This is a genomic window from Streptomyces hydrogenans (assembly GCF_014656075.1).
Lineage (GTDB): Bacteria > Actinomycetota > Actinomycetes > Streptomycetales > Streptomycetaceae > Streptomyces > Streptomyces hydrogenans.
The window spans coordinates 1-46,293 of the sequence record NZ_BNBS01000067.1; the positions used below are offsets into that span (position 1 = coordinate 1).

Sequence of the window (46,293 nt, forward strand, 5' to 3'; positions counted from 1 at the left end):
CCCGCGACCCGCAGGAGTTCGCGGCCGGGCACCTGCGCGGCGCGGTGAACGTGCCGGCCGACGGACGCTTCGCCGAGCAGGCGGGCACGGTCCTCGACCCGGCCGACCGGCTCGTCGTCATCGCGCCCGAGCAGCGCGAGGAGGAGATCGTCACCCGGCTCGCCCGCGTCGGCTTCGACCGCGCCGAGGGCTACCTCGCCGCGCCGGAGGCGGCCCTGGAGGCGCTGGCCGACGAGGTCGGCCCGGCCGGCCGGGTCACCGCCGCCCGGCTGCGGGCCGCGCTCGCCGACGAGCGCCCGCCGGTCGTCGTGGACGTGCGCACCTGCGGCGAGCGGGAGGCGAACGGCTTCATCGACGCCGCCCTGCACCTCCCGCTCAACGAACTCCCCGCCCGCAGCGCCGAGCTCCCCACCGACCGGCCGCTCGTCCTGCACTGCGCGGGCGGCCACCGGTCCTCCATCGCCGCCAGCCTGCTGCGCCACCGAGGCTTCGAGGACGTCTCCGACATCCTCGGCGGCTACGCGGCCTGGGCGCTGACCGCGACGGAACCCGCCACCGCCTGACGGCGCCGCCCGCCCACCGTCCCCGCCCCCCATTTCCCGTCCCCCACCCCGAACGAACGGAACCACTCCCCCATGAGCACCGCCCCCGCCTCCCTCTCCCCCGCCGTCCTGCACCGCCTCGTCCAGGAGGGCAAGGCCCCGCGGCTCCTCGACGTCCGCACGCCCGGCGAGTTCCGCACGGCGCACATCCGGGGCTCGTACAACGTGCCCCTGAACACCCTGCGCGAGCACCGCGCGGAACTGCTCTCGCACCTGGACGAGGAGGTCGTGCTCGTCTGCCGCTCGGGCCAGCGGGCCCGCGAGGCGGAGCAGGCCCTCGCCCAGGCCGGGCTGCCGAACCTCCGCGTCCTGGACGGCGGCATGGTCGCCTGGGAGACGGCCGGGGCGCCGGTCGAGCGCGGACCCGAGCGGTGGGACATGGAGCGCCAGGTCCGCCTCGTCGCCGGCTCGGTCGTCCTCGTCACCGGGCTCGTCGGCATCGCCGTCCCCGGCGCCCACCTCGTCGGCACGGCGATCGGCGCCGGCCTGACCTACGCGGCCCTCAGCAACTCCTGCGCCATGGGCGTGCTGCTGTCCAAGCTGCCCTACAACCGGGGCCCCCGCACCGACATCCGCACCGTCCTCGCGGAGCTGCGGAGCACTCGGTGACCGTCCTGATCGTGGCGGCCTCGCTGCTCGTCGGCGTCAGTCTCGGCGTCCTGGGCGGCGGGGGCTCCATCCTCACGGTGCCGATCCTGGTCTACCTCGCCGGGCAGGACCCCAAGGAGGCGATCGCGACCTCCCTGTTCGTCGTGGGCGCCACCAGCCTCGCCGCCCTCGTCCCGCACGCCCGCGCCCACCGGGTGCGGTGGCGGACCGGCCTGCTCTTCGGCGCGTTCAGCATGGCGGGCGCCTACGGCGGCGGACGCCTCGCCGAGTACGTCCCCGGCACCGCCCTGCTCATCGCCTTCGCGCTGATGATGCTCGCCACGGCCTTCGCGATGCTGCGCCGCCCCCGGACCGCCCGCGAGCCGAAGGCCCGCCGCGGCGAACTGCCGGTGAAGCACGTCGCGGCCGAAGGCCTGGCGGTGGGCGCGGTGACCGGTCTGGTCGGCTCCGGCGGCGGCTTCCTCGTCGTCCCGGCGCTCGCCCTCCTGGGCGGTCTGCCCATGGGGGTCGCCGTCGGCACCTCGCTGCTGGTCATCGCCATGAACTCGTTCGCCGGCCTGGCCGGACACCTCTCGGGCGTCTCCCTGGACTGGGGCCTCGCCCTGACCGTCACCGCGGCGGCCGTCCTCGGCAGCCTGGCCGGCGGTCGCGTGGCCGGCCGGATCCCGCAGCAGGTCCTGCGCAGGGCGTTCGGCTGGTTCGTCGTCGCGATGGGGGTCTTCGTCCTCGGCCGGCAGCTCGGCCCCGGCGTCTGGGCCCACCCCGTCACCTGGGCGGTCCTGGGCGCCGCGGGGGCGGGGGCGGTGGCCGTCGGGGTCGTCCGGCGGGCCCGGGGCCGCGCCGTGGCGGCCCGCGAGTAGCCCCCACCGACACTGTCCGATTTAATACCCTAGGGGGTATCATGGGGCCGGGGGTGAGACACGAAGGAGGACTGCCGTGCAGGTCGACGAAGAGGCGATGGCGCCGGTGCTCAACCGGCTGCGGCGCGCCCAGGGCCAGCTGGCCGGCGTGATCGCCATGGTCGAGGCGGGCCGCGACTGCAAGGACGTGGTGACGCAGCTGGCCGCCGTCTCCCGGGCCCTGGACCGGGCAGGGTTCAAGATCGTCGCCAGTGGGATGCGGCAGTGCCTGTCCGACGCCTCGGCCGACACCCCGCCCATGACCGAGGCGGAGCTGGAGAAGCTCTTCCTGGCCCTGGCCTGAACCCCGTCGCGAGGGCCCCGGAGACGCCCGGCGCCCTCGCGACGGGGTCCGGCGGCGGCCGCGCCTCCTATGCTGACCTGGTACGGAATCACCAGGCCACGGATGGCACGCGACCAAAGGGGCACCCCGCTCGATGAGCCCGAAGCAGCAGCGCGGAGAAGTCACCGTCGAGCGCGTCCTCGACGCCGCGCTCGACCTCTACGCGCGCGAGGGGGAGGCGGGTCTCACCGTCGCCGCCCTGACCCGGCTGAGCGGCGTCAGCACCGGCAGCGTCTACCACCACTTCGGCAACCTCCACGGAGTGATCAGCGCCCTCGCCCTGCGCTGGCTCGGGCGCCTCGTCGGCGAGCTCTCCACCGCCCTGACCGCCCACCAGGACGCGCGCTCCGGCATCGAAGCGGTCATCCACACCTACCTGGACTTCGTCCGCACCCAGCCGGCCGCCGCCCGCCTCCTGCACTCCCCCTTCGCGGACCAGGAGGGCACGGCGCGCGCCGCCGAGATCCGGGACAACCAGGAGGCCCGGCTCACCCCGATCGAGCACTGGCTCGACGGCCACCGCAAGGCCGGCGAGCTGGCCGACCTCCCGACGCCCGTCATCGAGACCCTCGTCCTCGGCCCGGTCATCGGCCTGGCCCGCCGCTGGCTCACCCTCGGCGACGTCGACCTCGAAGAGGCCATCCGCCTGCTCCCCGACCGGATCTGGCGCTCGGTCAGCCCCTGACGGGCGGCGGAGTCACCGGGGGCCGGGCGCCGCGGGCCCGCCCGGCGCGACCGGGGCGGTTCCGTCGGCGGGGCCGTCCGTGGCACCGTCGGCGGCGCCCGGGCCGATGCGCAGCTCGAAGTCGCCGTCGTACTTCTCGTGCCCGGCGATCACCGCGACCCCGACGACCTCCTCGCCGACCTGGCCGCGCACGATCAGCGGGTCCTCGCGCAGGTCCCGCATCAGCGCCACGCACATGCCGATCATCACCAGCACGAACGGGGCGGCGACCAGGATCGTCAGGTTCTGCAGGCCCGCCAGGGCGTCGCCCTGCCCGTCGCCGATGAGCAGCATGATCGCGGCGACGGCCCCCGTCACCACGCCCCAGAAGATCACCACCGGACGGGTCGGCTCCATCGCCCCGCGCTGGGACAGGGTGCCCATGACGATGGAGGCCGCGTCCGCGCCGGAGACGAAGAAGATGCCGACGAGGACCATCACGAGCAGGCTCATCACCCCCGTCAGCGGGAACTCCTGGAGCAGCCCGAAGAGCTGCCCCTCCGGGGTCGTCTCGCCGCTGAGCTCACCCTGCTCGCTCAGCCGCATCGCGGTGCCGCCGAAGATCGCGAACCAGACCAGGCTGACCGTGCTCGGCACCAGGATGACGCCGCCGATGAACTGGCGGATCGTCCGGCCCCGGCTGATGCGGGCGATGAACATGCCGACGAAGGGCGTCCACGAGATCCACCACGCCCAGTAGAAGACGGTCCAGCTGCCGAGCCAGCCGTGGATGTCGTCACCGCTGGTGGCCTCGGTGCGGCCGGCCAGCTGGGGCAGGTCGCCGATGTACGCGGCGATGGAGGTCGGCAGCAGGTCGAGGACGATGATCGTGGGGCCCGCGACGAACACGAAGACGGCGAGCAGCAGCGCCAGCACCATGTTGATGTTGGAGAGCCACTGGATGCCCTTCTCCACGCCGGAGACGGCCGACAGCACGAAGGCCACGGTCAGCACGGCGATGATGGCGACGAGCAGACCGGTGCCGGCCTTCTCCATCCAGCCCAGCTCCTCCACGCCGCTGCCGATCTGGAGCGCGCCAAGGCCCAGCGAGGCGGCCGAGCCGAAGAGGGTGGCGAAGATGGCGAGGATGTCGATGACCCGTCCGGGGCCGCCGAGCGCCCGGCGCTCGCCCATCAGCGGCACGAAGACGGCGCTGATGGTCTGGCGGCGCCGGCGGCGGAAGGTCGAGTAGGCGATGGCCAGGCCGACGACGGCGTAGATCGCCCACGGGTGGAGCGTCCAGTGGAACAGCGTGGTGGCCATCGCCGTCTCCATCCGCTCGGCGGAGTCCGCCGGGGACGTGCCGGGCGGCGGGGTGCCGTAGTGGGCGAGCGGCTCGCTCACGCCGTAGAACATCAGACCGATGCCCATGCCCGCGCTGAACATCATGGCGATCCAGGAGACCGTGCGGAACTCCGGGCCCTCGCCCTCCTGCCCGAGGGTGATCCGTCCGTACCGGCTGATCGCCAGCCACAGCGCGAAGACGACGAAGCCGGAGGCGGCCAGCATGAACGCCCAGCCGCCGTCCCGGATCAGCCCGTCGAGGAGGCTGCTGGAGACCGACTCCAGGCTGTCCGTGGCCGTCGCGCCCCAGACGACGAACGCCAGGGTGAGCACGGCGGTGACGCCGAAGACGATCGGGTCGGTGCGGGCGGGATGGCGGTGACCGTGATCGGGCAGATCCGCCGTCACCCTGCGCGCGCCCCGCCCGGGCCCGCCCTTGCCTCCGCCGTCCCGCCCGTCGCCCGGACCCTGTCCGACCTCTGCCATCTATAGCCCCTTTTCCTGCCAAACGGGACATACGACTCATGTCCCCCTAAGGCAGTACCACAGGCGGGGCGTACTCGGTGGACCAACAGGCCGGGCGGAGGCGGATCCCCGAAGGTCAGTTCCGGGCCGTCAGCTCCGTGAGGTCGGTGAGGAGTTCGGAGACGGTGACCGGGTCGAGGTCGGCGAAGCGCAGCGGATGGGCGCGGCTCGGCCGGTGGTCGCCGGGATGGGTGTCGAGCCAGACCGTGTCGAGGGTCTGGTCGGGGAACTCGTCGAGCATGCCGACGGCGATGCCCGGTTCCAGCTGGACGACCAGGTGGCACTCGGGGCCGAGGCGCCGGTGGAACCAGCGCTCGACGCCGGCGTCCTGCGGGATGCCGCGCTCCCAGCCGCGCTTCTGGAGTCCGAGGAGCCGGCCGACCGGGACGGTGACGCCCTCGAAGCGGGTGAGGCGGGCGCCGGCCGCCTCCCGCTCGGTGGTGGCGTGGACCTGCCTGCGGAGCTGCGGGAAGGGCTGGACGATCTCGTGGTCGGCGAGGAGCTCGGACCAGACGTCGGTCCGGCCCGGGAAGCGCAGGGGGTGCGGCAGGCCGACCGTCGCGTCGTCGTCGACGGTCACCAGCGCGCCGCGGGCGTCGACGCAGCCCCGGCCCTCGGCGATCCGGAAGGCGGTGGCGGCGCCGTCCCGGGCGACGCTCCAGACGAGGCGGCGCGCGAGGTGCCGGACGAGGGGGTGCTCGACGAACAGCTGCCGGAACTCGGCGCCGGTCCAGGAACGGCCGTCGACCATGGCGGCCTCCAGACGGCGGACCTGGTCGGCGGCGAGGGCGCGGACCTCCTTCTTGAGCGCCAGGTAGCGCTTGCGCTCGGCGGTGGCCAGCTCCGTCTCGTCGCGGGCGCCGGGCTTGGGGAGGTCCTTGAGGCGGCGGCCCTCGGCGTCGCGGACGTACGGCTCGAGGGCCTCGTCGAAGCCGACGGAGAAGAGACGGGTGCCGTAGTCGACGACGGTGGAGCCGTCGGCGTCCAGGCCGAGGTCGGGCACCAGCCGGTCCGCGAGCTGCTCGCCGGTGAGGCCGAGCCCCTCGGCGACCTCGGCGATCTTCTCCTGGGCGCGCTGCCTGAGCGCCTTGAAGCGGACGCGCTGGGAGATGCCGTGGAGGTGGAGGAGCGCGCTGTCGGTGCCGACGGCGGCGAGCACGTCGAGCCCTTCGACGGCCCGGTGGTGGGCCCCCTCGCCGGGCCAGGAACGGATCACGGGGGCGAGGGCGCGGACGGTGTCGTCGTCGCCGAACCAGCCGAGTGCGTGCAGCGTCCACGCCTCCTTGGGCGGCATCCCGACGATCCGCCACTCCTCGAAGAGGCCCCAGGCGAAGCCGGCCAGCGACTCCGGGGTGCACAGCTCCCGGACCTCGGCGAGGCCGGGGTAGGGGGCGCCCGGCCGAGAGACGGAGACCATGGTGAGCAGGTGGGAGACGGCGGACACCGGCAGCGTGGCACCGGTCCGCAGCCGGATCCGGGGCAGCACGCGGGGATCGCACCACGCCGGGGCCTGCGGCATCCGGGCCGGCAGCGCGGAGACCAGCGGGTCGGTGGCGAGCAGTTCGTCGACGGCCCGGCCGGTCTCCTCGCCGTACTCCGCGGCGGCGGTACGGACGCCCTCGGGGCCCTGCGCGGCGACGAGGGCCCGGAGGGCGCCCTCGGCGGCGGTCCGCTCGGGACCCGCCGCGCCGACGGCGTCGGGGACGAGGAGCCGGGCCGCGTCGGCGCCGTGCCGGAGCAGCCAGGTGCGGGCGGTGCGCCCGGCGGTCTTGAGGCGGAGCAGCCAGCTCGCCATCAGCCGGGCGACCCGGACGTCGAGGTACGGCAGCAGCACCTCGGCCATGGGGGCGGGGTGGAGCGGGGCCATGCGGAGGATCGGCGGCAGGGCGGCCGCCTCGTGGGCGGCGACGAGCGGCTTGAAGACCTCGGCGCCGTCGTAGCAGTACTCCGTGCCGTCCCAGTCGGCGAGGAAGGGGCGGACCCGCTCGGCGGGACCGTTCACGAGGACGCCGACGGTGTGCCAGTGGTGCAGGCGCCCGTCGAGGAGCTTGTCGACCAGCACGTCCAAGGGCTCGTACGGCTGCCAGCCGGTCACCCAGGACTCGGCGGTGGCCCAGGTCCGCCGCTCCCCCTCGCGCCAGACGAGCCGGGTGCCGGAGGGCGCCACGGGGCCGGTGACGACCACGGGCCTGGCGGCCGGGCGCCGCACGGTCCACGGGGGACGGGCGAGGAGGGCGGGGAGGTCGGCCGGGGCGGCGTCGTGCGTGGTGTCCTGGGCGCGGGTCAGCGGCTCGACGATCCCGGCGGCCTCGGCGGGCAGTTCGGGCAGCACGGCGAGGGCGAGCGCGCGGTGGGCGGCGACGTGCCCGGCGAGCATCCGGCGGACCAGCGGCCCCTCGGGCGTGTCCGCGCGGGCGGCGAGGGCGAGCAGCCGGAGGGCGCGGGCGGGGAAGCGGCGGGCGGCGGCGGCCAGTTCGACGCGGACGTGCTTGTCGCCGACCCGGTCGAGGAGGGCCTGGAACGCCTCGTCGGAGGGGAGGTGGGCGAGGGCGGCGGCGAGGGCCTTGAGGTCGTCGGTGCCGAGGTACGGCCGGTCGGTCTCGGCGATGAGGAAGGGCGCCATCGCGGTGCCCGCGCCGTCCGCGACGGTGGCGATGGCGGTCGCGGTCCAGCCGCGCCAGCCGAGGTCGGCGCGCCCGCCGTAGGCGGCGGTCTGCTCGGCGGTGACGCAGCAGACGAGCAGGGTGCGCACCCAGTTCTGGAGGTGCTCGCGGAGGTCCGGGTCGGCCAGGCACTCGTCGGTCCAGGCCCGTTCGGTGGGCACCAGGTAGGAGACGGCGACGCGGCGGCGGGGCGTGGTGCGGTGGCGGGCGAGGGCGGCGACGGCCGCGGCGTAGGTGGCGTCGTCGGTGACGGCGAGGAGCGCGCGGACCCGGTCGAGGGCGTCGAGGGACGCGCCGCCCTCGCTCCTGGTGTTCTCGACGGCCCGGTCGATCCCGCACGCCTCGCCGCCCCCCGCGCCCTGCCCCCGGATGCGGCGGCATTCGAGGAGTTCGACGGCGGCGACGGCGGCGAAGGGCAGCCCGTGCGCGAGGGTCCAGGCGTCGGCGGCGACGCTCCGCCCGGCCTCCGGGGGAAGCAGGGCGGTGAGGACGGCGGCGCCGACGGGGTCGGGGCTGCCGGCGTCGTGCGCGCGGGCGGCCTCGACGAGGTCGGCGTCGCTGCGGTCGGCGTCGAGGGAGCGGTCGACCTCGGCGGCGAAGCGGGCGCGCCACTCGGCGAGGCGGGCGGGCGCCCCGGCGTCGGGACGGGGGTCCGGGACGGGGGTGCCGCCGCGACGCGGCCGGAGGTTCCGCTTCCACGCCTCGGGCAGCACGAAGGTCGACTCGTCGGGCCGGACGGCGGAGGTCTCGGTCACCTGTTCCAGGGGGAGTTCGGCGGCGGGCACGCCCCCGGGGGCCCCGGAGGCGGCCGCGGCCCGGGACGCGGAGGCGGCTCCGGACCGGGGCGCGGGGACCGGAGCGGGACCGGAAGCGGTGGCGACGTAGCCCTTCCGCTCCTTCTCGCCGACGGCCCTCACCAGGTACGCCTCGGCCTGCGCGGGCGTGCCGAACTCCTTGACGCGGGTCTGCCCGGCCGCGCCGATCCGCCCGAACCGGACGGTCACCGAGGCGCCTTCGGCTCCGGCCTCCCAGAACTTCCCCGCGCCGTCCCCGGCGTGCTCCCAGCGGCGCACGGCCCCTCCCGCATGTAACTCGTCCGAATGGCTGCTCCGCACAGTAGCGGGGGCGACCGACAACCCCCGAAATCCCTCCGTTTCGGGGGGTCCTGGACACCGCCGGGTCCAGGACGGCACCGGACCCGGGACGCCGGGGGTCCTGGACACCACCCCCCAGCATGGTTAGGTTAGCCTTACCTAAAATTTGAACCCGAGATCCGATCGAGGAGAGTCCCCGTGAGCGTCGCCCCCTCCCCCGCCCTGCCCCAGCAGACCGCCGCGGAACAGGTCCGCTCCGTCCTCGCCCGGGCCCTCTCCCTCTCGCTCACGCTCGGCGGACAGACCTACGACCTCCTCGGCGCGCACACCGTCGGCGCCCGCGGCCGGATCACCCTCCACCCGCCCGCCGACACCCCGCTCACCGACCACCTCGCCCTCGCCCCGGCCGACGCCCTCGACGCCCGGATCGACCTCACCGACATCGCCCCCACCGCGCTGCGCGACCGGGTCCGCGCCCGGGTCACCCTCACCGGCCGGCTCGCCCCCGCCACCCCCGGCGACCCCGGCTCGCTCCGCCTCGACCTCGCCCGCGTCGTCCTGCGCACCGGCACCGGCACCCACGAGGTCGCCCCCGGCGCGTACACCCTCGCCGCCCCCGACCCGCTCGCCCTCGAAGAGGCCGCGCTCCTCACCCACCTCGCCGACGCCCACGCCGACCTCGTCTCCGAGCTCGTCGACCGGGCCGGCTCCCGCCTCCCCCACGGCGTCGTCCGTGCCCTCCCGCTCGCCATGGACCGGCACGCCGTGTCGCTGCGCTGCGAGTACGGCGAGGGCCACTGCGACCTCCGCCTCCTCTTCCCCGGCGAGGCCCGCGACGCCGCGGAGGCCGGCGACATGGTCCGCCGCCTGCTCACCGCCCCGCGCTGCGCCCACCACCACTGACCGCTCCGCCGCGGACCGCGACCCCAGCCCGGAAACCGCACACACGCGCGGGGCGTCCCCTCCCCCATGGACCGGATCACCCACGCATTCCGTCAGCTCTGGCGCTTCGCGCTCCTGGAGGCGCGCTGCTGCGCCTTCGCCGTCGCGCTCGTCGGCGGCATCGCGGTCTCGACGCTCCTGCCCGAGCTGCCCGTCGCGCGCTACGACCTGCTGCTCGGCTACGGGATCCTGCTCACCGTGCTGGCCTGGCGGCTCGGCTGGGACACCGGGCGCGACGTCGCGGTCATCGCCGTCTGCCATCTGATCGGCCTGTTCTTCGAACTGGTCAAGGTCCGCATGGGCTCCTGGAGCTACCCGGAGGACGCGGTCACCAAGGTCGGCGGCGTCCCCCTCTACGGCGGCTTCCTGTACGCGGCCGTCGGCAGCTACGTCTGCCGCGCCTGGCGCCTGTTCGACCTGCGCCTGACCGGCTACCGCCCCCGGATCATGGCGGTCCTCGCCGCGGCGGTCTACCTCAACTTCTTCAGCCACCACTGGCTGCCCGACGCCCGCTGGGCGCTCGCCGGGCTGCTGCTCCTCGCCACCGCCGGCACCTGGGTCCGCTTCCGCGTCGGGGAGAGCGACCACCGGATGCCGCTGGCCCTCTCCTTCGTCCTCATCGGCTTCTTCCTCTGGATCGCCGAGAACGCCGCCACCTACGTCGGCGCCTGGAGCTACCCCGACCAGCTCGACGGCTGGCGGCCCGTCTCGGTCGCCAAGTTCGGCGCCTGGGCCCTCCTCATCACCGTCACCTTCGTCCTGGCCTACGGCAGGGGCTCCTCGCCCCGGCGGATCCCGAGCGTGGCGAGGAGGTCCTCGTGGAGCTCCATCCAGACGGTGTGGCAGGAGTCGGCGCGCGGGCGGTCGACCCAGGACAGCTCGCCGCGGCGGACGCGCGCGAGGGCGGTGGTGAAGCGGTCGCCGTAACCGGCGAAGCGGGGCAGCCGGGCGCCCAGCTCGGCGGAAAGGGTGTCGATGACGCCCCCGAGGACGGTCAGCTCGTCCAGGACCCGGGCGTCCCAGGCCGCGTCGCCGTGGGTGTTGACGGCGAGCCGGCCGGCCCCGTCGGGGCGCAGCTGCCAGTCGGTGCAGGCGGTCAGGCAGCGGGCGTTGTACGCCAGGAAGGTCTCGTACCGGTCGCGGACGAAGGGGCCGAGCCCGGTCGCGGCCAGCTCCTCGGCGAGCAGCCGCTCGCCCTCCGCGCGCCCCCGGTCGGTGAGGCTCCAGCCGGAGGTGCCGGCGAAGGAGCCGCGCGACACCCTGCCGTACGCCTGGAGGTCGAGCAGCAGCTCGTCGACGGCCTCCGCGTCGAGCCCGAAGCGCTCGGCGGCCTCCGTCCCGGTGGTCATGCCCCGCAGCCGGACGGCGTGCAGGACGAGGAGCTCGGGGGCGGCGGGAACAGCGGGCTTCACCATGGGCCAGAGCTTAGGCAACCCGGAGGGCGGCCGGGGCGTCCTTCCCCGCAGGAAGCCGCCCCGACCCGAGGACATGCCATGAGCGACAAGGCCCGCGCCCTCTTCGACGCGCTCGACCTCGACCACGACGGCACGCTGACGCGTGTCGAGGTCATCGTCGCCCTGCGGGAGAAGGGCCCCACCCTGGCGGCGCACGGCGTGATCCCCTTCTGGGGCGTGGGCGGCGACGACGAGTCCGCCGCCCTCTTCGACGCCGCCGACCAGAACGGCGACCGCCTGCTCAGCTTCGAGGAGTTCGCCGCCGTCGTGGACCGCCGCTTCGGGTGGTGACTCCCGCGCCCCGGGGGCAGGACCGGGGCGCGGGAGCCGCTCGCCGGAGAGGGAGGACACGGGCCCTCGCCTGCCGAGCGGGGGTGCACGATCGGCCCCGGCGTCCGGCTCCGCCTCGCCGCCTTCCGGCGTGAGGTGCGTCGTACCGCGTGGGGACACGGGCCGCTCGGTCCTTGGGCGGCTACTGATCAGCAAGAAGCCTGTTGACCTTCGCCTCCGCGGTGGCCAGGAGCTTGTCGACGTCGGCGTCCTCGTCGGTGAGGACACCGGACATCACGCTGTCGAGAATCCTGTAGATCTCCTGGGCCTTCGGCGGCTCGGCCTTGCCCGGGACGGGATTGTCCATGAAGGTCTTGAAGTTGGCGACCGGCATGGTGGCGTGCTCGACGCGGGCGGCGTCGTCCTTGGCCTTGGTCCTGCCGAGCCAGAAGTTCGGTTGGGGCAGGCCGACCGGCAGGCCGTCGGCCTTGGTACGGGCCCAGTCGAACTGGCCCTTGCCCGCCGTGGCGAACTTGAAGCCGAGCCAGGCGACGGCGGCCTTGATCTTGTCGGGCGAGATGCCCTGCTTGATCATGTAGTTGTTGCCGCCGACCAGGGTGTTCCTGCCGCCGGGGATGGGGCCCATACCGAAGTTCTCGTACTTCGCGCCGAGTTCCTGGACCATGTACGCGATGTCGTCGGGCGCGGCGAGGAACATGCCGAGCTTGTCGGTCGCGATCCGCTGCTGGAGATCGCCCCACTTCAGCCGCTGGGTCCTGCCCATGCTGTCGTCCTCCCAGCGCATGGCGTGGAGGTTCTTCGCGACCTGCTTGCCCAGGTGGTTGTTGAACGCCGCCCTGGTACCGCTCACGTCCACGATGTCCCCGCCCAGGCTGTAGAGCTGGGCGGTGAAGTGCCAGCCGCCGGTGTTGCCCGCGGAGTACTCGCCGAAGCCCGAGACTCCCCCACCGAGCGCGGCGATCTTCTTCGCGGCGGCCCGGACCTCCTCCCAGGTCCGCGGTGGGGCGTCAGGGTCCAGACCGGCGTCCTCGAAGAGCTTGCGGTTGATGAGCAGGCCCATGGTGTAGTTGCTGGTGGGCAGCCCGTAGAGCCTGCCCCTGTACCGGAGCGAGTCGAGGACGTCGGGGTTGATGTCCTTGAGGAGCGGTACCGACCACGGGTGCACGTAGGCGGAGATGTCCTGGGCGCCGTCCTCGGCGAGGACCTGCGGCAGGTCGGTGAAGTAGGTGTAGAAGACGTCCGGCTGCGACTTCGCCTTCAGCATGGCGGTGAAGCGCGGCGGCTCCAGACACTGGCCGGGGGTGGACCGGCCCTCGATGGTGACGTTGGGGTACGTCCTGTTGAACTCGGCGACGTCCTCCTTCCACTCCTTCAGCTCGGCCGCCTTCGCCGCCGGCGGCATGCAGTCGATCGTGATCGTCACCTTCGCCTTCGGATCGAGGAGCGTGGTGGGGTCCGACGAGTCCTCGCTGCGGGCACCGTCGCCGCCCCCACCTGCCGCGCAGGCCGTGAGCGTGAGGACGAGGAGGGTGGCCGCGGAGGCGTGACGGCAGCGGCGCAGCAGGACGGCTCTCAAGGTGTGGCCCTTTCGGACATGCGTGACGACTCGCCCCGCTTTGAGCGGGTTCGACTGCGGGGCGAGGCACACTCAACCATCGCCAACAACCATGCGCAAGATGTCTAGCAATCAAAGCAAGTTCACTACACAGAGACTCAACGAAGTGAGTGACTGAGGGAATTAGGCGATCATTGCTCGACATTCTCCGAGGTCGCCTGATTCACCGTCCACGTCCGCCCATCGGCGCCGCAAAGGACACGGCCGAGGCGCGCCACCGCGAGGCTGCCGCCACTCCACGCCGTCGAACCGGGTGCCCGGTTCCTGGACGACGGAGAGGTCCAGGACGCCCGGTACGGCCCTTCGCCTCCTCGCGATCGGGATCGGCGGGCTCATCGGGACCGTCGACGGACTGGGCACCGGCGTCCCGTACACGCGGTTCGTGGTCCTGGCCCCGCTCGCCACGACGGCGATGAACGGCGCCCTCGACGAGACCAGCTTCAACATGTTCTTCCGGCTCGGGCTCGACCGCGTCCACGACTCGACGATCACGACGCCTCTGCGGGTCCGCGACATCGTGCTCGGCGGGATCCTGCGGTCGGTCCTCCGCGGGGACGGCGCCCACCGCGGGTGTGGTGGGCGCCGTCGTGACCGCCAGAGGTACGGGCGGGGTCAGCAGGGATTGATGTTGATCTTGAAGTTGGTGGTGTTCCGGATGTTCTCGGTGTTGTCCTGCATGCGCAGGCAGTTGAACGTGACCTCGCCGACGGCGGGGCCCTGGCCGGGTTCGGGCATCTCGTTGGCCCAGACGCCGATGCCGGACCTGGCGTCGAACGCGTCGCCGCTCCGCTTGGCGCCGGTGATGGAGATGTCGGTGAAGACGGTGTCCTTCACCGGGTTCTCGGGCTGGGAGCCGTTGTACTTGGTCTGGATCATGATGCCGCTGTAGGTGGGGTCGACGATGTCCACGTGGCTGACGCGGATGCCCTGGAAGACCTTCGAGGCGGAGAAGACCCAGATGCCGGGGAAGGTCTGGCTGCCCCAGAAGTGGCCGCCGGCGCGGACGATCGAGATGTTCTCGAAGTTCGTCGGGATGGTGCCGAAGCCGTTCATCGGGTAGCCGAAGTCCAGCGACGAGATGGTGATGCCGGAGTAGACGAGGGTGTCGGCGATGTGGATGTTGCGGAAGGTGTTGTTGTAGCCGCCGTAGACCGCGAGGCCCGCGGCCCGCCAGGTGAGCGTGGTGGTGAGGTTCTCGTAGACGTTGTTCTTCATGTCCGCGCCGCCGGCGTCGATCGCCGAGAAGAGCGCGAAGCTGTCGTCGCCGGTGGCCCGGGCGTCGTTGTTGGACACCAGGTTGTCGGTGGAGCCGTTGGTCATGTTGACGCCGTCGGCGAACATGTTCCGGATGCGGGAGTTCTTGATCGTCATCCGGTCGGTGTTGGCACCCCAGTACAGGCAGACCATGTGCTCGTTCCAGATGTCGTCGATGACGATGTCGGCGGTGTTCTGGAAGTCGAAGACCTTGCCCGGCCCGTCGATGCGCGTGACGTAGTTGCCGAAGTAGGCGAAGCCCTTGAAGAGCGAGCCGTTCGCCGTGGCCTCGGCGCGGAAGCCGATGTCCGTGTTGTCCTGCGTCGTCGGCGCGTGGAACTTCGTGTACCACGGGCCGGCGCCGACGACCTTGACCGCCTTGCCGTAGACCTGGAACTTGCTGGAGGTCTGGTAGTCACCGGGCGGCAGGTAGACACCGACGAGCTTCCCGGTGGTGTCCATGCGGACCTTGTCGAGCGCGTTCTGCACGTCCTGGTGCGTGAAGCCGGCCGGCACGGTGTACGTGGCCGGGTCCGGGTTGGCGACCGGGGCGACCTGCTCCAGGTTGACGAAGTCGATCGCGTAGTGGGCGGCGGAGTTCGCGGAGTCCTTCTGGAGACGGATCCTGCTGCCGGCGGGGATGGTCTCCCCGAACATCAGGTTCGCCTCGTCGTAGATGTGGCGCGGGGCTCCGGAGCCCGGGTCGTTGCCGGGGCCGGCCTCGGCGCCGTACAGCCAGGCGTACTTCGAGGTGAGCGGCAGCGCCTTCTTGAAGACGCCGTCGACGTAGACGTTCAGGGTGGTGTTGATGCCGCCGCCGCCCGGGGCGTCCGGGATCGAGAAGCGGGTGACCAGGGTGTTGGTCGCGGCACGGGTGGTGAACTCGACGTACTCGCCGGTCGCGTCGAGGGTGACGGCCTTGCGGCCGGACGCCTCGCCCGCGACGTCGCCGATGGTCCGGTTGGGGCCCACGACGGAGGCTCCGCCGCCGGCGGCGCCGTCCTCCGCCTCGTACATCGTGTACGGCATGTTGGCGCCGCGTCCGACGAACAACGGCTGCGACTGCGTGTTGTTCTCCCGCTTCACGGGCAGTTCGTTCGCGTCGGCCGCGATGACCGTCCTGACGGTGTAGGAGCCGTTGACGGCCGTCCACGTGCCGAGGCTCACGACGGCCGAGGCTCCCGGGGCCAGCACGCCGCTCTGCGCGCCCGACAGCGTCCTGACCACGCCGCCCTGCGCGTTGACGAGCTCCAGTGTCACCGCGCGGTCGCCGGCCGTGGTCGGCTCCGTGCCCTGGTTCTTCACCGCGACCTTGAACGTGACGGCGTCGCCGGCGGTCGGGCTGGACGGGCTGGTCGTCACCGAGGTGGCGAGCAGGTCGGAGCTCGCGACCGGCTTGACCACGAGGGCGGTGGACCGGGTGTGGGTGTTGTTGGTCTCGTTCTGCTCCAGGACCTGGTTCGCCTCGTCCGCGACCGCGCTCAGCTCGTACGAGCCCGAGCCGCGCACGCCGATGGAGACGGGGACGGTGGCCTGCTCGCCGGGGGCCAGTGCCGGGGCCTGCCCGGTCGCGACCTTGGTGCCGCCGAGCCGGACGGCGACCTTGCTCGCCGCCGCGGGCGCGGCACCGGCGTTGCGGACGACGGCCGAGACGGTGATCTCGTCGTCCTCCTCGGGCGCGACGGGGGTGGTGGACAGTCCGGTGACGGTCAGGTCCGGGTTGGGCGCGGGCACGCCCACGACCTGGAACTCGGCGATCTGACCCCCGGGGGCCCCGGTGTTGGCCGTGAACTTCAGCTGGACGTCGGCCAGGCGGGCGGTCAGCGGGATGGTGACGGTGTTGCCGCTCGCCGGATCGAAGGAGTAGCCCTTGGCCGCGACCTTGCTGGTGAAGCCGGTGGCGCTCTGCTCGCGGCCGAGGACCTCGATGGTCTGGGTGCGGGCCTGCCATGCCTGGGCCGGGTTGAGCTTCAGCACGAGCTTGTCGAGGTCGGCGTTGGCGCCGAGCTTGACGGTGAGGGTCTGGGGGTATGCGCCGCCCCCGCCCTCCCAGTAGGTGGCGGTGTCGTTGTCGTTGGCGTTGCCCGCGGAGAAGCCGCCCATGGTCGACGACGCCTCGATCGGCTTGCCGACAGAGAGGTTGGAACCGCTGTCGCCGGTGCCGTTGCGGGTGACGCTGTTGGAGGCGACGGAGGTGTTGCCCGCCGCGTCCTTGGCGACCACGTGGTAGGTGACGGTGGCGCTCGCCGGCTGGGTGTCGGTGTAGGTGGTGGCGCCGCCGGAGACGCTGCCGCGCAGGACGTTGTTCGCGTAGACGTCGTACGCGGTGACGCCGCGGTTGTCCGTGGCGGCGGTCCAGGTGAGTTTCACCTGGCCGCTCGCGGGCTCGGTGAAGCCGAGGTTCGCGGGGGCGGTGGGGGCTTGGGTGTCGCCGCCGTCGCCGGTGCGGGTGACGGTGTTGCTGTCCCCGGACTGGTTCCCCGCCGCGTCCTTCGCCCGTACCCGGTAGGAGACGGTCTGGTCGGCCGGGCGGTTGTCGGTGAAGGTCGTGACGTCGCCCGCGACGGAGGACAGCAGGACGTTGTCGGCGTAGATGTCGTAGCCGGTCACGCCCACGTTGTCGGTCGAGGCGTTCCAGGTGAGCCTGATCTGGCCGGTCGCCGGCTGGGTGTAGGCCAGGTTCGCGGGGACCGAAGGCGCCTGGGTGTCGCCGGTGGCCGGTCCGTAGACCTCCAGCTCCGCTATCTGGGCGGCGGGCTGTACGGTGTTCGCCGTCACCAGGACCCGCACGTATCTGGTGGTGGTGGAGTCCAGGCTGATGGTCGCGGTGTTGTCGTTGGCCGCGTTGAACGCGTACGCCTGGGAGGCCGAGAGATCGGTGAAGTCGGTGCCGTCGGCGCTCCCCTGGATCTTCAGGGTCTGGCTGCGGGCGCCCCAGCCGGCCGGCAGCTTGAGGACGACCCGGTTGACGGCGACGGAGGCGCCGAGGTCGGCCTGGAGCCACTGCGGCAGCGTGTTGTTGCCGCTCTCCCAGTAGCTGCCCCGGTTGCCGTCGTTGGCGTTGGGCGCGGCGTACACCTCGGTGTGGCTGCTGGCGGTGAGGCTCTTGCCCGCGGCGAGGTTCGCGGAGGAGCCCTCGGCCGCGTGGACCTCCAGCTCGGAGAGCTGGGCGGCCTGCCAGCCGGTGTTGGCGGTGATGTCGACCCGCACGAAGCGGGCCTGCGTGGCCGGGAAGGCGACGGTGACCGTGTTGGCCGAACCGGGGCTGAAGGTGTAGGTGGCGGAGCCCTTCAGCGTGGCGAAGCTGGTGCCGTCGGCGCTGCCCTGGACGGAGAGGGTCTGGTTCCTGGCCTCCCAGCCGGCGGGCAGCTTCAGGACCACCTCGTCGACGCGGGTGGCGGTGCCGAGGTCGGCCTGCACCCACTGGGGGAGAGAGCCGCCGGCACTCTCCCAGTACGTTCCCTGGTTGCCGTCGGTGATGTTGCCGGCGCCGTAGCCGGACTGGGCGCTGCTGGAGGCGGCGGCGTCGCCGAGCGCGATGTTGGGTCCGCCGGCGGCGTGGGCGGCCATCATGGGACCGCCCAGCGCCAGCAGGCTCGTCGCGATCGCGGCGCTCAGGCACCGTGATCGCCAGGTGGGGGTTCTCATCGTTCCTCGCTTTGTGGAGGGGTGAGGGTGGGGACGCCCGGACGCGGAAGCCGGGCGTCCCCGCCGGGGAAAGGGCGTCAGCCCTGGTTGAGGACGAACTGCGTGCCGGGCTGCGAACAGACGTCGCCCTTGGCCGAGTTCGTGATGGTGACGTTCGTCAGCGTGGCGCTGCCGCGGGCTCCGCCCATCGCGAGGATTCCGCAGCCGTTGAGCGACTTGTCGATCTTCACGTTCGTGACCTTGACGTTCGGCATGGCGCCGCCGCCGGTCTTGAACTGGATGCCGTCGTAGGTCGACTCGTGGATGTCGGTGTCCCGGATGGTGACGCCCGGGATGTCCGGACCCTGCGCGAAGAGCGTGATGGCGCCGAACTCCTGGTCCTCGTTCCAGAACGCTCCGCCGGTGCGGTACAGGGCGTTGTTGGCGATCAGGGTCTGCCCGGAGAAGGGGATCGGGTCGTGGTCGGTGGCGAGCATGATCCCCGGGTAGTTCATGGTGTCGGAGACCACGTTGTTCTCGATGGTGTTGCCGTAGCCGCCGTAGACCGCGATGCCGTTGGCCCGCCAGGGCAGCTGGACCGTGTTGTTGCGGAAGTGGTTGTCGTGGCCGACGTCCACCGAGGTGTCCTTCACGTACTTGTTGGCCCACACCGCGAGGGCGTCGTCGCCGGTGTTGCGGAACGACGAGTTGTAGACGGTGGAGTTGCGGGTGCCGTTGGAGAAGTTGACGCCGTCGGCGTAGGTGTTGCGGATGCGCATGCCGCTGAACTCCAGGCCGTCGCCCGGCCCCCACAGCTCGGGGATGTTGGAGTAGTCGCGGCCGACCCAGGCGGCGACGTTGGCGTGTTCGATCCAGACGTTGCTGATCTTCGTGTTCTTGCCGAAGCGCCCGTTGAGGCCGACGCCGCCCTCGGCGTTGCCGTCGCCGCCGCGGATGGTGCCGGAGCCGAAGATGGCGATGTCCGAGATCTTGGTGTTGTCGTCGATGTCGAAGCCGAAGTTGCCCTCGTGCGGGTGGTTGATCCCGTTCGCGAGGTGCGGCGGGGTCAGCGTGTACAGCTGGGAGTGCCACATCCCGGCGCCGCGGATGGTGACGTCCCGGATGCCGACCTGGTTGTGGGTGCCCCGGTTCAGCGGATCGTCGGTGAGGATCTTCTGCTCCTGGCGCCACTGGCCCGCCGGGATCCAGACACAGGGGATCTCGCCCTTCTGGTCGGCGGTGACGGCGCGCTGGAGGGCGTCGGTGTCGTCGATGCCGTCGTTGGGCACGGCCCCGTACTGGGTGATCGAGACGCACTCCGCGGGCTTCGCGGCCGGCGGGGCGACCTGCTCCAGGTCGATCAGGTCGACGACGTAGAAGGCGGCGTCGTCACCCGCGTCCCGCTGGAGCCGGAACTTGGTGCCGGCGGGGTAGGACTGGGTCAGCTGCGCGTTGGACTCGTCGAAGAGACGCCGCGCGTCGCCGCCCGGGGTGTTGGTGAGCCCCTCCGGCTGGTCGGTGTTGCCGTACAGCCAGCTGTGCTTGGAGGACAGCGTCATTTTGCGCACGAACTGGCCGTTCGCGTAGAGGCTGAGGGTGGCCTCCCGGCCTCCGCCGCCCGGCACGTCCGGGATCGAGTTGCGCACGACGATCGAGTTGGCGGCGTTGGTCGAGGTGAACTCCACGTAGTCACCCGTGGAGTTGAGGCGCACCGACTCGCGGCCCGAGGACTCGGTGGCGAAGTTGGTGTGGCCGAACGGGCGCGTGGAGTCGGTCTGCAGGAGCGTGCCGCGGTAGCTCGCGTCCTCGGCCTCGTACTCCGTGTACGGCACGGCGGCTCCGCGTCCGACGACGAGGGACCGGCCGAAGACGTTGTTGTTCTCGTTGGTCTCCGTGACGGTGCCGGTGGCGTCGGCGGTCGCGGTGAGCGTGACGCCGCCGTCGGTGGCCGTCCAGGTCCCGGCGAGGGCCACGTCGGCGGTGTCGCCCGCCGCGATGGCCGGGGTCGTCCCCGACAGGGTGGTGGATCCCACCGTGAGCCGGGTGACGCTGCCGGCCGGGACGGATGACGTACCGCGGTTCTTGACGGCGACCGTGAAGGAGACCGGCGCGCCGACCGCGGGGGTGCCCGGATTGGGGGTGATGCCGGTGACCGTGAGGTCGGGGCCGGGGGTCTGAGTGACGTTCAACTTGGAAGTGGCCGTACGGCTGTTGTTGCCATTGTCGAGCTCGGGCACCGTGTCGGTCGGGTCGACGGCGGCAGAGACCGTGTAGGCGCCCATCGGACGCTTGCCGATCGGGACGTTCACGATCGCCGACTGGCCGGCGGCGAGCGCGGGGACCGGGGCGGAGCCCGCGACGGTGCCCTCGGCGCTGACGTTCACCGTCGTGGCCGGGGCGGCCGCGGTGCCGGCGTTGCGGACGGTGACCTTGGCGGTCACGTCGTCCGCCTCGGACGGGGTGGCCGGCTCCCAGGTGAGCTCGTTGACGACGAAGTCCGGGGCGGGCGCGGCCGTACCGAGCACCTGGAGCTCCGCGACCTGGACGCCGGGGGCGCCGTTGTTGGAGAAGCCGGTCAGGCGCAGGTCGGAGACACGGCCGGTCACCGGGATGGTGACGGTGTTCTGGCCCGAGGACGGGCTGAAGGCGTAGTCGGCGCGCGCCTTCAGGGTGGTGAAGCCCGTGGCGTCGGAGGCGCGGCCGAGGACTTCCAGGGACTGGGTCCGCGGCCCCCAGGCGGAGTCGGGGTTGAGCTTGACGACGACGGCCGCGACGTCGGCGTCCGCGCCGAGTTTGACGGTCAGGGAGCCGGGGAAACCGGCGGACTCCCAATAGGTGGACGTGTTCTCGTCGTTGGCGTTGCCGGCCGCGTAGTTCTGCGTGGTGGAGGTGGCCTCGATGGGCTTGTTGCGCGCCAGGTTGGTGCCGGTGACCGGGGGCGGGTCGCCCGGGTCCTCGCCGCCGCCGGTCTCGCCGTAGACCTCCAGCTCGGAGAGCTGGGCCGCGTTCCAGACGCTGTTGGATCCCACCTGGACCCGGACGAACCGGGCGGTGGCCGACGGCAGGTCGATGTTCACCGTGTTGGCCGCGGAGGGGTTGAACGCGCGCGCCTGGGCGGCGGCGATGGTGCTGAACGTGGTGCCGTCGGCGCTGCCGAGGACGGCCAGGGTCTCGTTGCGCGCCTCCCAGGCGGTCGGCAGCTTGAGCGCGAGGCGGTCGAGGTCGACCTGGGTGCCCAGGTCGACCTGCACCCACTGCGGGAAGGAGCCCAACGGCCCTTCCCAGTAAGACTGTTGACTTCCGTCGGTGACGTTGGAGGCCGGATAGCCGCCGTTCGCGCCGCCGGCCGTCGCGGCTCGACCGAGCGCGAGGTTGGTGTCCGCCGCGGCCTGCGCGGGAACGGGGAGCAGTCCCAGGGAGATCAGGCCCGCTGTCAGCAGACCCACCCCCAGCCGCCTGCTCGGATGTGTGCCTCTCATGGTGACCTCTCCGCGATGCGGGGCAGGGCCCGTGGTCTGTCTTGGTCCGGAACAGCCCCTCGGCAAGTGACGGGCAGGGGGCCGACAGGAGTTCGGCAGGACCACGCGCTCTGGGACCCGGCATGACTCCGACAAGGATCAAAAGGCGGCCAGCCGAGTTCTTGAGCAACCCTGTGGCTCATTTGCGCCGCCAGCCCGCAAGGTTTCTACGGGATGACGTGCTTGTCAACGGGTCTCGTCCAATTGCAGACCGCTGTCACCGCACGGAAACGCCGACGGCACCGGTATCGAGCCGCTCAGTGCGGAATACCGGTGCCGTCAGGGCCTTACTGTTCAGTTATCGGGCATGCCTCGATCGCGACGTAGGGCCGGTGCCGCTGAATCAGCGCGCCGGCGGCGGGGCCGTCGAGCCGCGGACGACGAGCTCGGGCTCGAAGAGCAACTCCCCGAGGTGGTGCTGGGTGCCCTGGATCTGAGCGATCAGGAGGTCCACGGCCGCGCGCCCCATCGCCTCGATGGGCTGACGGACCGTCGACAGCGGCGGTTCGGTGACGGTCATGAAGGCGGAGTCGTCGAAGCCGACGACCGAGACGTCCGCCGGCACGGAGAGACCACGCCGCCTGGCGGCCCTGATCGCGCCCAGCGCCAGCGGATCACTGCCGCACACGATCCCGGTGACCCCGCGGCCGAGCAGGCGCGTTGCCGCGGCCTGCCCGCCTTCGAGAGAGAACACCGACCGCTCGAAGAACGCGTCGTCCCAGGCCATGCCCGCAGCCGCGGCGGCCACCCGGGCCGCTTCCAGCTTGCGACGGGAGGGCACATGGTCCTCGGGCCCCAGGATGAGCCCGATCCTCTCGTGGCCGAGGGATGCGAGATGACGCCACGCCTGCTCGATCGCGACGGCGTCGTCACACGCGACGCAAGGGAAGTCGAGTCCTTCTATGGAGGCGTTGACGAGGACGACCGGGATGTTGCGCTCGGCCAGCCGGTAGTAGTGGTCGTGCGGGGCGTCGGCCTGCGCGAACAGTCCGCCGGCGAACACGACACCGGAGACCTGCTGCTGGAGCAGCAGCTCCACGTAGTCGGCCTCGGAGACGCCGCCCTTGGTCTGCGTGCAGAGGACCGGGGTCAGCCCCTGCTGGGCCAGTGCGCCGCCGATGACCTCGGCGAACGCGGGGAAGATGGGGTTCTGGAGCTCCGGGAGGACCAGGCCGACGAGCCGGGCCCGCTCGCCGCGCAGCTGCGTCGGGCGCTCGTAGCCGAGCACGTCGAGCGCCGTCAGCACGGACTGCCGGGTCGCCTCGGAGACCCCGGGCTTGCCGTTGAGGACACGGCTCACCGTGGCCTCGCTGACTCCCACTTTCTTCGCCACCTGGGCAAGTCGTCGCGTCATGCACGCAACTCTAGCGCAAATTCTGCAAAGAGATTGCGTCCTCGGGCCTTTTTTAGCAAGCCCGTTTGCGCGACGCGGGCTCATCCGCTGAAAGGCTGGAAGGCGGGACGGACCATCCTGCGGTCGACGCGGGAGGAAGCCCGTCGCCGCCCGCTCCGACGGCCACCCCGCGAGGAGCCGTCACCCGTGCGACCGAGGCGGCGGTTCCGCGGGGAGCCGTCGTCCGACTCCCCGCGGGTTCTCCCGTGTCCTGGCGTCAGGACCAGGGCGCGGGAGCCGGGGGCGCGACGACCGGCGGGCGGTCGTCGCAGGTGATGGTGTTGGGCAGGAGCCACGGGGCGAGCCAGCCGCCGTCGTTCCCGCCGCGGTCGTCGAGCGTGAACTCGGAGCCGGTGGCGGGGAAGTTGAAGGAGCCGCAGTTGTTCACGCCGACCGCACCGACGTTGCGGGCGTCGACGTTCTCGAAGGTGGCGGAGCCCTTCGTGCGGGTGCTGACGACGGAGTTGCCGGTGCCGTCGACGCGGATGTCCTTGAAGTGGACCGAGGGGATGGAGAACCGGTCCTTCACCCCGTACTCGCTGACCAGCATGATCGCGTTGTGGGTGGAGTCGAGGTAGTGGTCCCCGGTGACCCGCACGTCGGCGTCGATCGAGCCGTCCAGGGCGTAGAACCAGAGCGCGCCCAGGCCGATCCGCCAGTTGAGGTCGAGGGTGCCGGCGCGGGCCGTGGTGTTGTCGGTGAAGCGGAGGGTGCCGGTGAAGGGTTCGGCGCCGAAGCGGGCACCGGCGTGGAGCCCGCTGCCCTCGCGCACCGGGTCGGCGACGAGGTTGCCGGTGACCGTGGTGTCGGTGCCCCCGTAGACGGCGATGCCGTTGGCGAGGGTGGGTGACTGGACGGTGTTGTGGGCGATGGTGTTGCGGGCGTCGGCGGTCTTCTCCGACCACAGCGCGATGCCGTCGTCGCCGGTGTTGCGGAGGAAGTTGTTCCGGACGAGGGAGTCCGTCACGCCGGTGTGGAGGTTGAGGCCGTCGGCGATCTGGTCGGTGATGACGTTGTCCGTGACCCGCACGTTCCGCATCGGGCCGTCGAACCAGAGGCCGACCTTGGTGTGGTGCAGGTAGAGGCCTTCGACGGTGGAGTCGCTCATGGCGCCGCCGATGGCGTTGACCTGGTCGGTGTCGATCCGTTCGCGGACGTCGCCCTCGACGGCGAAGCCGGACAGGTGCACGTTCCGGCTGCCGCCCTCGGCCGCGGACTTGCCGTAGAGGCCGACGCCGGTGTGCCGGGAGCCGTCGGGGGCGGGCTCGTCGAGGGTGACCTGGCGGCCCTTGAGGACGGTGTGCCAGTTGCCCGCGCCGACGATGGTGACGTCGTCGACCTCGATGTGGCGGTCGACGCGGAAGGTGCCCGGCGGCAGATAGACGGGCCGGTCGAGACGGCGGGCCAGCGCGATGGCCCGTTCGATGGCGGGGGCGGCGTCCCGGCGGCCGGTCGGGTCGGCGCCCAGGAGCCGCACGTCGACGCCACCGCGCTCGACCTGCGGCGGGGCGACCAGCTCGGTGTCGAGGAGGTCGATCACCGTCCAGGCGGCGGGACTGCCGGCCGGCACCGTGAGCCGTACCTTCTCCCCCGCGCGGTACGTCTTCCCGAGGAGCAGCCGCTGCTCGTCGTAGAAGTGGGTGGGCCGGAAGGGCTTCTCGAAGACGGGCGCGGGCGTGGTGGCGGCGGGGACGCAGGCGCACTCGGCGAGCCACCAGTCCGGGTGGAGCAGGTCGGCGCCGGGGTCGTTGGTGAAGGGGTACTGGTTGTACAGCCAGGAGTAAGCGGAGGTCAGGGTCATCGTCCTGCGGTGCCGGCCGTCGACTGCGACGTCCAGGGGGGCGGTGATGCCGCCGCCGCCGGCCGCGTCCGGGATGCTGTAGCGGACGGTCACGGCGTTGGCGGCGCGTGGCAGGGTGAACTCGACGTACTGGCCGGGGACGAGCCGGACCGCCTTCCGGCCGGACGCCTCCGAAGGGAGGGTGTACGGCGTCCGGTCCGGTCCGATGACGGTTCCGGTGGTGCGGGCGTTCTCCGCCTCCTGCTCGTCGAAGGCGACGGCGGCGCCCCGTCCGGCCACGAGCGCCGGGGCGAGCCCGGCGCGGGTGACGGCGGGTCCGGCAGGAGGGGAGACGGGGGACGGACCGGCGGCCGTGGCGGCTGCGGTTCCGCCCGCAGCCTGGCCGAGACAGAGAAGCACGCAGGCGACGGCGGTGGCTCTGGCACCGGCGCGGACGTGCGGACGGACACGGCTGGGGATCATCTGGGCTCGCTTCCCGGACGGTGCGGACCCACGGCGAGCGACTTCGCCGCGGGGTCGTGCGGAGGGCTCGTCGACTCGGGACGAGGACACGCCCGCCGTAGGGAGGCCCCGTTCCCGGCCCCCCACGGAACGGGAACGGGGCTTCCGCCAGGGCCGGGTGTCAGGGTCCCGGCCTCGGCCACCGTGCGGCGCGGCCGACGGAGTCGGCGCTGAGCGGCCGCCGCCGCACGGTGGGGTCTTTCCACGGACGCCGTCCGCCCAGCGGGGCGCACGGCGCTGTCGAAGCGTCCCCGGGCTCAGGCACGCAGCCAGACGGCCGTGTCCGGGGGGAGGGTGCCGCCGGCGTCCAGGGGGCCGCTGGCGAGCAGCCTCGCACGGTGCGCGGGGAGCTCGACGGGGGCTCCGGAGAGGTTGACCACGCAGGTGAGGCCGTGGTCGCGGGTGAAGGCGAGAACGCCGTCGGCGGCGGGGAGCCATGTCATCGCTCCGTCGCCGAAGCCGGCTTCGGTGCGGCGCAGGGCGAGGGCGGTGCGGTAGAGGGTGAGCATCGAGTCGGGGTCGGCGCTCTGCCGGTCGACGGCGTAACGGCCCCAGTCCGCGGGCTGCGGCAACCACGGTGCGGTGCCCGGCGGGCTTCCGAAGCCGTACGAGGGGGCGTCGGCGTCCCAGGGGAGGGGGACGCGGCAGCCGTCGCGGCCCGGGTCGGTGCCGCCGGAGCGGAAGTGCATCGGGTCCTGGATGCGGTCGAGGGGGATGTCGGCCTCGGGCAGGCCCAGCTCCTCGCCCTGGTAGAGGTAGACGGAGCCGGGCAGGGCGAGGGTGAGCAGGGCGGCGGCGCGGGCGCGGCGGGTGCCGAGGTCCAGGTCGGCGGGCGTGCCGAAGCGCTTGGCGGCGAAGTCGAAGGCGGTGTCGGCTCGCCCGTAGCGGGTGGCGGTCCGGGTGACGTCGTGGTTGCACAGCACCCAGGTGGCGGGGGCGTTGACGGGGGCGTGCTCGGCGAGCGTGTCGTCGATGGTGGCGCGCAGCCGCTCCGGCTCCCAGGGGCAGGCGAGGAAGTTGAAGTTGAAGGCGGTGTGCAGCTCGTCGGGACGCAGATAGCGGGCGAAGCGCTCGGCGTCGGGGAGCCAGACCTCGCCGACGAAGACGCCGCCGTACTCGTCGGCTATGGCCCGCCAGGAGCGGTAGACGTCGTGGATCTCGTCGAGGTCGATGTACGGGTGGGGGTCGACGCCCTCGGTGAAGTCCCGCAGGTCCGGGTCCTTGGTGAGCAGGGCGGCGGAGTCGATGCGGACGCCGGCGACGCCGCGCTCGAACCAGAAGCGCAGCACCTCCTCGTGTTCGCGGCGGACGTCGGGGTGGGACCAGTTGAGGTCGGGCTGTTCGGGGGTGAAGAGGTGGAGGTACCACTCGCCGTCGGGGACGCGGGTCCAGGTGGTGCCGGAGAACTGCGAGGGCCAGTCGTTGGGCGGGAGTTCGCCGTTCTCGCCCCGGCCGGGGCGGAAGTGGAAACGGGCACGCGCCTCGCTGCCGGGGCCCGCCGCGAGGGCCTCCCGGAACCAGGCGTGCTGGTCGGAGACGTGGTTGGGGACGATGTCGACGATGACGCGCAGGCCGAGTCCGGCGGCCTCCGCGATGAGCTTCTCGGCCTCGTCGAGGGTGCCGAAGGCGGGGTCGATGGCGCGGTAGTCGGCGACGTCGTAGCCGCCGTCGACCATCGGGGAGGCGTACCAGGGGGTGAACCACAGGGCGTCGACGCCGAGTGCGGCAAGGTGGGGCAGTCTCGCCCGGACGCCCGCGAGGTCACCGGTGCCGTCGCCGTCGCCGTCGGCGAAGCTGCGCGGGTACACCTGGTAGATGACGGCGTCACGCCACCAGTCGGAGGTGCGGGACGGAGAGGGGGCTGCCACGGAACGGTCCTTTCGGGCAGGAAGGCAGGGAGGGTGCTCCGCCGTCGTCCGGGGTGCGGGACGGAATGGGCCCGGGACGACGGCGGAGGTTCGGGTCGGGCGGAGCGCTCGCCGGCTTGGAGCTCGACGGTCGGACCGCCCAGGCGTACTTCGTCGTCGTCCCGGACAGCGGGGAAACGGATGGGCCCGGGACGACGGCGAAGGCTTCGAGGGGGTGGCGTGCCGTCAGCCCTTGAGGCTGCCGGCGGTGAGGCCGGCCATGATGCTCCTCTGGAAGAAGACGAACACGATGATCATCGGAATGCTCGCCATCACCAGACCGGCCATGATCTGGTTCTGCGTCACCTGTCCCGCGGTCTGGGAGAGTCCTACGCTGATCGTCATCTTCTCGCTGTCCGGCAGTACGAGCAGCGGCCAGACGAAGTCCTTGAACACCATCACGATGGTGAAGATGGAGACCACACCGAGGATGGGCCGCGAGATCGGCAGGATGATCGAGACGAGCACGCGCCATGGCGGCACCCCGTCGATCTCCGCCGCTTCGAGGATCTCGTCGGGAATCGAGTCGAAGAACCGCTTCAGCAGGAAGATGTTGAACCCGTTGGCCGCCACCGGGAACCAGATCGCCCAGGGCGTGTTGAGCAGGTTCCATCCGAAGATCGGCACGTCCGTGACGGTGATGTACGCCGGGATCATGACGACGATGGGCGGGATCATCAGTGTCGCGAACATCGCCCCGAGGATCACGTTGCCGAACATCGGGCGCAGCTTGGACAGCGCGTACGCGGCCGTCACGTCCACCGCGAGGGCGAACAGCCAGGCGCCGACCGAATAGAAGAGCGTGTTCTTCAGGAGCAGCCCGACGTCGAAGAGCTCCCACGCATCCGCGAAGACCGAGAAGTCCGGGTCCTTCGGCCACAGCGTCGGCGGCATCTGGGCGATCTCCTCGCCCGATTTCATCGCTCCCGTGACCATCCAGTACAGCGGGAAGACGAACACGAGCGTGAAGACGGACAGGATGGCGGCGAGCACCGTCCAGTAGATCCGCGATCCCCAGCGGGACTTGAGCTCAAGGGGCGAGATGATGGTACGGGAGTGGCCTTCGGCCCAGTGGGCGCGGCGCCGCTCGCGCGGGCGGGACGCTGCCGTCGGCGGTCCCTTGCGGGTGTCGTCCCCCGCGGTTTCCGGGTGGGTTGACAAGTCGACTGTGTTGGCCACGGGACTACCTCTTCTCGTCGCGGGTCAGCCTGAGCTGGACTGCGGCGACCGCAAGGAGAACGACCATGAGCATGACTCCGAGCGCGCTGCCGGCTCCGTAGTTGCCGCCGTAGACGAAGGCGTACTGGTACATCAGGAAGGCGACGGTGACGGTCGCGTTCTCCGGCCCTCCGCCGGTGAGCATGTAGGGCTCGATGAACACCTGCATGGTGGCGACGACCTGGAGCATCAGCATGAGCAGCAGGATCAGCCGGGTCTGCGGGATGGTGACGTTCCAGATCCGCCGGAAGATGCCGGCGCCGTCGAGTTCGGCCGCTTCGTAGAGTTCACCGGGGATGTTCTGCAGTGCGGCGAGATAGATCAGGACCCCGGAGCCCATGTTCATCCAGGTGGAGACGATGACCAGGGAGATCAGCGCGGTGTCCGTGGAGTCCAGCCAGGACAGACCCGGCAGACCCACGAAGTCGAGCAGCTGGTTGAACAGGCCGGGTCCGGGATCGTAGAACCAGCGGAAGAGCAGCACCGAGACGATCGGCGGCAGCATGACCGGCAGGTAGACGACGAAGCGCAGGTATCCGCGCGCGTGCCGCAGTTCGTTGAGGACGATCGCCACCACGAAGGGGATCACGTAGCCGCACAGCAGGGCGAGGAAGGTGAAGGCGAAGGTGTTCTTCCATGCCTGGCCGAACGCCGGGTCCTCCACCACCGCGCGGAAGTTGTCCAGGCCCACCCACGTGGGCTCGTCGACCAGGTTCGTCTCCTGGAAGCTGAGCACGACCTGCCGGACGATCGGCCACCAGGCGAAGAGCGCGAAGCAGAACAGGGCCGCGCACAGAAACCCGTAGGCGGTGATGTTGGTGCGAAGAGTCCTTCTCTGACGTGAGGGACGTGCGGGTGGCCGGCGCTGCGACTTCGGGGGCCGTTTCGCCTGCACGGTGGGTGTGTCCATGGTGATCTCCCGTTCCGCGCCGCGGGTCGGGGTGCCGCATTCCGCCGGAGACGGAGTGCGGCACCCGTCCCACGACGGTCAGCTCTTCGCCAGAATCGTGTTCGCCTTGCTCTCTGCATCGGCGAGCAGCTTGTCGATGTCGGCGTTCTCGCGGGTCAGAACTGCGGACATGGGGACGTCCAGCACCGCGTAGAGCTCCTGCGCCTTCGCCGGCTCCAGCTTGATCTCGACGTTCTTCGCCCCCTCGACGTAGGGCTGGTAGTACTCGACCGGCAGGACCGCGTTCTTCTCTCGGAGTGCGGCGATCTCCTGGCCCGTCGGCGAGTCGCTCATGTAGTCGTTGTTCGGCACACCGACGGCCTCACCGTTGGCCTTGCCGCGCGCGTAGTCGTGACGGCCCTTGCCCGGCGTGTTGAACTGGAAGTCGATCCACTGCAGGCCGGCCTTGGCCTCGGCGTCGCTCGCCTTCGGGTTGATCATGTAGGCCTCGCCACCGGTGAGCGACGCCTTGCCCTCGGGGATGGGGGCGATGCCGTACTGCTCCTTGCTCCCCTGGAACTTCTGCACCAGGTCGGTGACGACGTCCGGGGCGCCGAGCATCATGCCCGTCTTGCCGGCCGCCATCTGCTGCATCAGCGCTTCCCAGCCGATCAGCACCTTCTTGCCGACGCTGTCGTCCTTCCAGCGCATGTCGTGCAGCGTCTGCAGCACCGCCTTGCCCTCGGCGCTGTTGAAGGCCGCCTTGCCGTTCACGACCATCTCGCCGCCGCGGCTGAAGATGGACTGGGCGAAGTGCCAGCCACCGACGTTGCCGCCGCCGTACTCTCCGTACCCGACGTAGCCGTCGCCCAGATCCGCGATCTTCTTGGCCGCGGCACGGACCTCGTCCCAGGTCTTCGGCGGGGAGTTGGGGTCGAGGCCGGCCTGCTGGAAGAGCTTGCGGTTGTAGACCAGCCCGACGGAGTAGCTGACGTTGGGGACGCCGTAGATCTTGCCGTCCTTGGTGACCATGTCCCGGACGTCCTGGCGGATGCTTCCGAAGTTCTTCACCAGATCCGTGGACGCGGTGATCTCCTTCGCCTGCCCCTTGGCCATGACATCGGCGTAGTTGGTGACGGGAGCCATGAAGACCGTCTCCATCTGGCCGCCCGCCAGCTTCGCGGCGAAGGTCTTCGGGTCGAAGCACGGCTGCTGGTCCGTGCTCTTGACCTTGACGCCCGGGTGCGCCTTCTCGAACGCCTTGACGTCGTCGTCCCAGGCCTTGCGCTGCAGAGGTGCCGTCTTCGCCGGCTGACACGCCACGGTGATCGTGACATCCCCCTTGGCTCCGGCGTCGGAGTCGCCACCGCAAGCCGTGGCTGAGAGGACAAGACCTGAAGAGATCAAAAAGATCGCGAGGTTACGGGACTTCATTGCGGCTCCTCCGAGGTGGTCCCCAGGGCACTGCCCTGATCGGAGCGTCACACTAGGACGCAGAACAGGGCTACGCAAGATTTCGACCCAGGATTGCATGATTACGACTGTGTCACGAGCCTCCTGGACTGCCGGTCCTCAGCAGGCGCGCCACCGGGAGCCACCGGCGCGCCCCGCCGGGCGCGCGACCACCGCCCCACGCCGGACGACCTGGAAACCCGCTACTGACGGCGCTGACAGCACGGCCGGACGCAGGGGCGCCGATCTCGCCCCGCATCCCCGAGCGTCATCGGACCAGGGCGCGAGCGGGCCTGGCAGCCGGCCTCCTCCGCGCGCCGCAAGCCATCAGATTTTTCTCCAACCTGTTGAAGATTTTCTTCTCCTGCTTGACGACGCGTGTTCAGCCGCACCAAATGTCCGAACGAGGTCACCTCGCCGCCCGCCTGCGCAGGGCCGCCCCCTTCGACCTTGCGACGCGGACCGGTCAGGTCCCCTTCTTGTGGTGCACATGGTCACCGGGTCCCTGTCGACGGGGCCGGTACGACTCCCGGCGGCAAACCCGCACGACAGCGAGGCCCTGATCCCCCTGGTCAAGGGCATACCGCGATCCGCTCCCGCCGTGGGGCGCCGGCGCAGACGCACCATGGTCCGACTCTCCTGGCGATGCGGGTACGCGGCAGCCGTACGGCCAGGCCGTGATCGCGGAAAGTGGCCACGCCCAGGGGAGTGCTACCGCCTGGATCAGCGCGTTCGGGATCCGCACGGCACGCCGGCGGCACGGCAGTGGTGCGCACCGTCGACGACATCGGGGTCCGCGTCCTCGGCGAGCAGGCGGGCCAGGACTTCCGCCTTCCCCCCTGCCGGCAGCCGAATGCGACGACCTCTAAAGAGCGGGCGGCGGAGCCGTTGACCCGCGGACTACGAGCTCGGGCTCGAAGAGCAGTTCCCCCGAGTGCTGCCGGGTCCCCTGGACCTGGGCGATCAAGAGGTCGACCGCGGCGCGCCCCATCGCCTCGATGGGCTGGCGGACGGTGGAGAGCGGCGGCTCCGTGCAGTTCATGAAGGCCGAGTCGTCGAAGCCGACCACCGAGACGTCGCCGGGGACGGAGAGCCCGCGCCGGCGGGCGGCCCGGATCGCGCCGAGGGCGAGCGGGTCGCTGGCGCAGACGATGCCGGTGACGCCCTGTTCGAGCAGCCGGTTGGCGGCGGCCCGACCGCCTTCGAGGGAGAAGATCGAGCGGACGACGTGCTCGTCGGCGAGCGGGGTGCCGGCCGCCTCGGCGGCGGCCCGCGCGGCGCTGAGCTTGCGGCGGGAGGGCACGTGGTCTGCGGGGCCGAGCAGCAGCCCGATCCGCTCGTGGCCGAGCGAGGCGAGGTGGCGCCACGCCTGCTCGACGGCGACGGCGTCGTCGCAGGAGACGCAGGGGAAGTCGAGGCCCTCGATGGAGGCGTTGATCAGGACGACCGGGATGTTGCGCTCGTGGAGCTGGTGGTAGTGGTCGTGCGGGGCGTCGGCCTGCGCGAAGAGCCCGCCCGCGAAGACCACTCCGGAGACCTGCTGCTGGAGCAGGAGGTCCACGTAGTCGGCCTCGGAGACGCCGCCCTTGGTCTGGGTGCAGAGCACGGGGGTGAGCCCCTGCTGGGCGAGCGCGCCTCCGATGACCTCGGCGAAGGCGGGGAAGACGGGGTTCTGCAGCTCGGGCAGGACGAGTCCGACGAGCCGGGCGCGCTCCCCCCTGAGCTGGGTGGGCCGCTCGTAGCCGAGCACGTCCAGCGCGGTGAGGACGGACTGGCGGGTCGCCTCGGAGACCCCGGACTTGCCGTTGAGGACCCGGCTCACCGTCGCCTCGCTGACCCCCGCCTTCTTCGCCACTTGAGCAAGTCGTCGCGTCATGCGCGCAAGACTAGCGCAAGCTCCGCAAGAGAATGACAGCCCTTTGCGGCTCCCGCGCAAGCAGACCGGATCGCGGGACGTCAGGCGCGGCCGGCCGCCAGCTCCATGAGCCGGGCGAGGACCCGCCCTCCGGAGGCGGTGAGGCCGTCGTGCTCCCACTCGTTGGTGACCCAGACCCGGGCGGCGCCGATCCGGCGCGCGGTGTCGAGGGAGAGGCCGGCGTCCACGTACATGTCGTCGTGGCAGACGACGGCGGCGAGCGGCACCTCGTTGGCGGCCAGCCGCGCGGGGTCGTACAGCGGCGGCCAGTCGGCACGGGCGGCGAGGAGGTCGGCCGCCTCGGCGAAGGGCCGCAGTCCGGAGATCTCCCGGAACATCCACGGGTACATCATCTCGCCGGTGAGCAGCAGGGTGTCCGCGTCCTCGGCGAACTCGGGCCGGCCGGCGAGCGCCCGGTGCGCCGCCCATCCGGTGGGCCCGGCGCCCTGGCCGTACAGGCTCTCCTGGAGGACGGCGAAGAGCGGGGCGTCGACGTGCCCGGTCAGGGTCATGACCTGGTGCAGGAAGGTGGCGCTGGGCGCGCCGTCGGCACCGAGGGCCTCGTCGAGGAGCCAGTGGAGGCGTTCGAAGCCGTCGCCCATGCCGAGGGCGAGGCCGAGGGTGCGCAGCCTGCGGACGGTGAGGCGGTCGCCGTCGGGGAGCCGGACGTCGCCGGCGTCGAGGAGGCCGGCGATCCGGCGGAGGCGGGCGGCGTCCTCGGGGTAGCGGGCGTAGTACTCCCGGCAGCGGTCGCGGACCCGGGGGTAGGTGCGGGCGTAGACGTCGTCGGCGGTGGCGGTGAGGCCGGGCAACCCTCCGGTGACGTAGCAGGCGCGCAGACCCCGGGGCGCCCGGGAGAGGTAGGTCAGGGTGAGGAAGCCGCCGTAGCTCTGGCCGAGGGTCTCCCAGGGGGTGTCGCCGCAGAGGCGCCGGCGTATCAGCTCGGCGTCGTCGACGATGGCGTCCGCCCGGAAGTTGCCCAGGTAGGAGGCGAGGCGGTGCGGGTCGCCGAAGCGGGCGGCCTCGCGGGCGGTGACGGGGGTGGAGCGGCCGGTGCCGCGCTGGTCGAGCAGGAGGACCCGGTGGGTCTTGAGGGCGTGCGGCAGCCAGCCGGGCGAACCGGCGGTGGGGCGCGGGGACTTCCCGCCGGGGCCGCCCTGGAGGTAGAGCAGCCAGGGCAGTTCCTCTCCGGCGCGGGCCGGGTCGGCGACCTCGCGGGCGAAGACGTCGAGGGTGGGGCCGTCGGGGCGGGCGTGGTCGAGGGGGACGGTGAAGGTGTGGTCGGTGGTGGCGTAGGCGGGGTGCAAGGAAGGCTCCTGTAGGGACACGGATGGGTAACGGACGGGCCGAGCGGGACCCCACACCTTGTCAGTGCAATTTCACATTACTATGTTACGGGTCACATTCCGGCCGCTCTGGCTGTCCGACCGCTCTCCCGCTCTCTCGGAGTGACCCCATGAACAAGCGCACACGCACCCTGGCCATCGCCCTGGTGTCGACCCTCTCCCTCGGCCTCGCCGCCTGCTCCACCGGCTCGTCCGGCGGCAAGACCGGCGGACCGGAGCGGAAGAACCCCGCCGCCGCCAACGCCGGCGCGGTCATCGGCGGCACCCCGCAGAAGGGCGGCACCCTCACCGTCCTGTCCAACCAGGACTTCACCCACCTCGACCCGGCCCGCAACTGGGTCATGCCCGACATGGACTTCGGCACCCGGCTGCTCTACCGCACCCTCGTCACCTACAAGGCCGCCCCCGGCGCCGACGGCAGCGAGCTGGTCCCCGACCTCGCCGAGGACCTCGGCACCCCGTCCAACGGCGCCAAGACCTGGACCTTCCGCCTGAAGGCCGGCCTGAAGTACGAGGACGGCACCCCCGTCACCGCCCAGGACATCAAGCACAACGTCGAGCGGTCCTTCTCCCCCGACCTCCCCGGCGGCCCCGACTACGCGGCCCGCTACCTCGCCGGGGCCGAGGGCTACCAGGGCCCGGCCCGGGGCAAGCACCTCGACTCGGTCAAGACCCCGGACGCCCGCACGATCGTCTTCGAACTCCACAAGCCCTTCGCGGAGTTCCCCTTCGCCGCCACCCTGCCGACCTTCGCCCCGGTGCCCCCCGCCCAGGACAAGGGCGCGCAGTACGACAACCGCCCCTTCTCCTCGGGGCCGTACAAGATCGAGAGCTACGCCCGCGACAAGCAGATGGTCCTGGTCCGCAACACCCACTGGGACCCGGCGAGCGACAGCGTCCGCAAGGCGTACCCGGACCGGATCGTCGTCACCATGGGCCTCAAGGGCAACCAGATCGACGACCGCCTCGTCGCCTCCGCCGCCGGCGACTCCTCCGCCGTCGCCTGGTCCACGCTCCGCCCCGAGTCGATCTCCAAGGTCCTCACCAAGGCCGACGTCAAGGCCCGGCTCCTCGCCGAGTCCAGCAGCTGCACCGAGATGCTCCAGATGCACACCGGCCGCGCCCCCTTCGACGACCTCAAGGTCCGCCAGGCCGTGCAGTGGGCCCTCGACCGGGAGGCGATCGTCACCGCCGCCGGCGGCCCGGCCGTCACCGACGCCGCAGGCGCCGCGATGCCCGGCTCCCTCTTCACCGGCGGCAAGCAGCCCGACACCCTCGGGATCCCGCTCGCCGGTGACCCCGAGAAGGCCAGGCAGCTGCTCAAGGAGGCCGGGAAGGCCGACGGCCTGTCCACCAGCCTCACCGTCAACATCAACGACAAGGCCATCGGCGAGGCCGTCCAGCAGTCCCTCGGCAAGGCCGGCATCAAGGTGACCATCGAGACCGTCGACCCGTCCGCCTTCTACGACACCATCGGCGACACCAAGAACCGCACGGACCTCGTCTACACCGGCTGGTGTCCCGACTTCCCCTCCGGCACCACCTTCCTCCCCTTCGTCTTCGACGGCCGCTTCGTCAAGGAGAAGGGCAACTCCGGCAACCACTCCCTCTTCAAGGACGACGCCACCATGAAGCGGATGGACGAGATCGCCGCCATGACCGACGGCGACGCGGCCAACAAGGCGTGGCAGGAACTCGACGGACAGATCCTCGCCAAGGCCCCGGTCGCCCCCGGCGCCATGAAGCGCCGCGCGCTCCTCGTCGGCACCAACGTCGCCGGGGCCTACGGCCACACCTCCTGGAGCGGTCAGCTCGACTACGCGACGGTCGGCCTCAAGGACCCGTCGAAGAGCGCGAACTGAAGGACGCCCCTCCCATGACCACGACCACCACCCCTCCCCCTCCGGTGCACGCGGGCGGCGGGGCCTGGCGGGCGGTCCGCGCGGAGATCCGCCGCCGCACCTCCCTCAAGGTCTCCCTCGCCGTCGTCGCCCTCTTCGTCCTGATGACCGCCGCCGCCCCGCTGATCGCCTCGCTCGGCGGCTGGGGCCCGGAGGAGTTCGACAAGTCCGCCGTCGACCCCTACCTCGGCGGACTGCCGATCGGACCGCTCGGCGGGGTCTCCGCCGAGCACTGGCTCGGCGTCGAACCCATCACCGGCCGCGACCTGTTCGCCCGGGTCGTGCACGGCGCCCAGGTGTCGCTGCTGATCGCCTTCGCCGCCACCGCGATCGTCGTGCTGGCGGGGGTGACGGCCGGCATCGCCGCCGGCTACTTCGGCGGCCGCACCGACACCGCGCTGTCCCGGCTGATGGACCTCACGATGTCCTTCCCCTCCCTCATCTTCATGATCGCGATGATGTCGGTGGCCCGGGACGCCGACCGGACCCTCCTGATGATCCTCGTCATCGGCCTCTTCGGCTGGCCCGGCGTCGCCCGGGTCGTCCGCGGCCAGACCCTCTCGCTCAAGCACCGCGAGTACGTCGACGCGGCCCGCGTCGGCGGCTCCGGACCCTGGCGGATCCTCGCCCGCGACATCCTCCCGGGCGTCGCGGGGCCGGTCATCGCGTACACCACGCTGATGGTCCCCGGCATGATCGCCACCGAGGCGGCGCTCAGCTACCTCGGCGTCGGGGTCCGCCCGCCGACCCCGTCCTGGGGCCAGATGATCGCCGAGAGCGTCGCCTACTACGACACGGACCCCATGTACTTCCTCGTCCCGAGCGTCTGCCTCTTCCTCACCGTCCTCGCCTTCACCCTCCTCGGCGACGCGCTGCGCGACGTCCTCGACCCCCGGGGGAGCCGTACGTGATCCTCTACCTCGGCCGCCGGCTCCTCGGGGTGCTCGGCGTCCTCCTCGCCATCGCCGCCGTCACCTTCACCATCTTCTACGTCCTGCCCTCCGACCCGGCCGCCGCCGCCTGCGGCAAGGCGTGCAGCGACGAACGCCTGGAGGCGATCCGCGCCAACATGGGCCTGGACGCCCCCCTCTGGCGGCAGTTCGCCGACTTCGTCACCGGCATCTTCACCGGACGCACCATGGGCACCGGGCAGTACGCCCTGCACTGCGACTTCCCCTGCCTCGGCTACTCGTACGAGAACAGCGAGGGCGTCTGGGACCTCCTCGTCGACCGGCTCCCCGTCTCCGCCTCGCTCGCCGCCGGAGCCGCCGTGCTGTGGCTGGCCCTCGGCCTGACCGCGGGCGTGACGGCCGCCCTCCGCAAGGACACCCTGACCGACCGGGCCCTCATGGTCGGCGCGGTCGCCGCCGCCTCCCTGCCGGTCTACTTCACCTCCGTCCTGCTCATCTACGGGCTGATCCGGCTCACCGGACTGCTGCCCTACCCGCAGTACGTCCCCCTCACCTCCGACCCGCTGTCCTGGGCCTCCAACCTGCTGCTGCCCTGGCTGGCCCTGGCGGTCCTGTACGCCGCCATGTACGCCCGGCAGAGCCGCGGCGCGATGATCGAGTCCATGGCGGAGCCGTACATCCGCACCGCCCGCGCCAAGGGCCTGCCGCGCCGCACGGTCGTCGTCAAGCACGGTCTGCGGGCCGGGATGACCCCGATCCTCACCATCTTCGGCATGGACCTCGGCGGACTCCTCGCGGGCGCCGTCATCACCGAGTCCCTCTTCGGACTCCCCGGCGTCGGACGCCTCTTCTACGGCGCCCTCACCACCGGCGACCAGCCCGTCATCCTCGGCGTGACGCTCCTCGCGGCCGGCTTCATCGTCGTCGCCAACCTGGCCGTGGACCTGCTGTACGCCGTCGTCGACCCGCGAGTGAGGTACTGATGGCCGACACCGCCCCGCTCCTGACGGTCCGGGACCTCAGCGTCACCTTCCCGACCCCCCGCGGCCCCGTCCGGGCCGTCGACTCCCTCTCCTTCGACGTGCCGCACGGCCGCACCCTCGGCATCGTCGGCGAGTCGGGCTCCGGCAAGTCCGTGACCTCGCTCGCCGTCATGGGCCTGCACACCGGCGCCGACGTCACCGGCTCCGTCGCCCTCGACGGGCGCGAACTCGTCGGCCTCCCCGACCAGGAGCTGAACCGGCTCCGCGGCCGGCGGATGGCGATGATCTTCCAGGACCCGCTCTCCAGCCTGCACCCCTACTACACCGTCGGCGAGCAGATCGCCGAGCACCACCGCGTGCACTTCGGCACCCGCCGGGCCGCCGCCCGCGCCCGCGCGATCGAGGCGCTCGCCGAGGTCGGCATCCCGGAGCCGAGACGCCGCGTGGGCGAGTACCCCCACCAGTTCTCCGGCGGCATGCGCCAGCGGGTCATGATCGCGATGGCGCTGGTCTGCGAACCCGACCTGCTCATCGCCGACGAGCCGACCACCGCGCTCGACGTCACCGTGCAGGCCCAGATCCTCGACCTGCTCGCCCGGCTCCAGCAGGAGCGCCGGCTCTCCGTCGTCATGATCACCCACGACCTGGGCGTGGTGGCCCGGGTCGCCCACGAGGTGCTCGTCATGTACGGCGGACGCGCCGCCGAACAGGCCCCGGTCGACGCCCTGTTCGCCGCCCCCGCGCACCCGTACACCCGCGGGCTGCTCGACTCCCTGCCCCGCCTCGACGACCCCGACGACGTACCGCTGCGCGCCATCCCCGGCAGCCCGCCGTCCCTGCTCGACCCGGCACCCGGCTGCGCCTTCGCGCCCCGCTGCGCCCGCGCCGCGGCCGGCTCGGCCGAGGAGCGGGCCCGCTGCACCGCCGAACGGCCGGCGCTCGGCGGCCCCGAAGGACACACCGCCGCCTGCCACTTCGCGGCCTTCCCGGCCTTTCCCGCGTACGAAGGGGTCGCCCCGTGACCACGTCCACCCTCCCCGGCACGGACCCGGCGCCGCCGCTGCTGCGCGTGCGGGACCTCGCCATGACCTTCCCGGGCCGCCGCCGCTCCTCGCCCGTGCGGGCCGTCGACGGCGTCGGCTTCGATCTGGCGGCCGGCGAGACCCTCGGCCTGGTCGGCGAGTCGGGCTGCGGCAAGTCGACCACCGGCCGGATGATCGTCCGACTCCTGGAGCCGACCGCCGGCACCGTCGAGTACGACGGCCGGTCCATCGCCCACCTCTCGCAGCGGGCCATGAAGCCGCTCCGCCGCGACATCCAGATGGTCTTCCAGGACCCGCACTCCTCCCTCAACCCCCGCCAGTCCGTGGCCCGGATCATCGCCGACCCGCTGCTGGTGCAGGGGGCCGGGGCGGAGGAGGCCCGCAAGCGGGCGGTGGAGCTGATGGAGCTGGTCGGACTCATCCCCGAGCACGCCGACCGCCGCCCGCACGAGTTCTCCGGCGGCCAGGCGCAGCGCATCGGCATCGCCCGCGCGCTCGCCACGGGCCCCCGGCTCGTCGTGGCCGACGAGCCCGTCTCGGCGCTCGACGTCTCCGTCCAGGCGCAGATCGTCAACCTGATGGAGCGGCTCCAGGACGAACTCGGCCTCGCCTACCTGTTCATCGCCCACGACCTGTCGGTGGTGAAACGCGTCTGCGACCGGGTCGCCGTCATGTACCTGGGCCGGATCGTCGAGATCGGCGCCAAGGACCGGGTGTACGACGCCCCCGCCCACCCCTACACCCGGGCGCTCCTCTCCGCCGTGCCGCTGCCGGACCCGGCGGCCGAACGGGCCCGGGAGCGCATCACCCTCCTCGGCGACCCGCCGAGCCCCGCCGCTCCCCCGCCGGGCTGCACCTTCCACCCGCGCTGCCCGAAGGCCCAGGCCGTCTGCCGCACCGAGGCACCGGCCCTGAGGTCACTCGCACCGGGCGAACCCAGGGAGGTGGCCTGCCACTTCCCTGAGCAGGACTGACCGGCCGGGCGTCAGCCGGAGGACATCGCGATCCCCATCAGGAGCGCCGACACCCACGGGGCCGCGACCAGGAAGAGGGAGGCCGAGGCCAGGAGGATCCGCGGGACGCGCAGCGAGCGGCGGTACGGCGGGAGCCAGGCGAGCACGAGGAGCACGGCGGCCGCCGTAAGGATGACCTCGATCCCGCTGGTGTACCCGTCGGCCCCGAAGAACGCGAACTCTCCGACCAGGAGCGGGAGTCCGGGAAGCGTCGCCACGAGGGGCGCCTTCCACCAGGTCGGGTCGAGGGGGGCGCGTGCGCCGGCTGCCGTCGTCATGCCCCCAGTCGATCACCGGCGGGGGCGGGGCGGGATCCGGGCCGGTACTCAGAGCCGCGGGCGCGCGTACTCACACGGAGGCGCCGGAGCGGAGGCGCACGCGGGAGGCGGAGGCGCGCCGGAGCCGCGGGCCGACCCGGCCCGCCTCCCGCAGCCGCTCGCCGTCGAGCGTCCGGTGCGCCTCCCGCAGCGCCTCGCCCAGCGCGAGGAACCGCGCGGCCTCCTCGGGCCGTTCGCGGGCCGGCAGATTCGCCGCCCAGACGGCGAGGGGAGGCCGCCGCAGCGCCGCGATCGCCCGCGCGGCCGACTTGTCCTTCGCCCGGCGCGCCTCGGCGACGTACGCGTCGCGGACGGCCGTGAACTCGGACGGTCTCAGCGCGTACAGCTCACCGGTGACCCGTTCGACATCCATGCGCCCCACTCTGCTGCTCCCGACGGCCGAGCCCGGGGCGAACCTCCGCCGGTGCGCGAGCCGTCACCCGCTCGGCAGGAGCCCCTCAGTCCTGTGAGCCGCGTCACACATTAAGAATCATTTAAGGATCAATGCCGCGAAGATCCCGTTTTCCGGGGCATCGCCCGCAGTTGACGCCCTGTTTGACCGACGATCAAACTCTGCGTGGATTCGCCACCCCTCCACGGCTTCTCCGCATCCCTCACGGTTTCCCCTTCCCTGGAGCCCTTGATGCGCCACAGGACTGCCCTGACCACAGCAGTCACGCCGGTCACCCCCGAACCTCCCTCCGCGCCTCCCCTTCCCGGACAGCCGCACCCCGTCTTCGGGCAGGTCGCGGCAGGCGGCCCCGACGGGCGGTCCGGTGTGCGCGCACAGGATCTCGAACTCTTCGACAGCACGCGGCCGTTGCCCGTCGTCCCGACGGCCCCCCGCCGACGCGGCGGCCGGCACGCGCCCGCCCCTCGGCGGCGGCGTACGGCCCCCCTCCCGCCGCTGCTGATGGGTCTGCTGGCGGCCGGGGTCGGCGCGGCCCTGCCGGTCTACCTCACCGCGCGGCCGGACTCGCCCGCCCCCCACCCCTCCACGCTCACGATGCCGGACCTGCCTCCCCCGCCCACCCTGGTGCCGGACCCCGTCGGCACGACCGGCGTGCCGTCCCGCACCCCCTCGACACGGCCGATCCCGCCACGACCACCGGCGCCGACCCCGACCCGTACCGCTCCGAAGGCGACCCGGTCGGCCCCGGCCCCCGTCACCGCCACGGCCGTGGCGCCGCCCCCGACGACGCGGGCGGCCACCTCCCCTCCCCCGGCGCCGCCGGTCTCCCCGCCGCCGACCCACGAGCGCCACCGCCCGTCCTCGGGCCCGGACGGCCCGCGCGTCGGCAGCAGCGGGCCCGAGGTGCTGGAGGTCCAGGTCATGCTCCAGCGGCTCGGCCTCTACGAGGGGCCGCTGGACGGCGAGTTCGGTGAGTCGACGGAGCTGGCCGTGATCCAGTTCCAGTGGTCCGTGCGGGTCTTCGAACGGCCGGGCGTCTGCGGCCCGTTGACGCTCGCCGCGCTGCGGGAGGCGAGCGCCTGACCGTCCGGTCCATCGGCTGTCAGACGTCCTGGAGGCGACGGAAGGGACGCTCGGCCTCCAGGGCGAACGCCGCCTCCAGGAGGGTGCGTTCACTGCCGGGGCGGCCGGAGAGGAGGACGCCCACCGGCAGGCCGTCGGCCGTCGTGCGCGCGCTCGGCAGGGAGATCGAGGGGGTGCCCACGACGTTGTCGACGGGCGTATAGGCGACGTAGGCGAGGATCCGGTCGACCAGCTCCTCGTACGGCACGGTGGGGCTGAGGTGGCCGATCGGGGGCGTGGTGTGGGCAAGGACCGGGGTGAGGACGAGGTCGAGACCGCGCAGGGCCGCCGCGTACGCCTCCCTGGTCCGCCGCAGCCGCCGCAGCACGCCCGGCGTGTCCCGCCACCGCTTCACGTACTCCTCGCGCAGTCCGCGACTCAGCCCGTCCATGCGGTGCCGGTCGAAGTCCCGGCCCAGGCTGCGACCGGTGGCGCCGAGGAGGAAGGAGAGCATGCCCCAGTAGGTGAGGAAGTCCCCGGTGAAGCGGGGGTCGAGGTCCATGCCCACCGGCTCGACGGTGTGGCCCAGGGAGCGGAGGGTGGCGGCGGTCTCGGTGACGGCGGCGCGGGTGTCGTCGTCGCAGGTGACGCCGTTGGGCGAGTCGAGCAGGAAGCCGATGCGCAGCTTCCGGTCGGAGGGGCCCTCGACGAGGCCGACGGGCGGCAGCCCGGGGTTGCGCCGGTAGCGTTCGGCGGCGGCGAGGAAGGCGGCGGAGTCGCGGACGGTCCGGGTGACGACGCCGTCGGTGACGATGTCGAGCGGCAGCCGGCGGCTCTGGTCGTTGCCGACGAGCCGGCCCCGGGTGGGCTTGAGGCCGACGAGTCCGCAGCAGGCGGCGGGGATCCGGATGGAGCCGCCGCCGTCGTTGGCGTGGGCGAGCGGCACCGCGCCGGCGGCGACGAGCGCGGCGGCGCCGCCCGAGGAGCCGCCTGCGGAGTGGCCGGGGTGCCACGGGTTGCGGACCGGCTCGCCGGTCTCGTACTCGGTGGCCGGGCTGAAGCCGAACTCCGGCAGCCGGGTCTTGCCGAGGACGGTGACCCCGGTGCTGAGGAACTGGCGCACGAAGGGCGCGTGCCGGCGGGCCGGCCGGGGGGTGAAGGCGGCGCTGCCGTGCCCGGTGGGCAGACCCGCGTAGTCGGTGTTGTCCTTGATCAGGGTGGGGACGCCCGCGAAGACCCCGCCGGTGCCGCCGCGCAGTTCCGGCGGGTCCAGCGGGGTCTGCACCGCGTTCAGCTCCGCGACCGCCCGCAGGCGGGCGACCGCGTCCCGGACGGCCTCGGCGGGGCTCACCTCGCGCCGCCGGATCGCCTCCGCGAGTCCGACGGCGTCGTGCTCCCCGAGGGAGTCGTCCCGGAAGGCGTGGACCGTGTTCCGCTTCTCGTCGCTCACCGCTGCCTCAGCCCCCGGGGTCGTGGATGGATGCCGCCATCATGGCGTACCCACGGGTAACACGCGAGGGCCGGGCTGGTGCGGAGCCGGCCTAACGGCCCTGGAGCCGCTTGACGTTGTCGCCGAAGGTCCAGTTCTTCGAGCCGTCCCAGTTCGCCGACCAGGTCATCAGGCCCTTGAGCTTGCCCCCGTAGTGGTTCCACGCCTGCGTCACGAGGGACGGCGCCATGTATCCGCCGCCGGCGCCCGGCTGTGCCGGCAGCCCGGGGACCTGCTTGTCGTACGGGACGCGGATCGTGGTGCCCTGGACGACCAGGCCGCGGTCGAGGCAGTCGGTCTGGGCGGTGAAGCCGGCTACGGTGCCGGCGGAGTAGGAGTCGCCGGAACAGCCGTACATGCTGCCGTTGTAGTACTGCATGTTCAGCCACCACAGGCGCCCGTTGTCGGCGTACTTCTTGACGATCGGGAGGTACGCGCCCCAGATCGAGCCGTACGCGACGCTGCCGCCGGTGACGTAGGCCGTCTCGGGCGCCATCGTCAGGCCGAAGCCGGCGGGCATCCGGGCGAGGACGCCGTCGATGATGCGGACGAGGTTGGCCTGGGAGGCGGACAGGGTGCCGATGCTGCCGCTGCCGACGAGACCGGTCTCGATGTCGATGTCGATGCCGTCGAAGTTGTACCGCTGGAGGATCGGCACGATCGTCTCGACGAAGCGGTCGGCGACCGCCCGCGAGCTGAGGTCGATCCCGGCGGCGGCCCCGCCGATGGACATGAGGATGGTGGCGCCCGCGGCCTTGGCCCGGCACATCTCGGCCGGGGTGGCGACCTTGACGTTGCTGTCCATGCCGTCCTCCCACAGCACCGTGCCGTCGGAGCGGATCACGGGGAAGGCGGCGCTGATGACGTTGTACCCGTGGGCGGCGAACCGGGGGTCGTCGATCGGCGCCCAGCCGAAGGGCGGGTGGACGCCGTTGGCGGCGCCGTCCCAGTTCTCCCAGTAGCCCTGGAGCACCTTTCCGGTGGGACGGGACTTGAGGGCGCAGGTGTCGGCGGTCGCCGACGTGGCGCCGGCCTGACCGGCGACGGCCTGCGCGGGAGCGACGGCGACGGTGGCGAGCAGGGCGGTGAGGCCCGCTCCGAGGGCGCGGACGATCCGTGAGCCTGGCATGCGGTGCTCCTTGGGACGTGGGGGGTCGGTCCGGGGCGTGGCGCGCGCTCCAGCAGACCGTAGATTGGTCCAGACCTACCGTCAACCACCCCTACGGACACTGCTATTGGAGCGAGCACCGGCGGGGGCGGGATACCGGGGGCCCGCCACGGCGGTCCGAGTTCCGCCTGGCGTGACGCCACATGGCGCCACGTGACGCCGCATGGCACCGCATGGCGCCGCGTGACACCACATGACACCGCAGAGCGCCACGTGACACCACATGGCACCACAGGGCACCATCCGGCGTCACCACTGGCGCCATCGAGCGCCATTCGGTGCCACATGACACCACCAGGGGTTGCACATGGCGCCATAGTGGTGCCATGATGACGTCATGGACCTCACCCCGTATGTCGACAGCCTCCGCCGCGAACTCGCGGTGGCCGCCGAAGCCGGTGGCGACGCGGCGCGCGAACTGGCCGAGCGGCTCACGGCTCCCCTGGAGTCGGCGGCCCGCCTGACCATGCTCAACGTGCTCTCCGCCGCCACGGACGAGATCACCCGCGAACTCGCCCCCGGCTCGGTCGACGTACGGCTCCGTGGCCTCGACCCCGACTTCGTGGTGACCCGGCCGCCCGCCGACAGCGGCACGGCACCCGCGGAGCCGGCGGCGCAGGCCGAACCGCCCGCGGCGACCGCCGCCCCCGAAGGGGACGACGGCGCGGTCGCCCGGGTCAACCTGCGACTGCCGGCCCACCTCAAGGCACGTGCCGAGGAGGCCGCGAGCCGCGAAGGACTGTCGGTCAACGCCTGGCTGGTCCGGGCCGTGTCGTCGGCGGTCGACGGCGGCGCCGCCCGGCCGCGCACGGCGGAGAAGCCCCGGACCGTCGGGCAGAGCATCACCGGCTGGGTGCGGTAACCCGCCGCCCCTGCCCGGCGCACGACCCCGCACCACTTCATCCACACCGCGTCCCACCAGCGGGGACGTTCACGAGACCCAAGAGGACGGGACAGCCATGCCTTCTTTCGACACTCCCGCAGCGATCTCGGTCACGGCCCGCGTCGAGGCCGGCTCCATCCAGTTCGTCGCCGGCGAGCGCGCCGACACGGTCGTCCAGATCACGCCGCGCAACCCGAAGAAGGACCTGGACGTGCGGACGGGCGAGCAGACCGAGGTGTCGTACGCCAACGGCAACCTGACCGTGCGGACCCCCAAGTCCAACCTGTTCGGCCGCACCGGCGTCGTCGACGTGACGGTGGAGCTGCCGACGGGCTCGCGGGTCGAGGTCGACGGCGCCTGGACCCAGATCCTCGGCGAGGGCAGGCTCGGCGAGGTCCGCGTGAAGACCTCGTCCGGGGACGCCCGGCTCGACACCACCGGCCCGCTGCGCCTCACGGCCTCGCACGGCTCCATCTCCGTGGACCGCGTCGAGGGCCCGGCCGAGATCACCACCAGCTCCGGCAGCATGCGGGTCGGCCTGATCGACGGGACGGCCGTCCTGAAGAACTCGCACGGCACCACGACGGTCGCCGCCGTCACCGGCGAGCTCCGCGTCAGCGGGGCGCACGGCGACATCACCGTCGACCGCGCCGAGGACTCGGTCACCGCCACCACCGCCCACGGCACCATCCGCATCGGCGAGGCCGCCCGCGGCACCGTCCAGGTGGAGACGAACTACGGCGCCATCGACGTCGGCGTCCGCGAGGGCACCGCCGCCTGGCTCGACGCCCACGCGGGCTCCGGCCAGGTGCGCAACGGCCTCACCGCCTCCGACGCCCCGCAGGAGTCCGAGGAGACCGTCACGGTCCGCGCCCGCACCCGCCACGGCAACATCGACATCCGCCGCGCCCGCGTCTGACCCCGGAGGGCCCGCCCACCGGGCCCTCCCCTCCGCTCCTCCCGCCTCCCCGCGCGGCGGACCCCTCCCCCGCCGCGCGCCGCGCCCCTCCCACTGCAACTCCAGCCTTCGATCGGACGCCCTCATGCCTTCTTCTGTCATGCCCATGCCCACTCCATCGCCGGGTGGGGGCGACGGCCCGCTCGTCCCGGCCGCCATCACCGCCACCGGTCTGCGCAAGTCGTACGGCGACAAGGTCGTCCTCGACGGAGTCGACCTCCACATCCCGGCCGGATCCGTCTTCGCGCTGCTGGGTCCGAACGGCGCCGGCAAGACCACCGCCGTGA

Annotated in this window: 34 protein-coding genes; 17 read left to right on the forward strand and 17 right to left on the reverse strand. The window is 72.2% G+C overall.

Going from position 1 to position 46,293, the window contains the following annotated elements:
- The 5 genes from IE321_RS25370 to IE321_RS25390 form a co-directional block, all read left to right on the forward strand.
- Positions 1–563, forward strand: a 563-nt coding sequence (locus tag IE321_RS25370) for a rhodanese-like domain-containing protein (RefSeq protein ID WP_268257422.1), incomplete at its 5' end; no start/stop codon positions are given.
- A gap of 72 nt (positions 564–635) precedes the next feature.
- Positions 636–1,211 carry a rhodanese-like domain-containing protein gene (locus IE321_RS25375; RefSeq protein WP_043230118.1) on the forward strand — a complete coding sequence of 192 codons (576 nt, stop codon included), beginning with the start codon at positions 636–638 and terminating at the stop codon, positions 1,209–1,211.
- Complete coding sequence (locus tag IE321_RS25380; RefSeq protein WP_190224654.1) at positions 1,208–2,071, forward strand: sulfite exporter TauE/SafE family protein; 864 nt, start codon at positions 1,208–1,210, stop codon at positions 2,069–2,071. Before IE321_RS25375 ends, IE321_RS25380 begins: the two co-directional genes overlap by 4 nt.
- Before the next feature lie 97 nt (positions 2,072–2,168).
- A complete protein-coding gene (locus IE321_RS25385; protein ID WP_200426903.1) occupies positions 2,169–2,414 on the forward strand; it encodes a metal-sensitive transcriptional regulator in 246 nt (81 codons plus the stop codon).
- Between the two features lie 133 nt (positions 2,415–2,547).
- Entirely contained in the window at positions 2,548–3,138 is a 591-nt protein-coding gene (locus tag IE321_RS25390; protein WP_043230123.1) for a TetR/AcrR family transcriptional regulator, read from the forward strand.
- A 12-nt stretch (positions 3,139–3,150) separates the two neighbouring features.
- Here IE321_RS25390 and IE321_RS25395 read toward each other — a convergent pair whose 3' ends face one another.
- Both IE321_RS25395 and IE321_RS25400 read right to left on the reverse strand, forming a co-directional pair.
- Complete coding sequence (locus IE321_RS25395) at positions 3,151–4,947, reverse strand: BCCT family transporter (RefSeq protein WP_079022429.1); 1,797 nt, start codon at positions 4,945–4,947, stop codon at positions 3,151–3,153.
- 115 nt (positions 4,948–5,062) lie between these two features.
- Positions 5,063–8,722 carry a WGR and DUF4132 domain-containing protein gene (locus IE321_RS25400; RefSeq protein ID WP_190224655.1) on the reverse strand — a complete coding sequence of 1,220 codons (3,660 nt, stop codon included), beginning with the start codon at positions 8,720–8,722 and terminating at the stop codon, positions 5,063–5,065.
- 219 nt (positions 8,723–8,941) lie between these two features.
- Between IE321_RS25400 and IE321_RS25405 the strand changes: the two genes are divergently transcribed.
- The 3 genes from IE321_RS25405 to IE321_RS25415 all read left to right on the forward strand — a co-directional run bounded on the left by IE321_RS25405 (position 8,942) and on the right by IE321_RS25415 (position 11,430).
- The gene (locus IE321_RS25405; RefSeq protein WP_190224656.1) at positions 8,942–9,646 is read left to right on the forward strand and encodes a DUF2470 domain-containing protein; all 705 of its coding nucleotides are present in this window, start codon (positions 8,942–8,944) and stop codon (positions 9,644–9,646) included.
- Positions 9,647–9,712: 66 nt separating this feature from the next.
- Positions 9,713–10,612: a DUF817 domain-containing protein gene (locus IE321_RS25410; RefSeq protein WP_079022430.1), complete on the forward strand. Its 900-nt coding sequence runs from the start codon at positions 9,713–9,715 to the stop codon at positions 10,610–10,612.
- Positions 10,613–11,178: 566 nt separating this feature from the next.
- Positions 11,179–11,430 (forward strand): EF-hand domain-containing protein, encoded by a 252-nt coding sequence (locus tag IE321_RS25415; RefSeq protein WP_043230128.1) that lies wholly within the window; start codon positions 11,179–11,181, stop codon positions 11,428–11,430.
- A 181-nt stretch (positions 11,431–11,611) separates the two neighbouring features.
- Here the strand turns inward: IE321_RS25415 and IE321_RS25420 are convergent, their stop codons facing one another.
- From IE321_RS25420 to IE321_RS25470, 11 genes are all read right to left on the reverse strand, one after another.
- Entirely contained in the window at positions 11,612–13,006 is a 1,395-nt protein-coding gene (locus tag IE321_RS25420) for an extracellular solute-binding protein (RefSeq protein ID WP_190224657.1), read from the reverse strand.
- A 651-nt stretch (positions 13,007–13,657) separates the two neighbouring features.
- On the reverse strand, positions 13,658–17,947 hold the full coding sequence (locus IE321_RS25425) for a discoidin domain-containing protein (RefSeq protein WP_190224658.1): 4,290 nt from the start codon (positions 17,945–17,947) through the stop codon (positions 13,658–13,660).
- A gap of 77 nt (positions 17,948–18,024) precedes the next feature.
- On the reverse strand, positions 18,025–21,405 hold the full coding sequence (locus IE321_RS25430) for a CARDB domain-containing protein (RefSeq protein WP_190224659.1): 3,381 nt from the start codon (positions 21,403–21,405) through the stop codon (positions 18,025–18,027).
- 382 nt (positions 21,406–21,787) lie between these two features.
- Positions 21,788–22,798 (reverse strand): LacI family DNA-binding transcriptional regulator, encoded by a 1,011-nt coding sequence (locus IE321_RS25435; protein ID WP_190224660.1) that lies wholly within the window; start codon positions 22,796–22,798, stop codon positions 21,788–21,790.
- A 256-nt stretch (positions 22,799–23,054) separates the two neighbouring features.
- Entirely contained in the window at positions 23,055–25,100 is a 2,046-nt protein-coding gene (locus tag IE321_RS25440; RefSeq protein WP_190224661.1) for a glycosyl hydrolase family 28-related protein, read from the reverse strand.
- 296 nt (positions 25,101–25,396) lie between these two features.
- Positions 25,397–27,007, reverse strand: coding sequence for a glycoside hydrolase family 13 protein (locus IE321_RS25445; protein WP_190224662.1), 1,611 nt, complete (start codon positions 27,005–27,007; stop codon positions 25,397–25,399).
- Between the two features lie 225 nt (positions 27,008–27,232).
- The gene (locus IE321_RS25450; RefSeq protein WP_372470233.1) at positions 27,233–28,225 is read right to left on the reverse strand and encodes a carbohydrate ABC transporter permease; all 993 of its coding nucleotides are present in this window, start codon (positions 28,223–28,225) and stop codon (positions 27,233–27,235) included.
- A 4-nt stretch (positions 28,226–28,229) separates the two neighbouring features.
- Positions 28,230–29,174 carry a carbohydrate ABC transporter permease gene (locus IE321_RS25455; RefSeq protein WP_190224663.1) on the reverse strand — a complete coding sequence of 315 codons (945 nt, stop codon included), beginning with the start codon at positions 29,172–29,174 and terminating at the stop codon, positions 28,230–28,232.
- Between the two features lie 78 nt (positions 29,175–29,252).
- On the reverse strand, positions 29,253–30,476 hold the full coding sequence (locus IE321_RS25460; RefSeq protein ID WP_226651873.1) for an ABC transporter substrate-binding protein: 1,224 nt from the start codon (positions 30,474–30,476) through the stop codon (positions 29,253–29,255).
- A gap of 994 nt (positions 30,477–31,470) precedes the next feature.
- Positions 31,471–32,481, reverse strand: a complete 1,011-nt coding sequence (locus IE321_RS25465) for a LacI family DNA-binding transcriptional regulator (RefSeq protein WP_190224665.1) — start codon at positions 32,479–32,481, stop codon at positions 31,471–31,473.
- Between the two features lie 80 nt (positions 32,482–32,561).
- The gene (locus tag IE321_RS25470; protein WP_190224666.1) at positions 32,562–33,827 is read right to left on the reverse strand and encodes an alpha/beta fold hydrolase; all 1,266 of its coding nucleotides are present in this window, start codon (positions 33,825–33,827) and stop codon (positions 32,562–32,564) included.
- Positions 33,828–33,976: 149 nt separating this feature from the next.
- Here IE321_RS25470 and IE321_RS25475 point away from each other — a divergent pair, with 149 nt between their 5' ends.
- From IE321_RS25475 to IE321_RS25495, 5 genes are all read left to right on the forward strand, one after another.
- The gene (locus tag IE321_RS25475) at positions 33,977–35,728 is read left to right on the forward strand and encodes an ABC transporter substrate-binding protein (RefSeq protein ID WP_190224667.1); all 1,752 of its coding nucleotides are present in this window, start codon (positions 33,977–33,979) and stop codon (positions 35,726–35,728) included.
- 14 nt (positions 35,729–35,742) lie between these two features.
- Positions 35,743–36,678, forward strand: a complete 936-nt coding sequence (locus tag IE321_RS25480) for an ABC transporter permease (RefSeq protein ID WP_043230146.1) — start codon at positions 35,743–35,745, stop codon at positions 36,676–36,678.
- Positions 36,675–37,661: an ABC transporter permease gene (locus tag IE321_RS25485; protein WP_043230147.1), complete on the forward strand. Its 987-nt coding sequence runs from the start codon at positions 36,675–36,677 to the stop codon at positions 37,659–37,661. The genes IE321_RS25480 and IE321_RS25485 overlap by 4 nt, the downstream gene beginning before the upstream one ends.
- A complete protein-coding gene (locus tag IE321_RS25490; RefSeq protein WP_190224668.1) occupies positions 37,661–38,683 on the forward strand; it encodes an ABC transporter ATP-binding protein in 1,023 nt (340 codons plus the stop codon). Before IE321_RS25485 ends, IE321_RS25490 begins: the two co-directional genes overlap by 1 nt.
- A gap of 62 nt (positions 38,684–38,745) precedes the next feature.
- Positions 38,746–39,678, forward strand: coding sequence for an ABC transporter ATP-binding protein (locus IE321_RS25495; RefSeq protein ID WP_079022431.1), 933 nt, complete (start codon positions 38,746–38,748; stop codon positions 39,676–39,678).
- 11 nt (positions 39,679–39,689) lie between these two features.
- Here the strand turns inward: IE321_RS25495 and IE321_RS25500 are convergent, their stop codons facing one another.
- Both IE321_RS25500 and IE321_RS25505 read right to left on the reverse strand, forming a co-directional pair.
- Positions 39,690–39,995: a hypothetical protein gene (locus IE321_RS25500; RefSeq protein ID WP_190224669.1), complete on the reverse strand. Its 306-nt coding sequence runs from the start codon at positions 39,993–39,995 to the stop codon at positions 39,690–39,692.
- Positions 39,996–40,065: 70 nt separating this feature from the next.
- Positions 40,066–40,407, reverse strand: a complete 342-nt coding sequence (locus IE321_RS25505; RefSeq protein WP_190224670.1) for a hypothetical protein — start codon at positions 40,405–40,407, stop codon at positions 40,066–40,068.
- 405 nt (positions 40,408–40,812) lie between these two features.
- Here IE321_RS25505 and IE321_RS25510 point away from each other — a divergent pair, with 405 nt between their 5' ends.
- Positions 40,813–41,529, forward strand: coding sequence for a peptidoglycan-binding domain-containing protein (locus tag IE321_RS25510; protein ID WP_190224671.1), 717 nt, complete (start codon positions 40,813–40,815; stop codon positions 41,527–41,529).
- A gap of 19 nt (positions 41,530–41,548) precedes the next feature.
- On the opposite strand, the gene IE321_RS25515 is transcribed toward IE321_RS25510, so the two are convergent.
- Both IE321_RS25515 and IE321_RS25520 read right to left on the reverse strand, forming a co-directional pair.
- A complete protein-coding gene (locus tag IE321_RS25515) occupies positions 41,549–42,958 on the reverse strand; it encodes an amidase (protein ID WP_190224672.1) in 1,410 nt (469 codons plus the stop codon).
- A 91-nt stretch (positions 42,959–43,049) separates the two neighbouring features.
- Positions 43,050–44,126 carry a chitinase gene (locus IE321_RS25520; RefSeq protein ID WP_190224673.1) on the reverse strand — a complete coding sequence of 359 codons (1,077 nt, stop codon included), beginning with the start codon at positions 44,124–44,126 and terminating at the stop codon, positions 43,050–43,052.
- Between the two features lie 376 nt (positions 44,127–44,502).
- Here IE321_RS25520 and IE321_RS25525 point away from each other — a divergent pair, with 376 nt between their 5' ends.
- From IE321_RS25525 to IE321_RS25535, 3 genes are all read left to right on the forward strand, one after another.
- Entirely contained in the window at positions 44,503–45,027 is a 525-nt protein-coding gene (locus IE321_RS25525) for a toxin-antitoxin system HicB family antitoxin (RefSeq protein ID WP_190224674.1), read from the forward strand.
- 97 nt (positions 45,028–45,124) lie between these two features.
- Positions 45,125–45,967, forward strand: coding sequence for a DUF4097 family beta strand repeat-containing protein (locus IE321_RS25530; protein WP_190224675.1), 843 nt, complete (start codon positions 45,125–45,127; stop codon positions 45,965–45,967).
- A 145-nt stretch (positions 45,968–46,112) separates the two neighbouring features.
- Positions 46,113–46,293 (forward strand): ATP-binding cassette domain-containing protein (locus IE321_RS25535; protein WP_190224676.1); only part of this gene is annotated, 181 nt, incomplete at its 3' end.

What these genes read in the sequence shown, in the direction of transcription:
- IE321_RS25375 (WP_043230118.1), top strand. Translation starts at nt 636, where the DNA reads ATGAGCACCGCCCCCGCCTCCCTCTCCCCCGCCGTCCTGCACCGCCTC.
- IE321_RS25385 (WP_200426903.1), top strand. Translation starts at nt 2,169, where the DNA reads ATGGCGCCGGTGCTCAACCGGCTGCGGCGCGCCCAGGGCCAGCTGGCC.
- IE321_RS25390 (WP_043230123.1), top strand. Translation starts at nt 2,548, where the DNA reads ATGAGCCCGAAGCAGCAGCGCGGAGAAGTCACCGTCGAGCGCGTCCTC.
- IE321_RS25395 (WP_079022429.1), bottom strand. Translation starts at nt 4,947, where the DNA reads ATGGCAGAGGTCGGACAGGGTCCGGGCGACGGGCGGGACGGCGGAGGC.
- IE321_RS25410 (WP_079022430.1), top strand. Translation starts at nt 9,713, where the DNA reads ATGGACCGGATCACCCACGCATTCCGTCAGCTCTGGCGCTTCGCGCTC.
- IE321_RS25415 (WP_043230128.1), top strand. Translation starts at nt 11,179, where the DNA reads ATGAGCGACAAGGCCCGCGCCCTCTTCGACGCGCTCGACCTCGACCAC.
- IE321_RS25425 (WP_190224658.1), bottom strand. Translation starts at nt 17,947, where the DNA reads ATGAGAACCCCCACCTGGCGATCACGGTGCCTGAGCGCCGCGATCGCG.
- IE321_RS25430 (WP_190224659.1), bottom strand. Translation starts at nt 21,405, where the DNA reads ATGAGAGGCACACATCCGAGCAGGCGGCTGGGGGTGGGTCTGCTGACA.
- IE321_RS25435 (WP_190224660.1), bottom strand. Translation starts at nt 22,798, where the DNA reads ATGACGCGACGACTTGCCCAGGTGGCGAAGAAAGTGGGAGTCAGCGAG.
- IE321_RS25440 (WP_190224661.1), bottom strand. Translation starts at nt 25,100, where the DNA reads ATGATCCCCAGCCGTGTCCGTCCGCACGTCCGCGCCGGTGCCAGAGCC.
- IE321_RS25455 (WP_190224663.1), bottom strand. Translation starts at nt 29,174, where the DNA reads ATGGACACACCCACCGTGCAGGCGAAACGGCCCCCGAAGTCGCAGCGC.
- IE321_RS25465 (WP_190224665.1), bottom strand. Translation starts at nt 32,481, where the DNA reads ATGACGCGACGACTTGCTCAAGTGGCGAAGAAGGCGGGGGTCAGCGAG.
- IE321_RS25475 (WP_190224667.1), top strand. Translation starts at nt 33,977, where the DNA reads ATGAACAAGCGCACACGCACCCTGGCCATCGCCCTGGTGTCGACCCTC.
- IE321_RS25480 (WP_043230146.1), top strand. Translation starts at nt 35,743, where the DNA reads ATGACCACGACCACCACCCCTCCCCCTCCGGTGCACGCGGGCGGCGGG.
- IE321_RS25490 (WP_190224668.1), top strand. Translation starts at nt 37,661, where the DNA reads ATGGCCGACACCGCCCCGCTCCTGACGGTCCGGGACCTCAGCGTCACC.
- IE321_RS25495 (WP_079022431.1), top strand. Translation starts at nt 38,746, where the DNA reads ATGACCTTCCCGGGCCGCCGCCGCTCCTCGCCCGTGCGGGCCGTCGAC.
- IE321_RS25500 (WP_190224669.1), bottom strand. Translation starts at nt 39,995, where the DNA reads ATGACGACGGCAGCCGGCGCACGCGCCCCCCTCGACCCGACCTGGTGG.
- IE321_RS25505 (WP_190224670.1), bottom strand. Translation starts at nt 40,407, where the DNA reads ATGGATGTCGAACGGGTCACCGGTGAGCTGTACGCGCTGAGACCGTCC.
- IE321_RS25520 (WP_190224673.1), bottom strand. Translation starts at nt 44,126, where the DNA reads ATGCCAGGCTCACGGATCGTCCGCGCCCTCGGAGCGGGCCTCACCGCC.
- IE321_RS25525 (WP_190224674.1), top strand. Translation starts at nt 44,503, where the DNA reads ATGGACCTCACCCCGTATGTCGACAGCCTCCGCCGCGAACTCGCGGTG.
- IE321_RS25530 (WP_190224675.1), top strand. Translation starts at nt 45,125, where the DNA reads ATGCCTTCTTTCGACACTCCCGCAGCGATCTCGGTCACGGCCCGCGTC.